The sequence below is a fragment of the Mycobacterium sp. genome (assembly GCF_965229105.1).
In the GTDB taxonomy this organism is placed as follows: Bacteria; Actinomycetota; Actinomycetes; order Mycobacteriales; family Mycobacteriaceae; genus Mycobacterium.
On the sequence record NZ_OZ245858.1, the window covers coordinates 570228 to 626972 of the forward strand.

The 56745-nt window shown below is 64.9% G+C and carries 55 protein-coding genes (2 of these 55 running past the window's edge); 28 read left to right on the plus strand and 27 right to left on the minus strand.

Features of this window, described 5'->3' with window-relative positions; all coding sequences use genetic code 11:
- A protein-coding gene (locus ADBZ9O_RS02665; protein ID WP_526528148.1) for a hypothetical protein crosses the window boundary here: on the plus strand, positions 1–136 show its 3' portion. 110 nt of this gene lie to the left of the window's left edge; only the last 136 of its 246 coding nucleotides appear in the window; its start codon lies beyond the left edge, outside the window; its stop codon occupies positions 134–136.
- Complete coding sequence (locus ADBZ9O_RS02670; RefSeq protein WP_526528150.1) at positions 133–1371, plus strand: alpha/beta hydrolase; 1239 nt, start codon at positions 133–135, stop codon at positions 1369–1371. Before ADBZ9O_RS02665 ends, ADBZ9O_RS02670 begins: the two co-directional genes overlap by 4 nt.
- Before the next feature lie 31 nt (positions 1372–1402).
- Here the strand turns inward: ADBZ9O_RS02670 and ADBZ9O_RS02675 are convergent, their stop codons facing one another.
- From ADBZ9O_RS02675 to ADBZ9O_RS02685, 3 genes are all read right to left on the minus strand, one after another.
- A complete protein-coding gene (locus tag ADBZ9O_RS02675) occupies positions 1403–2242 on the minus strand; it encodes a TetR/AcrR family transcriptional regulator (RefSeq protein WP_526528152.1) in 840 nt (279 codons plus the stop codon).
- 50 nt (positions 2243–2292) lie between these two features.
- Positions 2293–3570: a lipase family protein gene (locus tag ADBZ9O_RS02680; RefSeq protein ID WP_526533792.1), complete on the minus strand. Its 1278-nt coding sequence runs from the start codon at positions 3568–3570 to the stop codon at positions 2293–2295.
- A 1063-nt stretch (positions 3571–4633) separates the two neighbouring features.
- Positions 4634–6853, minus strand: coding sequence for a molybdopterin-dependent oxidoreductase (locus ADBZ9O_RS02685; RefSeq protein WP_526528155.1), 2220 nt, complete (start codon positions 6851–6853; stop codon positions 4634–4636).
- A 309-nt stretch (positions 6854–7162) separates the two neighbouring features.
- On the opposite strand from ADBZ9O_RS02685, the gene ADBZ9O_RS02690 reads away from it, so the two are divergent.
- Positions 7163–7972 carry a glycoside hydrolase domain-containing protein gene (locus ADBZ9O_RS02690; RefSeq protein ID WP_526528157.1) on the plus strand — a complete coding sequence of 270 codons (810 nt, stop codon included), beginning with the start codon at positions 7163–7165 and terminating at the stop codon, positions 7970–7972.
- A 7-nt stretch (positions 7973–7979) separates the two neighbouring features.
- On the opposite strand, the gene ADBZ9O_RS02695 is transcribed toward ADBZ9O_RS02690, so the two are convergent.
- Entirely contained in the window at positions 7980–9599 is a 1620-nt protein-coding gene (locus tag ADBZ9O_RS02695) for an ABC-F family ATP-binding cassette domain-containing protein (RefSeq protein WP_526528159.1), read from the minus strand.
- A gap of 222 nt (positions 9600–9821) precedes the next feature.
- On the opposite strand from ADBZ9O_RS02695, the gene ADBZ9O_RS02700 reads away from it, so the two are divergent.
- The 3 genes from ADBZ9O_RS02700 (at position 9822) to ADBZ9O_RS02710 (ending at position 12151) form a co-directional block, all read left to right on the plus strand.
- The gene (locus ADBZ9O_RS02700) at positions 9822–10700 is read left to right on the plus strand and encodes a serine/threonine protein phosphatase (protein ID WP_526528161.1); all 879 of its coding nucleotides are present in this window, start codon (positions 9822–9824) and stop codon (positions 10698–10700) included.
- A gap of 9 nt (positions 10701–10709) precedes the next feature.
- Complete coding sequence (locus ADBZ9O_RS02705; protein ID WP_526528163.1) at positions 10710–11354, plus strand: CYTH domain-containing protein; 645 nt, start codon at positions 10710–10712, stop codon at positions 11352–11354.
- Positions 11355–11599: 245 nt separating this feature from the next.
- A complete protein-coding gene (locus tag ADBZ9O_RS02710) occupies positions 11600–12151 on the plus strand; it encodes a YaeQ family protein (protein WP_526528165.1) in 552 nt (183 codons plus the stop codon).
- A gap of 149 nt (positions 12152–12300) precedes the next feature.
- Here ADBZ9O_RS02710 and ADBZ9O_RS02715 read toward each other — a convergent pair whose 3' ends face one another.
- A complete protein-coding gene (locus ADBZ9O_RS02715) occupies positions 12301–13689 on the minus strand; it encodes an oxygenase MpaB family protein (RefSeq protein WP_526528167.1) in 1389 nt (462 codons plus the stop codon).
- Positions 13690–13868: 179 nt separating this feature from the next.
- Between ADBZ9O_RS02715 and ADBZ9O_RS02720 the strand changes: the two genes are divergently transcribed.
- From ADBZ9O_RS02720 to ADBZ9O_RS02730, 3 genes are all read left to right on the plus strand, one after another.
- Positions 13869–14225 (plus strand): DUF4174 domain-containing protein, encoded by a 357-nt coding sequence (locus ADBZ9O_RS02720; RefSeq protein WP_526528169.1) that lies wholly within the window; start codon positions 13869–13871, stop codon positions 14223–14225.
- A 201-nt stretch (positions 14226–14426) separates the two neighbouring features.
- Positions 14427–14915, plus strand: a complete 489-nt coding sequence (locus tag ADBZ9O_RS02725) for a TspO/MBR family protein (RefSeq protein WP_526528171.1) — start codon at positions 14427–14429, stop codon at positions 14913–14915.
- A gap of 275 nt (positions 14916–15190) precedes the next feature.
- Complete coding sequence (locus ADBZ9O_RS02730; RefSeq protein WP_526528173.1) at positions 15191–15415, plus strand: hypothetical protein; 225 nt, start codon at positions 15191–15193, stop codon at positions 15413–15415.
- A gap of 183 nt (positions 15416–15598) precedes the next feature.
- Here ADBZ9O_RS02730 and ADBZ9O_RS02735 read toward each other — a convergent pair whose 3' ends face one another.
- From ADBZ9O_RS02735 to ADBZ9O_RS02745, 3 genes are read right to left on the minus strand one after another with little or no spacing between them, the layout of a single operon-like run.
- The gene (locus ADBZ9O_RS02735; RefSeq protein WP_526528175.1) at positions 15599–17050 is read right to left on the minus strand and encodes a dihydrolipoyl dehydrogenase family protein; all 1452 of its coding nucleotides are present in this window, start codon (positions 17048–17050) and stop codon (positions 15599–15601) included.
- Position 17051: 1 nt separating this feature from the next.
- Positions 17052–18287, minus strand: a complete 1236-nt coding sequence (locus ADBZ9O_RS02740) for a bifunctional alpha/beta hydrolase/OsmC family protein (RefSeq protein ID WP_526528177.1) — start codon at positions 18285–18287, stop codon at positions 17052–17054.
- Positions 18284–18790, minus strand: coding sequence for a YkgB family protein (locus tag ADBZ9O_RS02745; protein WP_526528179.1), 507 nt, complete (start codon positions 18788–18790; stop codon positions 18284–18286). Before ADBZ9O_RS02745 ends, ADBZ9O_RS02740 begins: the two co-directional genes overlap by 4 nt.
- Before the next feature lie 316 nt (positions 18791–19106).
- Between ADBZ9O_RS02745 and ADBZ9O_RS02750 the strand changes: the two genes are divergently transcribed.
- The gene (locus tag ADBZ9O_RS02750) at positions 19107–19733 is read left to right on the plus strand and encodes an RNA polymerase sigma factor (protein ID WP_526528181.1); all 627 of its coding nucleotides are present in this window, start codon (positions 19107–19109) and stop codon (positions 19731–19733) included.
- Positions 19730–20011, plus strand: coding sequence for an anti-sigma factor family protein (locus ADBZ9O_RS02755; protein ID WP_526528183.1), 282 nt, complete (start codon positions 19730–19732; stop codon positions 20009–20011). Before ADBZ9O_RS02750 ends, ADBZ9O_RS02755 begins: the two co-directional genes overlap by 4 nt.
- A gap of 47 nt (positions 20012–20058) precedes the next feature.
- Here ADBZ9O_RS02755 and ADBZ9O_RS02760 read toward each other — a convergent pair whose 3' ends face one another.
- Positions 20059–20694, minus strand: coding sequence for a TetR/AcrR family transcriptional regulator (locus tag ADBZ9O_RS02760; protein WP_526528185.1), 636 nt, complete (start codon positions 20692–20694; stop codon positions 20059–20061).
- A 123-nt stretch (positions 20695–20817) separates the two neighbouring features.
- Here ADBZ9O_RS02760 and ADBZ9O_RS02765 point away from each other — a divergent pair, with 123 nt between their 5' ends.
- Positions 20818–22059 (plus strand): zinc-binding alcohol dehydrogenase family protein, encoded by a 1242-nt coding sequence (locus tag ADBZ9O_RS02765; RefSeq protein ID WP_526528187.1) that lies wholly within the window; start codon positions 20818–20820, stop codon positions 22057–22059.
- A gap of 129 nt (positions 22060–22188) precedes the next feature.
- Here the strand turns inward: ADBZ9O_RS02765 and ADBZ9O_RS02770 are convergent, their stop codons facing one another.
- The 10 genes from ADBZ9O_RS02770 to ADBZ9O_RS02815 all read right to left on the minus strand — a co-directional run bounded on the left by ADBZ9O_RS02770 (position 22189) and on the right by ADBZ9O_RS02815 (position 32115).
- Positions 22189–23436, minus strand: a complete 1248-nt coding sequence (locus ADBZ9O_RS02770) for an LAGLIDADG family homing endonuclease (RefSeq protein ID WP_526528189.1) — start codon at positions 23434–23436, stop codon at positions 22189–22191.
- A gap of 114 nt (positions 23437–23550) precedes the next feature.
- A complete protein-coding gene (gene dnaB / locus ADBZ9O_RS02775) occupies positions 23551–24930 on the minus strand; it encodes a replicative DNA helicase (RefSeq protein WP_526528191.1) in 1380 nt (459 codons plus the stop codon).
- Between the two features lie 494 nt (positions 24931–25424).
- Complete coding sequence (rplI, locus tag ADBZ9O_RS02780) at positions 25425–25883, minus strand: 50S ribosomal protein L9 (RefSeq protein WP_526528193.1); 459 nt, start codon at positions 25881–25883, stop codon at positions 25425–25427.
- 40 nt (positions 25884–25923) lie between these two features.
- A complete protein-coding gene (gene rpsR / locus ADBZ9O_RS02785) occupies positions 25924–26190 on the minus strand; it encodes a 30S ribosomal protein S18 (RefSeq protein ID WP_264065493.1) in 267 nt (88 codons plus the stop codon).
- Between the two features lie 83 nt (positions 26191–26273).
- Positions 26274–26798: a single-stranded DNA-binding protein gene (locus ADBZ9O_RS02790; RefSeq protein ID WP_526528196.1), complete on the minus strand. Its 525-nt coding sequence runs from the start codon at positions 26796–26798 to the stop codon at positions 26274–26276.
- A gap of 74 nt (positions 26799–26872) precedes the next feature.
- Entirely contained in the window at positions 26873–27163 is a 291-nt protein-coding gene (gene rpsF, locus ADBZ9O_RS02795) for a 30S ribosomal protein S6 (protein ID WP_264065491.1), read from the minus strand.
- Between the two features lie 120 nt (positions 27164–27283).
- Positions 27284–27466, minus strand: coding sequence for a hypothetical protein (locus ADBZ9O_RS02800; protein ID WP_526528199.1), 183 nt, complete (start codon positions 27464–27466; stop codon positions 27284–27286).
- A 41-nt stretch (positions 27467–27507) separates the two neighbouring features.
- Complete coding sequence (locus tag ADBZ9O_RS02805) at positions 27508–29184, minus strand: glycosyltransferase family 87 protein (protein WP_526533794.1); 1677 nt, start codon at positions 29182–29184, stop codon at positions 27508–27510.
- A 26-nt stretch (positions 29185–29210) separates the two neighbouring features.
- Positions 29211–31688, minus strand: coding sequence for a transglycosylase domain-containing protein (locus ADBZ9O_RS02810; RefSeq protein ID WP_526528201.1), 2478 nt, complete (start codon positions 31686–31688; stop codon positions 29211–29213).
- Entirely contained in the window at positions 31681–32115 is a 435-nt protein-coding gene (locus ADBZ9O_RS02815; RefSeq protein WP_526528203.1) for a DUF5318 family protein, read from the minus strand. Before ADBZ9O_RS02815 ends, ADBZ9O_RS02810 begins: the two co-directional genes overlap by 8 nt.
- Before the next feature lie 150 nt (positions 32116–32265).
- Here ADBZ9O_RS02815 and ADBZ9O_RS02820 point away from each other — a divergent pair, with 150 nt between their 5' ends.
- The 3 genes from ADBZ9O_RS02820 (at position 32266) to ADBZ9O_RS02830 (ending at position 34996) form a co-directional block, all read left to right on the plus strand.
- Positions 32266–33138: a DUF1707 domain-containing protein gene (locus ADBZ9O_RS02820; RefSeq protein ID WP_526528205.1), complete on the plus strand. Its 873-nt coding sequence runs from the start codon at positions 32266–32268 to the stop codon at positions 33136–33138.
- 130 nt (positions 33139–33268) lie between these two features.
- Positions 33269–33814: a PadR family transcriptional regulator gene (locus ADBZ9O_RS02825; RefSeq protein WP_526528207.1), complete on the plus strand. Its 546-nt coding sequence runs from the start codon at positions 33269–33271 to the stop codon at positions 33812–33814.
- 72 nt (positions 33815–33886) lie between these two features.
- The gene (locus ADBZ9O_RS02830; protein ID WP_526528209.1) at positions 33887–34996 is read left to right on the plus strand and encodes an inositol-3-phosphate synthase; all 1110 of its coding nucleotides are present in this window, start codon (positions 33887–33889) and stop codon (positions 34994–34996) included.
- A gap of 43 nt (positions 34997–35039) precedes the next feature.
- On the opposite strand, the gene ADBZ9O_RS02835 is transcribed toward ADBZ9O_RS02830, so the two are convergent.
- Together ADBZ9O_RS02835 and ADBZ9O_RS02840 are read right to left on the minus strand one after the other, a co-directional pair.
- On the minus strand, positions 35040–36005 hold the full coding sequence (locus ADBZ9O_RS02835) for a DDE-type integrase/transposase/recombinase (RefSeq protein ID WP_526524875.1): 966 nt from the start codon (positions 36003–36005) through the stop codon (positions 35040–35042).
- A gap of 35 nt (positions 36006–36040) precedes the next feature.
- Complete coding sequence (locus ADBZ9O_RS02840) at positions 36041–36475, minus strand: hypothetical protein (RefSeq protein WP_526528211.1); 435 nt, start codon at positions 36473–36475, stop codon at positions 36041–36043.
- Between the two features lie 103 nt (positions 36476–36578).
- On the opposite strand from ADBZ9O_RS02840, the gene ADBZ9O_RS02845 reads away from it, so the two are divergent.
- From ADBZ9O_RS02845 to ADBZ9O_RS02870, 6 genes are all read left to right on the plus strand, one after another.
- Positions 36579–37487, plus strand: coding sequence for an Rv0045c family esterase (locus ADBZ9O_RS02845; RefSeq protein WP_526528213.1), 909 nt, complete (start codon positions 36579–36581; stop codon positions 37485–37487).
- A gap of 9 nt (positions 37488–37496) precedes the next feature.
- Positions 37497–38315 (plus strand): LLM class F420-dependent oxidoreductase, encoded by an 819-nt coding sequence (locus tag ADBZ9O_RS02850; RefSeq protein ID WP_526528215.1) that lies wholly within the window; start codon positions 37497–37499, stop codon positions 38313–38315.
- Between the two features lie 191 nt (positions 38316–38506).
- A complete protein-coding gene (locus ADBZ9O_RS02855) occupies positions 38507–39172 on the plus strand; it encodes a GntR family transcriptional regulator (RefSeq protein WP_526533796.1) in 666 nt (221 codons plus the stop codon).
- 46 nt (positions 39173–39218) lie between these two features.
- Positions 39219–40994 (plus strand): ABC transporter substrate-binding protein/permease, encoded by a 1776-nt coding sequence (locus tag ADBZ9O_RS02860; RefSeq protein ID WP_526528217.1) that lies wholly within the window; start codon positions 39219–39221, stop codon positions 40992–40994.
- The gene (locus tag ADBZ9O_RS02865) at positions 40994–41740 is read left to right on the plus strand and encodes an amino acid ABC transporter ATP-binding protein (protein WP_526528219.1); all 747 of its coding nucleotides are present in this window, start codon (positions 40994–40996) and stop codon (positions 41738–41740) included. The genes ADBZ9O_RS02860 and ADBZ9O_RS02865 overlap by 1 nt, the downstream gene beginning before the upstream one ends.
- Positions 41741–41816: 76 nt before the next feature.
- A complete protein-coding gene (locus ADBZ9O_RS02870) occupies positions 41817–42311 on the plus strand; it encodes a MarR family winged helix-turn-helix transcriptional regulator (protein WP_526528221.1) in 495 nt (164 codons plus the stop codon).
- Here ADBZ9O_RS02870 and ggh read toward each other — a convergent pair.
- Positions 42308–43648, minus strand: coding sequence for a glucosylglycerate hydrolase (ggh, locus tag ADBZ9O_RS02875; RefSeq protein WP_526528223.1), 1341 nt, complete (start codon positions 43646–43648; stop codon positions 42308–42310). The two genes, ADBZ9O_RS02870 and ggh, sit on opposite strands and share 4 nt — an antisense overlap.
- Positions 43649–43723: 75 nt before the next feature.
- On the opposite strand from ggh, the gene ADBZ9O_RS02880 reads away from it, so the two are divergent.
- Entirely contained in the window at positions 43724–44389 is a 666-nt protein-coding gene (locus ADBZ9O_RS02880) for an SDR family oxidoreductase (RefSeq protein WP_526528225.1), read from the plus strand.
- A gap of 184 nt (positions 44390–44573) precedes the next feature.
- Positions 44574–45014 (plus strand): helix-turn-helix domain-containing protein, encoded by a 441-nt coding sequence (locus ADBZ9O_RS02885; protein ID WP_526528227.1) that lies wholly within the window; start codon positions 44574–44576, stop codon positions 45012–45014.
- Between the two features lie 576 nt (positions 45015–45590).
- On the opposite strand, the gene fdhA is transcribed toward ADBZ9O_RS02885, so the two are convergent.
- Positions 45591–46808, minus strand: a complete 1218-nt coding sequence (gene fdhA / locus ADBZ9O_RS02890; RefSeq protein ID WP_526528229.1) for a formaldehyde dehydrogenase, glutathione-independent — start codon at positions 46806–46808, stop codon at positions 45591–45593.
- A gap of 254 nt (positions 46809–47062) precedes the next feature.
- Positions 47063–49957 (minus strand): leucine--tRNA ligase, encoded by a 2895-nt coding sequence (gene leuS / locus ADBZ9O_RS02895; RefSeq protein WP_526528231.1) that lies wholly within the window; start codon positions 49955–49957, stop codon positions 47063–47065.
- A gap of 224 nt (positions 49958–50181) precedes the next feature.
- Between leuS and ADBZ9O_RS02900 the strand changes: the two genes are divergently transcribed.
- Both ADBZ9O_RS02900 and ADBZ9O_RS02905 read left to right on the plus strand, forming a co-directional pair.
- Positions 50182–51159: an LpqN/LpqT family lipoprotein gene (locus ADBZ9O_RS02900; RefSeq protein WP_526528233.1), complete on the plus strand. Its 978-nt coding sequence runs from the start codon at positions 50182–50184 to the stop codon at positions 51157–51159.
- Positions 51160–51206: 47 nt separating this feature from the next.
- Positions 51207–51551, plus strand: a complete 345-nt coding sequence (locus ADBZ9O_RS02905; protein ID WP_526528235.1) for a hypothetical protein — start codon at positions 51207–51209, stop codon at positions 51549–51551.
- Here the strand turns inward: ADBZ9O_RS02905 and ADBZ9O_RS02910 are convergent, their stop codons facing one another.
- Complete coding sequence (locus ADBZ9O_RS02910; protein WP_526528237.1) at positions 51552–52157, minus strand: YqgE/AlgH family protein; 606 nt, start codon at positions 52155–52157, stop codon at positions 51552–51554.
- Positions 52158–52344: 187 nt separating this feature from the next.
- On the opposite strand from ADBZ9O_RS02910, the gene ADBZ9O_RS02915 reads away from it, so the two are divergent.
- Both ADBZ9O_RS02915 and ADBZ9O_RS02920 read left to right on the plus strand, forming a co-directional pair.
- The gene (locus tag ADBZ9O_RS02915) at positions 52345–53607 is read left to right on the plus strand and encodes an MFS transporter (RefSeq protein WP_526528239.1); all 1263 of its coding nucleotides are present in this window, start codon (positions 52345–52347) and stop codon (positions 53605–53607) included.
- A 9-nt stretch (positions 53608–53616) separates the two neighbouring features.
- Positions 53617–54390 carry a TIGR03084 family metal-binding protein gene (locus ADBZ9O_RS02920; RefSeq protein ID WP_526528241.1) on the plus strand — a complete coding sequence of 258 codons (774 nt, stop codon included), beginning with the start codon at positions 53617–53619 and terminating at the stop codon, positions 54388–54390.
- Positions 54391–54526: 136 nt separating this feature from the next.
- Here the strand turns inward: ADBZ9O_RS02920 and ADBZ9O_RS02925 are convergent, their stop codons facing one another.
- Together ADBZ9O_RS02925 and ADBZ9O_RS02930 are read right to left on the minus strand one after the other, a co-directional pair.
- On the minus strand, positions 54527–55066 hold the full coding sequence (locus tag ADBZ9O_RS02925) for a pullulanase (protein WP_526528243.1): 540 nt from the start codon (positions 55064–55066) through the stop codon (positions 54527–54529).
- Between the two features lie 6 nt (positions 55067–55072).
- Positions 55073–56533, minus strand: a complete 1461-nt coding sequence (locus ADBZ9O_RS02930; RefSeq protein ID WP_526528245.1) for a CCA tRNA nucleotidyltransferase — start codon at positions 56531–56533, stop codon at positions 55073–55075.
- 110 nt (positions 56534–56643) lie between these two features.
- On the opposite strand from ADBZ9O_RS02930, the gene ADBZ9O_RS02935 reads away from it, so the two are divergent.
- Positions 56644–56745: the beginning of an NUDIX hydrolase gene (locus tag ADBZ9O_RS02935; RefSeq protein ID WP_526528247.1), read on the plus strand. It continues 690 nt past the right edge of the window; 102 of the gene's 792 nt are visible here — the first part of the coding sequence; it begins with the start codon at positions 56644–56646; its stop codon lies off the right edge, out of view.

Here is a 56745-nt window from a genome sequence, read left to right on the forward strand (position 1 = left end):
CGCACCCGGGCCGATCGTCATCGACCGCCGCGCCACCGGATGCCGACATGCCGTCTGGTACAGCTGCGTCGCCGGGTTGATCGATGCGGTGATCACGCAGTGGGACAAGGACGCGATGCAGCTGGAGGCGCGGTGAACTCGCCCAGTCCCACGACGCGGCTCGGTGCGGGGCGCTATATCACCGGCGCCGAGTTGCCGACCGACACCGTTACCTCGGTCCACGAACTGAAGACCTCCGACGGTGCCACGGTGACCGGGGTGCTGCGGATGCTGCCGGGCTGCGACACCGTCGTGACGTTGATGCACCCGCGACAGGACCTCACCCACCACGTGCTCGTCCCCGAACTGGTGGCCCGCGGTTACGCCGTATGGACACAAGGCACCCGGTCGACCAACAACGACCTCAATCTCATTCATGAGCAGTCCCTGCTCGACGTCGCGGCGGGCCAGGTATTCCTGCGCGACAAGGGGTTTGACCATCGCATCACGCTGGGCCACTCAGGCGGCGGCACGCTGTTCGCGTTCTACCACCAGCAGGCGGGCCTCTCACCAGAGCAACGGCTGACCGCGTCGCCGTCGGGACGCCCCGTCGATCTGGGGGCCGCCGACATGCCCACGCCGGACGGTGCAGTATTCATGGCACCACACCCCGGGCAGGGACAGCTCCTTGAGCACCTCATCGACCCGTCGGTGCGCGACGAAGGTGACCCGCTCAGCGTCGATCCGACACTGGACCCCTTCTCTGAAGCCAACGGTTACCACCCAGCCCCAGATTCCTCGGCGTACCCGGCCGAGTTCGTGGATCGCTACCGGGCGGCACAGCGCGACCGCATCGCTCGCATCGACGCCGAGGCACGCACCGGGGCTGCAGACGCCGACGCGGCACGTCGGCGATTCAAGTCCTCGGCCGACCCCTCCGACCGCCGTGCCGCCCTGGCGCCGCGCGTGCTGACCGTTTACCGCACCGACGCGGACCTGCGTTTCACCGACCTGTCCCTCGACCCCAACGACCGGCCCTACGGGTCGCTGTTCGGGCGACGCCCGGATCTGACGAACTACGGCCTGATCGGTTTCGGCCGGTTCGCCACCCCGGACGCCTGGCTGTCCACGTGGTCGGCCAACACCACCAACGCCGACTTCCTGCGATGCGCGCCTGGCGTTCGGGCCCCCGCGCTGTTCGTCGAACTCACCGGTGACCAGGCCTGCTTCCCGCACGATGCCCACGCCATGGTCGGTGCACTCGGCGCCACCGACATCACCCACACCCGGGTGGCCGGCACCCATTTCGGCGGATCACTTCACCCGGGCGAGCCCACCGGTGCATCACTCGCCGCAGTCGACATCGGCGACTGGCTCGCCAAAAGATACTGAGGCCCATCCCAGCACGCATGGGCCGACGGTCCTACCCCTTCGATCCTCCGCCGAATTGGCGTTCGAGATAGTCCAGGTTGTTGCGCAACGCAGCAATGGCCCGCAGAGGGCCGCTGTCGTAATGAGTGCCGTCCCGTTCGTGCAGGACGCTTTGGACCGCCATATCGGCGAGTTGCTCAATGACCCGGTCGCTGTCGGACGCGCTCGGGTGGTGCCACCACGCGATCCAGTTCAGCATTCCGATCACACCGAGGGCTGCGATGCGCGGGTCAACGGGCCGAAACACACCGGAGGCGATGCCGTCGTCGATGACGCGCACGAACTCTTGGAGGACGTTGCGTCTGCTTTGTTGGTACACCTCGGAAAGCTGTTCGGGCAGTTCGGCTTCCGAGCGCACCAACAGCCGAAAGCGCGCGGGGGATTGTGTTTGGCCGCGGGCGATCTCGGTGGCCATGGTCCTCAACTTCTCGGTGGGGCCCAGGTCGGTGCGCTCGTTGATGAGGCGCAGCAGGATCGCGGGTTCCTCGGTCTTCTCGTGGACCAGTCGCGCCAGGAGTTCGTCCTTGTTGGCGACGTAGTGGTAGATCGCGGGGCGGGTCAGTCCGGCGGCCTCGGCGATGTCTCCGAGACTGGTCGCGGCGAACCCGCGCTCGGCGAACAGCTCGGTGGCCTCTTCCATGATCCGCTGCTCGACCAGTTCACGCCGGGTGGTGCTGGGTTTGGCCGTTGCCGCATGCGGAGCCGGTTCGGCGTCGGGCGCAGCGTCGCGTTGCTTGCGGGGTTGGCTCCGTGCCCGGCCGTCGGTCTGTCGGGAGCTGCGCGCAGGGGGCATACCCGCAGAATAGCCGCGCCGGGCCTGGTCGAAGGTCATGCCGGCGCCCCCACGCCGAAGCCCCACGAATCCAGGTCGACCCGCTGCCGTCACAATTCGCCACAGTTGGAGGCGGTGGGCACGCCGTTGAACCGGTCGGCCACCCACGCCATGCTTCGCTCGCCGTCGACGAACACCGGCAGCATCGCGTTAACGTCCAGCTTGTTTAACAGCGGAGGTTGCTCGTTGGTCCAGAACGTGACGTCGGCACCCTTGGCGCAGTAGTCGCGGGCCGTGTCCAGCGCTGACTGATAGGGGCCGAACGGGTCCCACCTGTTGTGCGTGAAGTACACCGGCCCGGTGGGCCTTTCGTTGCCGAGCCGCTGGGTGCCCAGGATGGTCTTGAACGGATCGTTCTTCGCCATCTCGAAGACGTCGCCTTTGAACCAAAATTGCAGATGCCGGAACATGTAGTCGATTCCGGTCTGCATCAGGCATTGGCGGCCGGTGTTGTCGAGCATCTCCAACCCCCGTGGCGTGAGCACGTCACGGATGGGTTGTTCAGTTTCGGGGTAGGACGCCATGATCCCGCGCAGCACGAACCCGGTCGCCCCGGCCAGGAAGTTGCCGTCGATTCCGGGCAGCACTTGGGCGAGATCGGTCGGCGTGGCCGCAGCGTAGGTGCCAACAACGTTCAGCTCTGGTCCGTAGCTGCTGGTCAGCTCGGCTGCGGACAGTGCAGCGTGTCCGCCGGCCAGCCAACCCCAGAATGCGACGGGGCCGTGCGGGTCCAGGGACGTCCCGGGTAGCTTCATCGCGGCGCGGGCGGCGTCGATAAGGGCGTGCCCGCCGGCCATCCGGTTCAGGAACTGCGGCGATTGGGGTCCGTGCACTCCTGAGCCGACGCCGTCGGTGACCACGATGGCGAACCCGCGGGCCAACAGGGTCGCGATGAAGCCCTCCTCGACGTTGAACATCAGGTCGAATCCGGTTTGCAGGGACGCGTGGATGCCCTGGTTGAACAGGCGCGACGGGGCGCACTGCTCCCCCATCCCGTAGGGGGCGGTCGCATAGGCCAACAGCGGTCGCGGCCCGTTGCCGGGCCACGGTACGTCGGGCTCAATGTAGGTGCCGGTGACCGCTACCGGCTTGCCCTGTGCGTCGGTACTGCGGTACATGATCCGGGTCCCGGTCCCCACGAAGGCACCCAGTTGGCCCGAGGGCTCCAGCACCAATCGTGAAGGCTCGCTTCGGATGAGGTCACCGGGCTGGCCCGACGGCAGCGGATCGGGCGGAGTGTAGAACTCCAGATACTGACTCTCGTCCGCCTGCGCGCGCGGCGCGTTGACGACCGTTGTCGCGACCCCGAGAACGACGGCGAGAACCATCCCGAGGGCGATCACCCAGGCCGGGCGTCGACGCCCGGCGGCCGCCGGTTCAACGGGCAGCCGCCGCACGGTGCGGGGTCCTAACGACAGGTGCCTCACGTTGTGCTCCGCTTCTTCGTGGGTGCGCTCATGGGTGGTGACGCGGGGAGGGCGACCGGTGACGTGCCCCGCTGTGAACCGTCGGAACCGCGTACATAGGGCCATGGACACTCCGTTCTGGACTTCGACACCTGCGATGTATATCTGACATAAGTGTTGAGTATTTGACGTGAGTGGCTTCACTGTCAAGTGCTGGTGTGGTTGGCGTCACGTGCCTCGCCAGGTCCTGCCTCGGCCATCCCGGCGCGACACGGCTCGTACATCAACACGCGATGGGCCGAAATGGGGATGCTGACCGGGCGTCAGGTCGCCGGTGCGATCGTTTCGAGATTGGTGCCCCAATTGGGCGCATCGGCGAAGTCGATGTCCGGACACCGCACAAGCGATGAGAAGCGGTGCTGCTCCAAAACACCCAGTAGATAAACCAGTCTGACGTGAGGCCGATGTCAATCGACCCTGCGCGGTCCCACGACCAACCCGATGATTGGTGGGTGGCACGCCGCCTTGAGCGCCGCGGACAGATGGGGGTGCCGCCCGTGGACACCCCCGGTCGGTACACCCCGGCGTTGGCGAATAGACGTCGTTCGCCGGGTCGCGCAGCCGCGCGGCGCACCGCGATCAGCTTCGGCCGGCGACCTTGCCAAGCGCCGTTGCCAATACATGTTGGATATTCGACTTAGGCGTCGAGAGGCTCGGCTCCGGTGTACTGATTCCCACGCAACGTCTCCCCTCGTGAACAATCTCGCTCACAAGCTGACACCAGGCCAGCTAACCGGGAAGTGTTCTGCCACTTGATATCCCGCCCATCATGAGCGGCCGCCGGATATCTTCCGGAACCCTTCGAGGAAGCCAGCCCCGGGGCATCATTCGCGGCGAAGCCCACGGCGGGACACAGCTGACGTGAAGCGCTGGCGCAAAAGCTGATTCGTCGAAAACGATCCGCGCTTCTCGGGACACCGCTCCTCTAGGTGGGCGCCATGCGTGACGACGCGTCCGTCTCCTCCACGCCGATCTTCTCCAGCCGTACCGCAACGCCGTTCAGCACCGACATTCCCGCCAAACGTTCGAGATCCTCGCTACGGCTCGACGTGAGGTCGTTGACGTTCGCACCACCGGCTGCGTTGGCGCGCAGCCATCCCCCGTCGTGACCCCAACCGTGCGGAACGGCGATGGTGCCCGGACCCACCTCGTCGGTGACGAGGACCTCGGTGTCGATGGTCCCCGACGGCGACACGATGCGGACCTGGCCTCCATGAACGAGTCCGGCGTCGGCCGCATCCGTGGGGTTGATCCGGGCACGGTGGCGCCGCGGCGTCGCACCCCTCATCAGGGTCTCGCTGTTGTGCATCCACGAGTTGTGCGACCGGAGTTCACGCAGGCCGATCATCAACAGAGGGAACGCCGCGTCGTCGGGATGCCGATCGCCGAGGTGACCGATTTCGCCGAGAATCTCATTGGGCGCCAGATGAACTCGCTTGTCTCGGTGCTGGACTATCTGATGCAGGAGCCCGGTCGGTGCGTGTTCCGCCAGCACGACACCATGCGGACGTGCACGCAACCGCCGTGCGTTGAGCCCGCCGCGCCGCAACCCGAAACGGTCACCGTACGGTCCGAGGCGCACCAGCATCTCGAAGATGCGGCGGGGCGTCAGGCGCGCCGGCCCCATGCGTTCGAGAAACACGAAGACCGAGTTGAAGCGGGCCAGGGGGCCCTGAGCCAGCAGCGACATCCCCATCAGCCGGGTGATGTCGTCGTAGACCCGCCATTCCTCGCGCGCCTGACCGTAGGGTGCGACGACCGCTTCGGTGGCCTGCATGTAGACCGTCGGCGACGCCGCAGCGAAACCCCACTGAAGATCGTGTCTTTCGAGGAACGTCGTGGCCGGTAAGACATAATCCGCGTACCGATTCGTCTCGTTGACGTAGAGGTCCATGGCGACGAACAGGTCCAACGTCGGCAGCGCGGCCGCCAAGGCCTTGCCGTTGGGAACCGACAGGACAGGATTGCCCGCAGTGCTGATCAGTGCCCGGAGCTGTCCCGGCCCCGCAGTGGTCATCTCCTCGGCCATGACCGCCGCGGGGAAGGTGCCCATCACGTCGGGAAGACCACCGACGCGCGAGCGGGCCTGGTCGTAGCTCAGGGCTCCCGCCCGTTCGCCGAACTCCTCGAGCGGGACCACCCCTCGCGCGAACAGTGTCCCACCGGCGCGGTCGACATTGCCGGTGACCACCGACAATGCGTCGAGCAGGAAACAGACCAGGGTGGCGTGCCGACCCAGACACGCACCGGTGCGCCCGTAGGCGGATGCCGACGGCGCGGAGGCGAAGTCCCGTGCCAGACCCCGGACCACACTGGCCGCGACACCGGTGCGTTCCACCGTGCGCTCCGGCGGGAATTTGGCTGCCGCAGCACGCAATTCGGCGGCCCCGGTCGTCTGCCGTGCGATCGCGACGTCGTCGGTCAAACCTTCCTCGAAGACGACGTTCAGCAGCGACAGCAGCAGCCAGGCATCGCCATCGGGTCGCACGGCGACGTGTTCGTAGCTACGCGCGGTCTCGGTTCGTCGCGGGTCGATCACCACCACTCGCCCGCCCCGCGCGACGATGCCCGCGAGATCGTCCTTGATGCGCGGACTTCGCAACGCACTGGCGTGCGAGACCAGTGGATTGGCCCCCAGCATCAGCAGGAAGTCGGTCCTGGGGAGGTCGGGGAAGGGCAGTTGACTGATGGCGCCGTAGAGCAGCCTGCTCGCGACGAACCGGCTGTTGATGTCTTGGGAGCCGGGCGAATACTGGTGCGGCGAGTTCAGCCGCTTCATGAACAGGCCGTGCCACAGACTGGTCGCATATCCGAAGGCCGCCGGATTGCCGAGATAATGGCCGACTGCACCGCCGCCGTGTTGGTCGACGATGCGACGTAGACGCGTAGAGATGTCGGCGAGCGCGGTGTCCCAACTGACTTCGTCGAATCCTCCGTCCGGGCGTCGGCGCAGCGGAGTAAGGACTCGATCGGGGTCGTTCTGCACGTCGATCATCGCGATGCCCTTGGGACAGACGCGGCCCCGAGACAACGGATTGTCGTCGTCGGGTCGCAACTTCACCAGCCGGCCGTCCTCCACGGTGGCGACGACACCGCATAGGGCCTCGCAGATCCGGCAATACGTCACGTGCTGCTCGGTCGTCATCGACGATCCCCCATCACAGCGTCCAATCTTCCTCGGCGTGGCGGATGCTATCTCGGATGAGATTGCCCGACTTCGCATTTCGCGGAGACGCCGTGATCTGGCCCAATCGGTGCTGCCGGTTGACCACGTCGTCGACATTGAGCTTATCCGCGAGATACATCAGCGTCGGAAGCGCGGTGCCGTGGTGCGGGTTTCCACCTCCGGGCGGGAGACCGCGTAGTGAGGTAGGCGGGCGAGTGCCATCCGTAGCGGCGAACTCCCCGGCGAGGCTTCACCGTTAACTCCCGGCTCATCGTTAACATCGGGGCCGTGCAGGACTCGCCGGAGAATCTCGGCCTTAGGCCGTTGCGCCCGGTATCCCGGCGCGACGCGCTGCGTTACGCCGCCGCTGCATCGGCGGCGGCAGCGCTGAGTATCGGGTCTGCAACTGCCGGCAGTCCCACGGCGGCGGCCGCCACTCCCCTATTGATTGACTACGCCGCGCATCAAATTCCTGCCGAACACATCAAGGCTGCGGGCTACGCGGGAGTGGTGAACTACGTTTCGCTGTCACGTCCCGGCACGAACTTCGGCGCCAAGCCGATCACTCGACCCTACGCCGAGACGTTGGCCAAAGCAGGGCTGGTGATCATCAGCAACTACCAGTACGGAAAGCCGGGCGGCGGCGCACCGTCGGACTTCACCCGCGGGTACGCCGGCGGTGTCGCCGACGCCAGGGCCGCCTGGCAGCTGCACACCGCGGCCGGTGGCGCCCGCAACGCACCGATCTTCTTCTCCATCGATGAGGACATCGACCGCAACACGTGGAACAGCGTTGCGCTGCAATGGTTTTACGGAATCAATTCCGTGCTCGGCATGCGACGCACCGGCGTTTACGGCGGCATCGATGTGTGCCATTGGGCTGCGGTCGATGGCGTGATAGGGAACTCCCGCACGCCCGGTCGCGTGTGGGCGTGGCAGACCCGGGCCTGGTCGGGCACGCGGGTCCACCCCAATGCTGTTCTCTATCAGCGCATCGTGGCCACCAAGTCGAATCCGGGCCCGTTGGTTGGGGGCTTCGAAGTCGACGTCAACGACGTCCTGGCCGAGGATTGCGGCCAGTGGAATCTGCATCCGTGAGGATGATCTAGCGGACGCGCTTGACGCGGGCCTCGTCCCAGACGGGTTCGGTGGTCTCGCGGACGGTGCCGTCGGCGCCGAAGACGAGGAAGCGATCGAAGGTGCGAGCGAACCAGCGGTCGTGGGTCACCGCCAGCACGGTGCCCTCGTAGGACTCCAGACCTTCTTGCAGGGCCTCGGCGGACTCCAAGTCGAGGTTGTCGGTGGGCTCGTCGAGCAGCAACGCGGTCGAGCCTTCCTGCTCCAGTAGCAGGATCTGGAAGCGGGCCTGCTGGCCGCCTGAGAGCTTGCCGAACGGCTGGTCGCCTTGGCGTTCCAGCTCGTATCGGCGCAGCGCGCTCATCGCCGCACCGCGGTCCCTGGCGTGTGCCGCCCACAGGATGTCGACCAAGGTCCGCCCCTCCAGCTCGGGGTGGGCGTGCGTTTGGGCGAAGAACCCGGGGACAACCCGCGCGCCGAGCTTCCAGGTGCCGGAGTGGGGGACGTCGTGGCCCGCTAGAAGCCGCAGGAAGTGCGATTTTCCTGAGCCGTTGGAGCCGAGCACCGCGACCCGCTCGCCGTAGAAGACCTCCAGGCTGAACGGGTGCATCAGCCCGGTCAGCTCCAGGTCCTGGCAGGTGATGGCCCGCAGCCCGGTACGGCCGCCGCGCAACCGCATTTTGATGTCCTGCTTGCGTGGCGGCTCCGGCGGCGGCCCGGCCTCCTCGAACATCCGCAGCCGGGTCTGGGCCGCCGCATAGCGGGACGCCATCGCATCGCTGCGCCCCGCGTACCCGCGCATGTCCAGGACGAGCTTCTTGAGCTGGGCGTGCTTCTCGTCCCAGCGGCGGCGTAGCTCGTCGAATCGCTCGAACCGCCGCTCGCGCGCCTCGTGGAAGGACGCGAACCCGCCGCCGTGCATCCACACGTCCGAGCCGCTGGGCGTGGGCTCGACACTGGCGATCATCTGGGCCGCCACCGACAGCAGCTCGCGGTCGTGCGAGACGAACAGCACGGTCTTGGTGGTGATCTTCAGCTGTTCCTCCAGCCAGCGCTTACCCGGCACGTCCAGGTAGTTGTCCGGCTCGTCGAGCAGCAACACCTCGTCGGGGCCGCGCAGCAACGCCTCGAGAATCACGCGCTTCTGCTCGCCGCCGGACAGGGTGCGCGCATCCCGCCACTGGCACTTGTCGTAGGGCACGCCAAGGGCGGCCATCGTGCACTTGTCCCAGAGGGTCTCCGCCTCGTATCCGCCCGCGTCGCCCCAGTCGCTCAGCGCCTGCGCATAGGTCATCTGCACGGCCTCGTCGTCGCGTTCCATCATCGCCAGCTCGGCCGCGTCTACCGCCTTCGCCGCCGCGGTGACGGCCGGCCGGGCGACCGCTACGAGTAGGTCGCGGACCGTCCGGTCGTCGCGGACCGACCCGATGAACTGCGGCATGACACCGAGGCCGCCGCTGGTGGTGATCGTGCCCTCGTCGGGCTGCAGGTCCCCGGCGATCAGACGCACCAGCGTGGATTTCCCGGCGCCGTTGGGCCCGACCAGGGCCACAGCAGAGCCTTGCTCGACCCGGAAGCTGGCGTCGGCCAGTAGCAGCCGTCCATCCGGTAGGTAGTAGTCGACATGTGCGACCTCGAGGTGACCCATGGTCGCCATCATCGCCTATGCACCAGGCTCCAGGATCGAGGAGCCGCTCAGGAGTGGTATCGGAGGAATATGCCACGTGTTCGTAGGGGGCCTCGAAAAGGGCCTCTGGTAACAGCTTTTCGTATCCATTGATGCTTCGAGCCAGGTAGCTGGACGAGGTCTGGTGTCGACCAAAGTGATCTGTGGTGGCGCTGCCCCTCCGGGTCGGTGAACAATCGTGCGATGACAGCCGCCAGAGCTGCGCGCCACCAAGGACTCTCGACATTCCTGGCGTCCTGCAGCGATGGTGAGCTCGCTGCGCTGGTCGGCACCGGTCGAGTCATCAGCGTGGGTGTGGGCGGTGGCGCCGAGGTTATCGACATCGACAGCGTGCCGGTGTTCACCAAGCGGATCCCGCTGACCGATCGGGAGGTCGCCAACTCAGGTTCCACGGCCAATCAGTTCGACCTGCCAATGTTCTGCCAGTACGGTATCGGCGGCCCAAGCTTCAACGCCTGGCGAGAGCTGGCCGCGAACATCATCGTCACCGAGGCCGTGCTGGTCGGCGAGACGCAATCGTTCCCGATTCTCTACCACTGGCGGGTACTACCTGGCCGGTCGCCGGTCGCCGCCGAACACGCCGACATCGGCACCGTCGTCACCGCCCAAGGCGGTTCCCCGGCCGTCCGGACCCGTCTCGAAGCGCTGGCCGACGCAACGTGCAGCCTGGTGCTGTTCTGCGAGTACATCCCACACCCGATAACGGACTGGTTGCGAGACAACCCGGCCGGTAAGGCCGTCGAAGTCGAGCGGCAGCTTTTCGAGATTGTGACGTTTCTGCGGGACCGGGAGTTGTTGCACATGGACGGGCACTTCGGCAACATCCGCACCGACATGGAGCGGATCTATCTCAGCGACTTCGGGCTGGCTACATCGCCGCACTTCGAGCTGTCGGCCGCTGAGCGCGACTTCACTGCACAACACGTCACGCATGATGGCGGCTATGCCGCCATGCGACTCGTCAACTGGCTGGTGACCGATGTGTGCGGAGTGCGCCGCGGCCTGCGGGATCACGGGCGGACACTGCGCCACCTGCGATGCATTGATGCATCCGGGGGCTAACGTCGGGTTGTGTCTGAGTCCAACTCCGGTGATTTCGAGTTCGAGCGGAAGTTCTACGTCCGCGAAATGCCTGCCGTCACCGCGCTCGATCCGCGGCCCGAGCTGATCTTGCAGGCCTACCTGTTCGCCGCAGACGGCTACGCGGTTCGCGTCCGATTGCAGGGTCCCGCTCCCACCGAACTGAACGCTTCGCTCCCCGATCTCATTGCGGCACTGGGGCGCGTGGACGCCGACGCGATCGGAACCATGACCGCCAAGGGGCCGGCCACCGGCGGCACCCGCTACGAAGCCGAACGCGAACTCGACCCGACGGTCGCCGGTCAGATCGTCTCTCGCGCCGAGCATGTCGTCATCAAGGTTCGCTACTCGGCATGGCTGGGTGAGGACGGCTGGATCGTCGATCGGTTCATGGGCCGCAACGCGCCCCTGTTGCTGGCCGAGGTCGAGCGCAATGCCCCGGTGGTCGATCTCAGGATCCCCGACTTCTGTGCCACCGAGGTCTCCGAGGACGACCGGTTCCGCAACGAGTATCTGGCCCATCAGCCGTTCGGCGAGTGGGCCGATGGCTACCGCGATGAGCTGCAGAAGGTCGGGCCTCGGTTCGTCGAGACCCTCGGCCGTAACGAAGTCGAGGGCTCTCAGCCGCAACCGTGATGCTCACCGACTGCTGTCCCGGCAGCGGTTGTTGCCGACAATCGCTACCCCGGCGGTCCCAGCGTGGCCATCGTGGAGTCCAAGCCTGCCGGCTGCGGGTGATCGCCCAGGCCTATTAGCAGTCCGTCGTCCCACAGGACGATCGGCGGCATGCGGTTTGGTGACCTCGATCGCCAGCTCGCGTCGGTGATCACTCGAAGCGGCCTGACTGTTCGGGGAACACCACCGGGGTGGACACTCTTGACGTGGCCCTTTCTGCAACAGTGTTCAAAGTCGAACTTGGCGTCTCCGATGTTGATCACGGTTACTACGCCGATCACACGCTGACCGTGGCCCGTCATCCCAGTGAGACCGATGAGCGGATGGTGGTGCGGTTGTTGGCGTTTGGGCTGCGCGCACACCGGCTCAGCGACGTCGACGGCGAGTTGGCGTTCGGGGCGGGCCTGTCCACCCCTGGCGTACCGGACTTACGGCTCACCGACTACACGGCCCGGATCCTGGAGTGGATCAACGTCGGCCAGCCCGATGAACGCGCCTTGGGCAAGGCAGCCAGCCAGGCCGATCAGGTGCTGCTGTTCCCGTTCGCCGCCGGCGTGGCCACCTGGTGGCGCACCGTAGGGCCCAAAGTGGCGGGGCTGCCGAACCTGTCGGTGGTGCAGATACCACACGCACCGGTGCAGCAACTGGCCCAGACTGTCGATCGACGGGTCTCGGCGCAGGTGATGGTGATGGAAGGTCAAGTGACGATGACCGTGGGCGGTGTCGACGTCACCTTCACGCCCGAGCCACTGCAGTGAACGTCTTTCGGCTACAACGCCGCAGCGCCGGCGGCAGCAGAGAGCTGCTGTCGAGATGCAGCCGGTTGAGGTGCTCCGTCCGTCATGAAACTCGGTGGTAGTACGGGACTGCCCGCGTCGGTTTTGGGGACAAGTACAGATCCGGCGGACTAGCCGGTGAAACCCTCCCCCGCTGTCGAGCGGTCGTGATGGCTGAAGGTCAGCGGGATGTGCTTGCCGCGGGCGATCTTGTTCAACATGGCAATCCGCTCGCGCACGGCCGCGCCGCTCTTCTTCCTGCTCTCACGGATGGGGTTGGAAAGCGGCAGCCGGTCGCCCACCATGGCGATGCCGACGTTGAGCTTGGTGAGGTTGGTGAAGATGCGCACGCGGCGTTCGAAGTTGTAGCCCAACGGCTCAAAGAGCGTGCCCGCCACCATCGCCTCGATCTGCTGGTACCCGAACACGACTCCTGCGGGTGCCAGGGCGACGCTGGCCGTGATCTGGTTGACGTACCTCGCCACCACCTTCTTGACCAAGCTTGGAAGCGCGTCCGTCAGGGTGGTCAGGTGCACAGGACCGGCGATGGCATCGACGAGTTGGGCCCGCCACGGTGATGGGTTACCGCCCCGGGCGAGAACGTAATTCAGCGATTTGATCAGCTCAAGGCCGTTGGCCGAATGGAGCGCTGCAGGAGCTCCCCACAGCCGCCCCGAGAACGACGAATACTCGGTGAGATCCTCGAGCTGTTGCGTGGTGAGCTTGCGGCCGAAGGCATGGTCGACGAGGCGCCCGAGCAACATGCCACTGCCGAACCCCAGCAACGATGTCACGGGAATGGGTTCACCGAACTTGAGGTAGACGTCGTCGCCCCACTTCTGGCGTAAGCCTTTACTCGCCAGAGCGTGCATCAATCGCACCCGCACGACGTCCTGGAACGCGTCCGATTGCCGATCGAAAATGTCGGGCAGCGTGAATTCAGCGAAAACCCGAGCAGTCTCGATGAACCGGCGCGGACCGTCGTCGGCGAATCGCCCCGTGGCTCCGGTGGCTGCGGATATATCGCCCGTCATCGCGGTCTCGTAGAACGCCCACCCGCGGATGATCGTTGTGGCGGCCCACGTGCTCGACATCGCCAGCATCCGGCCCCGTTCAGCGGCGACAAGATCGAACTGGGCGGGCAGCTGATCGAGGTGGTCGAAGAGATCGACGAGTTCCTGCGGCGGGTCCCCGAGCGTGTCGATGCCCCGGGTCAGCGCCTGCTCGAAGAGCGCCCGGCCCTGCTCATAGCCGAGGCGCTCGAACGCCTGGACCACGCCGGTCATGAGTTCGTCGCGCTGCCAGAAATAGTCGTCTCGCAGGCGCGTGAGGTCGCTGGGTTGGAGCTCTCTATCGACGTCGATCCACTCACCGAAGATGAACTCCCGCATGAAACGCCACTGGTCGGCGAAGTGGTCACGACCGGGCGGTATAGGACGCAACGGCCGGTCGGGATGGTCACGTCGATTGAAGTCGACATCATCCAGGAGCATCTCCGGACGTTCACCCGTCACCGTCATGAGGCGACGTTATCGCGGGGCGCGACTATCTGGCAACGCCCGTTGTCAATTGGTGCTGAGTCGGCTACTCCGGGAGAGACGTCGACGCACCAACCGGCCGTCGGTCGCTACTGTTGAGAAGCACCATGGTCGTGACGCGCACTATCTTCTGATGGACCGTTGTCCTCACTGTTCTGCTGATGAGCAGCGCCCTGGGATCAACTACCGCCATGGCTGCTGAACTCGACGAGTATCGCTGGGAACGTCGTCCGCTGCTGGTGTTCGCGCCCGCGCAAAGCGACCCACGGCTCGCCGACACGTTGAGCCGGATCGAGGCCACGCGCTGTGACTTCGCCACCCGCGACATGGTGCTCGGACAGGTGCTGAGGGCACAGTTCACTGTTGACGCGAACGCATTCGCGGTGGTGTTGACCGGCAAAGACAGCGGCGAGAAACTGCGTGTCACCGAGGTCCCGGACCTTCAGCGGATATACGCCGTGATCGACGGCATGCCGATGCGCGGCAACGAGATTCGTGCCGACCCGAGGCGGTGTTGATGTTTCAGCGCCAATTGGTCGGCACCATGCGGCACTCTGTCGAGCATCCGCCTGGAGTCGGTAACATTCTCGACAAACAATAGGGCCCGTTCACCATCACCATCGACGCGGCGTCGTATCGGAGCCGATCATGATGTCGATGGCGTGGCCGCTACGGTGATTGGGAATGGGTGGGCCTACGCCCCCGATGAGGAGACCCGGATGGTAGACACCGTTGAACATCGAGGATCCAAAAGTGTTGTAGTGCTGGGCTTCTCACTGCTCGCCGTCGCCGTCACTGCCGCGGTGGGCGGGCTTGCCGCCAGCAGCGCCCAGCAATACGGACAGCTGCGACAACCGTCGTGGGCGCCACCGTCGTGGCTGTTCGGCCCGGTTTGGACCACTCTCTACATACTGATGGCAGTGGCGGCGTGGTTGGTGTGGCGCAGCGGACCGATCGCCGATACCCGCGTCGCGCTCAGCGCATACGCCGCACAACTGGCCCTGAACGCGATCTGGACACCGTTCTTCGGACTCGGCTGGCGCGGCGTCGCGTTCGTCGACATCGCGATTCTTTGGGCGATTCTGGTCACCACCGTCGTGTTGTTCTTTCGCCGTCGTACCTTGGCGGGCTGGCTGCTGGTGCCCTACCTGGCCTGGACCACCTTCGCATTGTGGCTGAACTTGGTTGTGTGGCACATCAACCGGTGACGTGGTTGACCCTGTTGATGGTTCGGTACCTATGCAGCCTTCGGCACCGGAGTTCTCAGCCACGGTTAGCAATAAGCTTTGCTAACTACGGAATATTTGAACGCCCGCCCGATCTGCGAATGATGCCTGGCGGCTAGTGGTCTGCCACTCTCCGATCATTTACTGCCACCGGAATTAAGCCCCTGAAAAGCTGGTTGACGACTTCATACCGGCCTTCAGGACCACCACAAAGCCGGAACGCAGAAATCCCCCCACAGGGAAAAAGGAGACACGCAATGAAGAATCTGGGCTTTGCCACCATGATCTCCGGTGGATTCGTCGCCGCTATCTTGGGCCTGGCCGCCCCCGCCTCTGCCGCCATCACCGACGTGCCCGCTGCAGCGCCGGAGTCTTCGCTGATCATTCCGGCCGGAATCGATCACCATTCTTGGCTCGATCAGATCGCGCCCAAGGTCAATGTCCCGAAGGTGGACAACACCGTTCAGCACAGCGGTCGCTGATCACCTAAACACAAGAGGCGCACCCGGCTTCGGGTGCGCCTCTTGCGTGCCTGAAGCGACCCGCGCACATGCTGTTGACGCAGTGAGTGAATCGCCCTGATTCTGATGGAGAGGCCAATGTGCCCTGGTTGGAATGCTGTCGGCAACGCCGCCCGACTGAACGTACGTCAACGGCTCTCCCTCTCAACGGCCGCTCGTCAAACCAGCTGACGGTTCCCTTTTTCGAGCAAGGAGGGGGTTCCATATCTGGTTGATCGAGGGGTGGGGCGCCACGACGTGGCGGAGTGTCTCGATCGGCACCTTGGCGACGACCGCGAGTGTGGCCGCTTGGGCGAGTTCAGCGAACTCGGGTCCGACGAAGGTTGCGCCAAGCAGGGTGTCCGTATCGGCGTCGATGACCAGTTTTGCCCAGGCGTCGAAGCCGTCGCGGAAGATGGCGAGGTCGGGTACGGCTTCCGGGTATCGCGCGGTGGTCGTCGTGACCGCGAATCCGTCAGCGCGGGCCTGGATTTCGGTTCGGCCCACTTCGACGACTTGGGGGTCGGTGTAGATGACCTGTGGAAGGTTGTGCGGGTCGCGGGCGACGAGTTCGTCAGCGTCGAGCTGGCGGCCTCGTGCGCGGGCGGCAATGATGTCGGCGACCACGACTGCGTGATATTGCGACAGGTGCGACAAGAGCGCGCGCCCGGTGGTATCGCCCATCGCGTACAGCCAGGTGCCGTCCACTCCGCGCGCCTGCAAATGGTCATCGACGTCGACGAACTCTCCGGCCCGCAGCCCGACGGTGTCCAGGCCGAGGGAATCGGTGTTGACTGTCCTTCCCGCGGCTACGACGATTTCGTCGACCTCGATGTTCTCGTCGCCGACGGTGACGCTGACGGTTCCGCCCGCGCCGGGTCGGGTCACGACGGATGGGTGGGCGTGGAAGCGAAGGTCTACTCCCTTGCGCCGCAACGACTCCGTCACCATGTCGCTGGCGACGGTCTCGGAATTACGCAGCAGGGTGTCGCCGCGGGCGAGCAGTGTGACCTTGGAACCCAGGCCGGCCAGGATGGTGGCGAACTCGACACCGACGACACCGCCGCCGATGATCAAGGTTCGTGGTGGCACGCGCGTCATGGTCGCGAGGTCGCGGTTGGTCCAGGGGCGCGCCTCGGCCAGCCCGGGTACGTCGGGGATGGTCGGGCGGGTACCGGTGGCGAGCACGACTGCCTGCCGCGCGCGGACGGTCTCCTCGCGGCCGTCGGGGTGGGTGACGGTGACCTCGCGGGGGCCGGCGAGTCGGCCGTGGGCGTGGATCACCGTCAGGCCACTCTGCTGCATCTCGGCGGTGGCGCCGTCGTCGTTGAGGTGGTCGACGATGGCGTCGCGTTTGGCGAAGACGGCGGCGACGTCGAGCTGGCCCGACCCCACCGCTTCTCTGACGCCGGGAACGGCCTTCGCCAGAGCCAGCACCTCGATCGGGCGCAATAGCGTCTTGGTCGGATTGCACGCCCAGTAGTGGCATTCACCGCCGACGAGGCGTTCCTCTACGAGGGCCACTTCCAACCCTTCGGCGATGAGGTACTCCGCCGCTGAGGCGCCACCCGGGCCGCCGCCGATGACAACTACGTCGAATTCCGAATCTTGTTTCATGTCAGCCTTTGTCTTGGTCGGTTGGTGCTTCAGTGGTGTGGATGGACACTTCGGAACGAAGGGTGCGATGCACCGGGCACCGGTCGGCGATGTCCAGCAGTTTGGCGCGTTGGTCGGCGTCGAGCGGGCCGACGAGGGTGATGTTGCGGTCGATCCGGTCGACCATCGCGGTGGCGGTCTCGCATTCGGCGCAATCCTTGGCGTGGATGCGGGAGTGTCGCGATTCGACGACGATGTGTTCGAGCGGCCACTGCTTGCGATCGGAGTACATTCGCACCGTCATCGAGGTGCAGGCGCCGAGCGCGGCCAGGAGAAAGTCGTACGGTGTCGGGCCTGCGTCGTCTCCGACGGGGTGGGGTTCGTCCGCGGTCAGTCGATGCCGGCGCGCACTGATTTGCTGGGTGAGTCGGCCGGGCCCGCTCTCGGCGACCCGCACGGCACCCTCGGCCGGATCGTCGGTGTTCAGTTCGGCGGTCGTCATGGGGTTCGGCACGTACTTGCTCGACCAAGCGGCCAGGACGTTTGCCGCGTACTCGGCATCGACCCGATCGCTGAGCAGGTGGTCGGCGCCGTCGAGAGCGACGAAGGACTTAGGATGCCGCGCGGTGTCGAAGATGATCCGCGCGTTGTCCACCGACACCACCTGGTCGATCGGGGAATGCATGACGAGCAGCGCGGCGTCGACGGTGGCGATGCGCTCACGCTGCGGTTGCATCGCGACGTCGTCGAGGAATTGACGACGGACCCGAAACGGTCGACCGCCGATGGACACCGTGGCTTCGCTGGCTTCGACGACGGGTAGCGCGTCGCCCAGCAGTCCGGTGACGTGGGCCGGGTCAGCAGGCGCACCGATGGTCGCGACCGCGCCGACCTCGGGGATGTGCGCAGCGGCCGCCAGGACGGCCGCACCGCCCAGCGAATGCCCGATCAGCACCGTCGGGGCACTGAACTCGTCGCGGAGATAGTCTGCGGCGCAGACCAAGTCCTCGACGTTCGAGCTGAAGCCGGTCGCGGCGAAGTCACCCTTGGACTCCCCCAAGCCGGTGAAGTCGAACCGCAGTACCGCGAATCCCTGACTCGCCAACGCGCGCGAAATCCGGCCTGCTGCAACATTGTCCTTGCCGCAGGTGAAGCAGTGCGCGAACAGTGCCCAGGCCTTTGGAACGCCGATCGGCATCTCCAGCTTGCCGGCCAACTCTCCGCTGCTGCCGCGGAATCTGGTTGAACGCGCCCTCATCGGCTCAGCGGTTCAGAGCGCAGTGTCCGCACGGCGTCACCCAGCGTCCAGAACGCCACTGCGAACAGGACGACGTCCTTCACCAAGAACGAGCCCACGAGAGACAACACCGGGAACCCGCCGGCCTCGGGCGCCATCACACCGGGGGTGGTGAGCATGAAGCTGAGCGTCGCGACGAACAGTCCGATTGCCATCACACTGCCGACGATGGATGCTGCAGGCGCCCAAGGCTTGACGGCGATCAGCGCGGCAGTCGCCAGCTCGATGACACCCAGCACGGCCGAGAAGGTGGTCACCGAGAACACGTCGTACACCCAACTCATCAGGGGGCTGCTCGCCACCAGTGGCTGGATGGCATTGGCCTCATAAGCGGTGAACTTCAGTGCGCCGATCCACGCGATGACGAACACGAGTGCGTAGCGCACCGCGAAATCCCCCACCGAGGTCGCCCGAGAGGCGATGGGTGAGCCGTATAAGCGAGATGTGGCATTTTCCAATGACATTGGTGTTCCTTTTATCGATGGGTGAATCGTTTCCGGAACATGAGTGCTGCCTTTGGTGCGTGGCGTTACACGAAGGCATCGACCGGTCGACCTTTGGACCGATGAGGCAGGTGCGCCTTGCCCGTGTGTAACGGATGCCGCCCAACCCGACACTCACCTTTATCAATCCCATCAGCAAGGCTCGCCATCGTTCATCACCATCAGGCATCGGTCCCCGTGATGGGCCAACTACTGTGCTGTTCACTGGCAACTTCAGCGCTAAGGGCGCGGCGGCGGGCAGCGGCCATTCGCGTACCACCGAGGAGGAGATGCCGACATGCAGGAAGCGGTGGACACAGCACTGCTGGCCGACCAACTGCGCAACGGCGATCCGGAGGCCTTCGGCAGGCTCCTCGACCTCTACGGGTCCTCGATGCTTCGGGTAGCGCGCGGATACGTGTCCAGCCACGAACTGGCCGAAGACGTCGTGCAGGAGACGTGGATCGCGGTTTTCAAGGGCATCGACCGGTTCGAGGGACGAGCATCGCTGCGGACGTGGATCTTCACCATCCTGATCAACGTCGCCAAGAAGCACGGCCTGGCTGAACGCCGCCACACCGACACCGCCGTACGCGTCATGACCGGCGGCACCGTTGATCCGGACCGGTTCCGCGACGCGGGCGATCCCTTCCCCGGTCACTGGAAGGAGCCACCCGCCCCGTTCCCGGACACTCCCGAGGGGTCGCTGCTCAGCGGTGAATTCACACGAGTCGCCACTGCGGGACTCCGCCGGTTGCCGCCGCGCCAGCGTGAGGTCGTCACTTTGCGCGACGTACAGGGTTTCAGTTCCGAGGAGGTATGCCAAATGTTGGACATCAGTGCGGCCAACCAACGGGTGTTACTGCATCGCGGCAGAGCCGTAGTTCGCCAGGAGCTGGAAACCTACCTCGGGACGACCGAATGAACGCCGACGACATCATCTGCGTACAACTCGTCGAATTAGTGACCGACTACCTCGACGGTGTGCTCGATCCTGACGTCAGAGCCAAGTTCGACGCACACCTGCTGGAATGTGATGGCTGCGTCAACTACATCGAACAGTTCCAGTCGACGATCAGCTCCCTGGGGCGGGTTCCGTCCGATCAACTCGACGAGAGCTTCCGAGGACGCTTAATCGACACGTTCCGCGGATGGACGGCCACCCCTGAGCAGGACCACGACCGTCCGCAACCCGACACATGACGGTGACGATTACACGCCCCGTCTGGTGACCCGACGCAACTGCTGCTTCATCCGGAGGTGATTCGCCGCCGCCGACCATCAGCGATGATCGGCGATGACGGTTCGGTGGCTGTGGTGGTGGGGTTTGCCGTCAACTCTGTTAGGGCGGTGAATATTTCGTGGACAACGTGCGGCAGAGATCGTTGCTTGTCGTCATCGAGCCAGCGGGTGATGGCCACGCCGAAGACGCTCACTGCGATGTGAGCGGTCAGCGTTGCGGTGAGCTCGTCGACGCCACGTTGGAGAAGTCCCCGCCTGATGGCGTCGGCTAGGACGGACTGTTTGCGTAGTTCGCGCTCGCGGAGGCCGTCGTCAGTCTCGATGATGGCGCGTCGAGTAAGTAGATATTCGCGCTGATTTTCGAGTTCGGTGGCGACGGTCTGGAGTCCGTGGGTAATCACCTCGAGAGGGCTCTGGGTCACTGGGGTGTCGGCCAAGACCTGAGCGACCACTGTTGGCAGTTCGGCTTGGTAGGCGAAGAGGACCTCACGCTTGTCAGCGAAATGCCGGAAGAACGTGCGCGTGGTCAATCCGGCGCGCGCGGTGATCTGGGGAACGGTCGTCTCGGCGAAACCCTGCTCGACGAACAGATCGAGGGCAGCGCGCTCCAACCTGCTTTTACCGTCGGACGGCCATCGACTCATGCCGGCCATCGTAACTGTCCGATGACATTCGGTGTCATCATTGACGACACGGAGTGTCATGACTTACTGTGATGACACGTAATGCCATCACTGGCGCGGCGGGACAAGCACAGGAGTGACGTGATGAAAACCAATGAAGGCGCATTCGAGGCGCACAGTCTCAGCGTCCCCACGCCGCCCAACAACAGCGCCACATCCACGAACACCGACCGGGGCATGCGCTCCGCCACGAACGGACGAGTTCAGATGTCCACCAACACCGCCGCCTGGATCGGGTCACAGGGCGCTGCCCTCGACATCCAGCCCGCGCCCTACTCGCACCCCGGCGAGCACCAGATTGTCGTGCGCAACCACGCCGTGGCGATCAACCCCTACGACTGGATCCTGCAGGCCGTCGGCAGCCTCTTCGCCCGCTCGATGACCTACCCCTTCATCCTCGGCTCCGATCTCGCGGGCGAGGTCGTCGAGGTCGGACCCGGGGTCACGCGGTTCTCGGTAGGCGACCGTGTCCTCGCGCACGCTGTGGGCACGGAAAAGACACGCAACAGCGCCGCTGAGGGCGCCTTCCAGCAATACACGGTCGTCCTCGACCACATGGCAGCACCTATCCCGGCCAGCCTGGCTTACGAGAACGCCACGGTGCTGCCGCTGGCCCTGTCCACCGCGGCGTGCGGACTCTTTCAAAAGGGCCAGTTGGCGCTCGAATACCCCTCTGCGACTGCGATATCCACTGGCAAGACTCTGCTGGTGTGGGGAGGCTCCACCAGTGTCGGCAGCAACGCCATCCAGCTCGCCGTCGCGGCCGGCTATGACGTCATCACCACTGCATCGCCCCGCAACTTCGACTACGTATCAGCGTTGGGAGCCAGTCAGGTCTTCGACTACAACAGCCCCACTGTCGTCGCCGACATCATCGCGGCCATGCGCGACAAGACGATCGCCGGAGCCCTCGCTGTCACGACCGACTCAGCTGGCGTCTGTGCCGACGTCCTCCACGGCTGCGTCGGCACCAAATTTGTCTCCATCGCCAGCCCGCCGGTCTCGTTCGCCAGCGTGACCCCGGGTCGCGGCATCAGCCTGCAGCTCCCCCGACTCATGCTGCGGCTGGTGGCCTCCACAGTGTGCACGCAGATCACGTCCCGGGTCAGAGGCATCCGCAGCAGAATGATCTGGGGCTGCTCCCTCAAGGATGACGAAGTCAGCAACCTGGTCTACGAAGACTTCCTGCCCCAGGCCCTCGCCGACGGCCGCTACCGCACCGCCCCCGAACCCCTCATCATCGGCACGGGCCTCGAGCACCTCCAAGCCGGCCTTGATGCCCAAAAGAAGGGCGTCTCCGCCAAGAAGATCGTCATCACCCTCTAACCGCCGCTCGGGGTGATCCGGACATGTCGGAACCGGTGGCAATACGCGAAACGTCGACGACGCCGCACGGCGCTATGAGCACTAATGTGCAGCTGATGTTTCACGATGATCGTCTTTAAGCTGCGACCACTAAGCGGCGCGCGCACTTGCATCGCCTTCGCCCACGACGGTGCCGACTGAAATACCCTGCGCCACAATATTATTAGCTCTAGGAACCATGACCGCGTAGGTGTCACAAGCCCCGACGCTGGTGATCTCGACAATCTTGTCCCAGAAGACGTCGTTTGTGGTCAAGTCGTGCAGCACTTGGTCCTCGAGGACTGCCGCCGCCCGGTGGAGCCGCCCTCGACTGGGCGAGTGCTTCCACATCGTGGAGCCGCAGAACTTCGTATTCATCGCTTGGGCGAACGCACGGTGGCTCATCTGTTTGTCTGTCAGACCCTGCCTTACCTGATTCCATACTTCCCGCGGGACGGTGTCGACATTGTCGTTGCTTTGGACGCCAGTCAGGTTCGTGAGGACTTCCCTTGCTGCGAAGAACTTCTCGCCGTGCACATCGACGTCTCGTAGGAATCTGGACTGGTTGATGGCGCCAGATATGTAGAGATGAAAGATGTCGCGGTAGGCACCCTGTTCAACCCGGTACAACCGCGACAAGATGCCCAGCCGAAGCAGCAATTGAGCGACGTCATCGGCAAGGCGCCGACTGGTCGATGCGTAGTAGATCCGACCTTGGCTTCCTTTGGCGTCCCACTTGATGCAGCCGTCAGTGGCCCATAAATGTCGCAGGAATAGTGCCACTTGATGGTTGGGTACAGCGAAAATGGCTGTTGGTACGAACTTCTCGTAACTGCGCTTTCCGAAAAGGCCCATACCATCGAGCCAGGCTGCGATCGGGTTCCGTTTTCCGTGGGTCAGGTGATACGGAGCCGGTAGCCGCAGCGTCGTAACCCGCGCCTCGGTATAGTCGTCCCGCTTCGCTGTGACGCCAAAGTGCTTGGCGGCGTTAGCTACTGCGCCGAGATTCATTTCATCGATACTTGCATAGCGAATCGGTTGATTCCTGACGCATGAACCGTCACCGATCATGTGCGCAAGTAGCACGATCTCGTCGCCAGCCAGCGACTGCCGTTGTATAGGTTCGGGTATACGACGCGGCACCGCAAGACGATCGTCGATCTTCAAGGTGCTCAACGGCATCCAGCCATTGAGCGCCAAAAGGTCCGCGCTACCCGTGGCTTCCATCGTCCGTCCCGACGAGAATCGGACCGTAAAGACCTCGTGTTGACCCGCTGCTATTACGTCTGTTACCCGCCGCGCCAGCATTCGCCCACGTTCGTCGAGTGACCACACCATGGGACGCTCACCGGTACGCATCAACTCACCTATCGATACCTCAGCTCCGTTGTCCGCGCATAGGATCCGCGCGCCAGCCGTCAGAACACCGAAACCTCCGCGGTCCGATTGCATGGCAGCGACGGCGGCGACCGCCTAGTGCGCCATATCGACGAACTTCGACAGGTGCAGCTGGTGCGCCACCGTGATCGTCTTCGTAGGTCCAGCACGGTGTTTGGCGACAATGAGATCGGCCTCACCACCGCGCGGGTCGTCCCGGTCGAACGCATCCGGCCGATGCAAGAGCACAACCATATCCGCATCTTGCTCAATCGATCCCGATTCGCGCAGGTCAGAGAGCATTGGCTTCTTATCTGTACGTTGCTCAGGACCGCGGTTCAGCTGGCTCATCGCGACCACCGGAACCTCCAGCTCCTTGGCCAAAAGCTTGATCTGCCTTGAGAACTCGGAGACTTCCTGCTGACGGGACTCGACCTTCTTACCGGAGGTCATCAGCTGCAGGTAGTCGAGCACGATGAGCCGCAACCCCACCTTCTGGTGCAGCCGACGGGCTTTCGCGCGGATCTCCATCATCGTGAGGTTCGGCGAATCGTCGATGAACAGCGGCGCCTCGCTGATCTCACTCATCCGGCGTGCCAACCGCGTCCAGTCGTCGTCACTCATCCGGCCCGACCGCATATCAGCGAGCTTGATCTTCGCTTCGGCCGACAACAGTCGCATGACGATCTCGGACTTGCTCATTTCCAACGAGAACACGATGCTGGGCATGCGGTTCTTGATGGAGCACGACCGCAAAAAATCCAAACCCAGCGTGCTTTTGCCCATACCAGGCCTAGCCGCCACCACGATCATCTGACCGGGGTGCAGACCGTTGGTGAGGTCGTCGAGTTCGGTGAAGCCGGTCGGCACGCCGCTGGCCACTCCGCCGTTGGAGGCGATGGCGTCGATCTCGTCCATGGTGGGCTGCAGCAGCTGCTCGAGGATGACGAAGTCCTCGGACGTGCGGCGCTCGACGACGTCGTACATCTCGGCCTGCGCGCGATCGACGACCTCGGCGACATCGGCACCCTCGGCGCCGGCATAGCCGTACTGCACGACCCGGGTTCCGGCCTCGACCAGCCGCCGCAGCAGCGACTTCTCGGCGACGATGCCCGCGTAGTACCCGGCGTTGGCCGCGGTGGGCACCGTGGAGATCAGGGTGTGCAGATAAGGCGCTCCGCCCACCCGGCGGAGCAGACCGCGCCGGTCGAGTTCGGCGGCCACAGTGACCGCGTCCGCGGGCTCACCGCGGCCGTAGAGGTCCAGGATCGCGTCGTAGACGTTCTGATGGGCGGGGCGGTAGAAATCGCCGGGGCGCAGCCGCTCAAGGACGTCGGCGATGGCGTCCTTGCTCAGCAGCATGCCGCCGAGCACGGACTGCTCTGCGGCCATGTCCTGCGGGGGCTGGCGTCCGAAATCCTCGCTGGGCGGCGGCGTATTCGTACCGTGCTGCCCAAGATCGTCCACAACGGCCATACAGCGCCAGCACTCCCCTCACTCCGTCGAACGTATATTCGACGTTCGTGCTTCGACTTCTACGGCAAGCCACCGACAAAAAGACCCGTAAGTCCCCCCGGCCCGACCCCGCGCCGCAAGGCGCCCGCATGACGGTAGACGTTGCTGGCGGCGGCGCAACCGGTCCTTGTGCATAGCGTTGTGGATGGCGTGTGCATAGGTCCGTTCAGCCATGTTGAGGGGGTGGGGAGAACCTGTGGACAACTAACCGATTTTGTGGCATCTACGCAGATAAACGCACCGTAGACCCCAAATGGGTCTGTGGATGGGAAAGTCGTCGGCGTGTCGAGCCGGGTTGCCACCTCGGGCGTGTTGTATTGCGCGCGGTTATGCGACAGGTTAACGGCAAGTTAGGTTCGCTGGGATGTCAACGGTCGGTGCAGTTCGCCAGCAAATACGGCAAAACCCCGGTGGCTGCCTGAAAAGGCTTCCACCGGGGTAATTGACGCGAGGGTTTATTTCTCGGCGACTACATTCAGCGAGACGGTGGCATCGACACCGGGGTGCAAATTCACCTCGACGGAGTGCGAGCCGACCGCTTTGATATGCGCTTTGGGCAGGTGCACGGTGCGCTTGTCGAGATTCGGTCCGCCGGCCTTCTTGATGGCGGCGACGATATCGCCTGCGGTGACCGAGCCGAACAGCTTGCCGCTGTCGCCTGCGGTCCGGACGGTCAGTTCGACCGGTCCCAGACCGTCGATGGCGGTCTTGAGCTCCTGTGCGTGCTCAACACCTTGCACCGTCTTGAGTTCCCGCGCACGGGCGATCTCGTCGGCCTGGCGCTGCGCGCCACGGCTGGCCACGATGGCCAATCCGCGCGGCAGCAGGTAGTTACGTCCGTAACCGTCCTTGACTTCTACGGTCTCGCCGGGTGCACCCAAGTGCTCCACGTCGGCGGTCAGAATGAGTTTCATCGGTAGATCTTTCTAAGTTTGTTGATCGAGGACCGGGTGACTAGCGGGTCGCCGACCCGAAGGGCAACAGTGCGACCTCGCGGGCGTTCTTGACCGCGATCGCGATGTCGCGCTGATGCTGCACGCAGTTGCCGGTCACGCGGCGGGCGCGAATCTTGCCGCGCTCGCTGATGTATGTGCGCAGCAGACCGGTGTCTTTGTAATCGATGTTCTGGTTCTTGCCCTTTTTCGAGCAGAACACGCACTTGCGTGTCTTGATCGGCTTCTCGGGCGCCGGACGCCTCTTCGTGGAGGAGGACTTGGCCATGTGTCTATCTCTTTCTCAGTGCATCCGTGGCGCTGGCGCCACCGGAAATTCGAGCAGGTAAGTAGGCGCGGCTGCGCGCCAAATCAGAACGGAGGTTCGTCGTCGTTACCGGCGAAAGAACCCGATGCCGGGGCACTGCCCCACGGATCCTCTGCAGGAGCGTTTCCGCCGCCACCCTGGGCCGGACGGGAACCGCCGCCGCCACCACCGCCACCACCGAAGCCACCGCCGCCCCCGCCACTGCGGTTGGCTTTGTTGACCTTGGCAGTCGCGTACTTCAGCGACGGGCCGATCTCCTCGACCTCAACCTCGAACACCGTGCGCTTCTCACCCTCGCGGGTTTCGAACGAACGCTGCTTGAGCCGACCGGTCACGATGACCCGCGATCCGCGAGTCAGGCTTTCCGCGACGTTCTCCGCAGCCTCACGCCAGATGTTGCAGCGGAGGAACAGCGCTTCGCCGTCCTTCCATTCGCTGCTCTGGCGATCAAAGATGCGGGGCGTCGAGGCAACCGTGAAGTTGGCCACGGCGGCACCGGACGGCGTGAAACGCAGTTCGGGGTCGGCGGTCAGGTTTCCGACAACGGTGATGGTGGTGTCACCAGCCACGAGATCCTCCTGGATAAGTCTGTGTTGCGGGCGAGCCTACGCAGGCCGCACGACACTCGACAGTCGTTCGCGACTTAGTGCTTGTCGGTCCGCATCACCTTGGTGCGCAGCACCGACTCGTTCAGGCTGAGCTGACGGTCGAGCTCGGACACCGTGGCGGGCTCTGCCTTCACATCGACGACGGCATAGATGCCTTCGGCGTGCTTGGCGATCTCGTAGGCCAGGCGGCGCCGGCCCCAGATGTCGACCTTTTCGACTGTGCCGCCGTCTTTACGGATGACGTTCAGGAACGTCTCCAGGGACGGAGCTACTGTGCGCTCGTCAAGGGTCGGGTCAAGGATGACCATGATTTCGTATGGACGCATGGGAACACCTCACCTCCTATGGTCGTCTGCGGCCACGGAATGTCCGTGGCAGGAGGGTCGCCTGCGTCGGCAACCGGGCTAGGTTACCGGAAAGTGCCTGGTAAAACGAAATCCGCGCAGCTAAGACAGGTCCCGGAAGGTCATCACGAACCCCACTCCCGACGCCAGCACGGCCAACACCCCGATGGCGATCGACAGCCACAGGATCGACACCGACGACGCCACCCACAGCGACAGAAACGCAGCTGCCAGCAGACATACGCCATAGAGCGCGGTCCGCTCGGGATCATCGCCACCAGACATGCCGTTCGCGTTCCCGGGTTGCACCGCCGTGAAACACCGCGCTACGACTGCCCGGCTCCCGGCTCGCCGGCGGTGGCCAGCTCGGGGTCTTCCGCGGCCGGGGCCGCTACTGGCGGGGGCCGTAGGGCGGCGGGCCGTAGCCGCTGCGGTAGCCAACTCGGCGGGTCATCGGCAGCGCGGTCGTAGTCACCACCGGCCGGGTCGTCTTGGCGCCCGCGCCAGCGGACCAGGTCCAGTTCCGGGCGGTAGATCTGGCGTACCACCAGTGCGCACAACGCTGCGACCGCGATATCACGCAGCAAAACCGTTGTGGTGAACCACTGTTCGGACAATCCGCGATTCTGTTCGCCATAGAGGAACAACATTCGTGGCACCCAGACCAGGGCGTCGATCGTCATCCAGGCCAACAGAATTCGGCGGTGCGGCAACGCCAGTACCGCCAACGGCACCAGCCACAATGAGAATTGCGGGCTCCACACCTTGTTGGTCAGCAGGAAGGCTGCCACCACCAGGAAGGCCAGCTGCGCCAGGCGCGGTCGTCGCGGCGCCGTCAGCGCGACGTAACCGATTGCCGCACAACACAAGACAAACAACAGTGCGGTGACGGCGTTGAGAATGGTCGGCGGTTCCCACAACCCGAGGTTCTGATCGAAACCACCCCAGCCCGTGAAGCTCTTGACCACGTTGTAGATCGAGTCCATATCGTCGCCGCGTCGGGTGTTGAGCCGGAAGAACTCCGACCACCCGCGTGGGAACAGAACCATGATGGGCAGATTCACCACCAGCCAGGCCACCACAGCCCACAGCGCGACCCGCGCGGCACCGGCCAGGCGCCCGGTCCGAATCCCGAGCAGGAAGATCGGCAACAGCAGCAGCACCGGGAAGAGTTTGGCGGCCACCCCCAGCCCGATCAGGACACCAGCCAGCGCGGGTTTTCGCCGGGCCCACGCCAACATTCCGCCCACCGCGAAGGCCACCGCCAGCGCGTCGAAGTTGGTGAAGATCTGGAAGATCAGAATCGGGGACGCAGCCACCAGCGCGGCATCCCAGATACGCCTGCCGGCCAACGCGGACGTCGCCCATACCGTCGCCAACCACGCCAACGCCAGCCCGAGGGCCGCGATATCGAAGAACACCACCACCTCGGCCACCACCGGCAGGGGTATCGCTTTACTCAGCGCCGTATAGGTTTTCGCCAAGGCCATCGAGACGTACTGGTAGAGCCCGGTCAGCACCGGATACTCCATATAGCGCACCGCCGGAGCACCGTCGTACTGCAGTGCGGGCTTACCGTCCTTCATCTCCAGCCAGCTGGATTTATAGGGAAACTTGCCCTGGCTCAACAACTCCGCGCCATACAGCGGCACCGTATCGGAGTAGCACAGCTCGTAGTAGGCGCGCTGGTTCGACCAGTTCGCCACCTTCTGGTCACCGGTTCCGGTGCCGACGGTCTGCAGACACGCCGACTTGGTGGTCCAGCCCAGGGCCATCACCACCAAAGCGAACATGAACATCACCCGCAGCGGTGTGAAGAATCGTTGCCTGCCGATCAGGGCGTGGCGACCGACCGGACCGCCGACCACGTCGGCCAGTGCCGACCCGAGGGAATCGGTGCGGCTGGGCAGATCCCGGTCATCGTCGGTGCGCAGGTCAGCAGCAAGCGGTAGCGGTGAGACGGTGACGGGCTGAACCTGCCCATTCGGGGGAGTCTGTGAAATCTCCCCATCCTCAGCGTCACCGGCGCTCACGGTGGCGGAGGCGGTACGAGGGCACCTGGGTCACCGGGCGGTGGCGGTGGCGGTTCTGCCGTCACCGTCGTCGGCGGCCCGAGCGGAATCGTGATGCCCGGCGCGATTTCGACACTCGGTTGGATCACGGTGCCAGGAGGTGGCACCAATGGATCCACTGGCGGCGGCGGCGGCGGTGGCGGTGCGGCGGGAACGCCTGCGTAACCGCCGATCTCGGTCGGCTTGGGGAACTTCTCGTTATCGGTGCCGTCGAGGGCGCCGTCCATCGTCGCTTTCCAGATGTCCGACGGCAGGCCGGAGCCGTATACCGACGATCCGGAACTGGTCACCAGTGGCTTTGTGCCCTCAGTGGTGCCCACCCAAACCGCCGTGGACAGCGACGGGGTGTAGCCCACCATCCAGGCGTCACGATTGGAATCGGTGTCACCGAGCTGATTGGTTCCGGTCTTGGCCGCAGATGCCCGTCCCCCGGCCAGGTTGTGGCCCCTGGAGTAACCGGCGATCGGCTGCATCGCGGCGGTGACGTTATCGGCGACAGCCTTGTCGATGCGCTGTTCGCCGCTGTTGTCCTGGGTGGCGGCGTCGAAGAGCACCTGCCCCTGCGCGTTAACCACCTTCTCGATGAAATGCGGTGCGTGATAGACGCCCGACGCCGCCAATGTCGCATACGCCGAGGCCATATCGAGCACCCGGGTCTGGTACTGACCCAACACAATCCCGTTGTTCGGCGGACCGCCCTTACCGTCCTCGGACAACGTGTGGTCGACCCCGGGGAAGCTGTCAGCGACACCGGCTGCGTGCGCCGCGTCGGCCACATCCTGCGGGCCGTTCTTCAGCTTCAGCATCAACCGGTAGAAGCTGGTGTTCAGCGACTGCTTCAACGCCTCGGCGATATTGCAGGTGCCGCAACCCTCGCCCTCGACGTTGGTGATCTTGATGCCGTTGACCGTCAACGGGGAACTGTCGACCTGGTAGCCCAACCCCATCCCCTGCTGCAGTGCGGCGACGAGTGCGAACACCTTGAACGACGAGCCGGTCGGCAGCCCAGCCTGGGCGAAATCGAAACCGTTGGCATCCGAGCCGCCGTAGTAGGCCTTGACCCCGCCGGTTCTGGGATCGATGGACACCACCGCCGAGCGCATATCCGGGTCCTGGCCCTCGAGGGTGTCGGTGACCGCTTCCTCAGCGGCCGCCTGAGCCTTCGGGTCGATGGTCGTGGTGACCTGCAGCCCCTCGGTGTTCAGCTGCTGCTCACTGATATTGAACAGCTCCAGCAGTTCCTTGGTGACCTGGCGTTCGATCAGCCCGTTCGGGCCTGTTGTCTGGTTGGCGTTCGCTGCCGCATCCGGCGAAACCGTCGGCGGGAACACCTGCGCGGCGCGATCTGTCTTCGACAGAGCACCCATATCGACCATCCCGTCGAGCACCCAGTTCCAGCGCTCGGCAGCCCCTTCGGGATCGACCGCGGGGTCCAGCGTGGAGGGTCGTTGAATCAGTGCGGCGAGCAGCGCGCCGTCGGCGACCGTCAACTGTTCGACCGGTTTGTCGAAGTACGCCTTGGCCGCCGCGGCAATTCCGTAGGCACCTCGGCCGAAATAGATGATGTTGAGATAGGACTGCAGCACTTGGTCTTTGGACCATTCACGCGACATCTTCGTCGAGATGACAAGCTCTTTGGCCTTACGCACCACGCCGCCGAGACCGGTCCGCTGATCACCGACGAGTGCGTTCTTGACGTACTGCTGGGTGATCGTCGAGCCGCCTTGGAGATCACCGCCGAAGATGTTGTTCTTGAACGCCCGCAAGAACGCGGTGAACGAGAACCCCGGATTGGTATAGAAATCCCGATCCTCGGCGGCCATCACCGCGTCGCGCACATGCACCGGAATCTGATCGATGGTGACGTCGACCCGGTTGCCTTCCGGCGGAACGATCTTCGCTATCTCCGACCCGTCGCTGGCCAGAATCGTCGACACCTGGTTGGTCCGGATATCGCCGGGTTTGGGCACATCGACGATGGAATATGCCATCCCGAACGTGATGAGCGGCAATACCACCAGCACGACGGCACAGACGGCCAGCGCACGTCGCACCCATTTCCAGTTGATGTTCTGCAGCGGGTTCGGCCGGTGCCCGTCACCTCCGCCGCCGCCGCCACGCGGCAGGTCGCGGTTGGGCGGGATCGGCGGCGGCGTGCCATCCATGGCCGCCTTGACCGCATCGATGGGATCGCGCAACCGCGGATCCACCTCATCGCGCACCAACGGGATGACGGCGGTCGGTCTGGCATCCGGGGGCACCGCCGCGCGCGGCGACGGCCGAGCCGGGCCCGGCCGGTCGGTGCCGGAATCCCCGGCGCGGGGCATGCGGCTGGTGGCACCGTCGGGGATGGCGTGTCTGGGCGATCCGGTCTCCCCCGCTGATCCCCGCGGGATATCAGAGGCAGGCCGGTCGTGACGCCCGTCGCTATTCACTGGCCGTGCGCGCGCCACCGCGCGCCGACTGGGTGCCCTTGGTGCGCGGCGCCCCCTTCTTGGGGCGCGGCGTTCCGAGCACGTACGACTTGACCAGATGGTTCCAACTGCAGGTCCGGCATACCTCCACCACATGTACAGCGAATTCGTCGAAACGGGTTGTCAGCAACACCAGCTCCTCGGCGGAGCGGGCGGAGCCGGAGACCGCACCGAGGTGCTCGCCAAAGACCCATGACACCAAGGTGAGCTGTTCCTTGCGGCAGATCGGGCACATCACCGAACTGGTCTTCCCGTGAAACTTTGCGGCGCGCAACAGGTAGGGATTGGCGTCGCAAACCTCGGTGACACCGGTGCGTCCGGAGTACACCTCGGCCAGCAGGGACCGGCGCTTAAGCGCGTAGTCCACCACCTGTCGCTGCAATCGCACGAAGACAAGAGTACGTCGGCCCCCTGAGCGCCGAGGCGTGACGGGCCAGTGACACGGCGCGGTTTGTGCGTCTGGCCTGCGTCGCTCGCCCCCGGAAATCGATCCCCACCTTGACCACCAATCTGCGGCAGGAGCTTCTAACATCATCGCGTGGCGACTCGGCAGACGGCGGCGACCAGGGCTAAAGACAGCGACCGTAATGACACCTGCACGGTGCTCGACAGTGCATTGTCCGACGGGCAGCTGTCGATGGAGGAGCATCGTCAACGGGTGGCGACGGCGACGACCGCGGCCACACTCGGCGACCTGCAGTCGCTCGTCAGCGATCTGCAGAACGACAACGCGCCGGTGCAGCTGCCCGACCTGAAGGCACCGTCGAGGATCTCGGTGGCCGCAGGGCCGCGGGGCGGCCTGGGGATCAGGTTGGCCGTCGCGGGCGTTCTGGTGCTCCTTGGCATGGGGATCGGCTGGGGGCTGTACGGCAACACGTCCTCACCGCTGAGCTTCACCTCCGATCCGGGCGCCAAATCGGACGGTATTCCGGCGAAGGTGCTAACACCGCCGAAGCAGCTGCAGTCGCTGGGCGGGCTGAACGGTCTGCTCGAGCAGATGCGCCAACGGTTCGGCGACACCATGGGTTACGGGATGGTGGTCTACCCCGAGTACGCCGTGCTCTACCGGGCCGACCCTTCTGACGACCGACGCAAGCTGAGCTATACCTACCGCGGCGGGTTCGACGATCCCTCGTCCTCTGCCAAGGACGACGAGGACGTGCTCGTCGACCTGAGCGCCTTCAACGTCGAGACCACCGTCGGCATTCTGCGCGGTGCCCCTGAGACGGTTGGTCTGCAACTCAAAGACATCAAGCCGGACAGCACCTACTTCTCCATCGACCCCTCGGGTGACCCCACCACACCGGGCGCGCTGACCTTACGAGCCAGCGTATCGAGCGACTTCGGAAGTGGATCCATCACGTTCGCCGGCGACGGCACCATCAAGCGCATCGACTCTGCCGTCAACTGACCTGCGCCGATAACCCCGTGCCGGGCGTTCGACGGCACAGATGTAGCGCCGTATATATCGGCGCGATACACTTTTGCGAGGTGTCGGACTGCCGTAACGGCGGAATGTGTCGTGAAGGAGGTGATTGCGCGTGTTGGAGCTCGCCGTATTGGGTCTACTGCTCGAATCACCGATGCACGGCTACGAACTGCGTAAACGCCTCACCGGTCTGCTGGGCGCGTTCCGGGCCTTCTCCTACGGGTCCCTTTATCCCGCCCTGCGGCGCATGCAGGCGGACGGGCTGATCGTCGAGGATGCCGCCCCGGAGGGCACCACCAAGCTGCGGCGCGCGCGTCGCGTGTACCAACTGACCGCCGCCGGCCAGCAGCGGTTCACCGAGTTGGTCGCGGACACCGGCCCACAGAATTACACCGACGACGGATTCGGTGTGCACCTGGCCTTCTTCAACCGCACACCTGCAGAAGCAAGGATGCGAATCCTGGAGGGACGTCGCAGGCAGGTCGAAGAACGCCGCGAGGGGCTGCGCGAAGCCATCGCGCGGGCCAGCAGTTCATTCGACCGGTACACCCGTCAGCTGCATCAGCTCGGCTTGGAGTCCAGCGAGCGCGAAGTGAAGTGGCTCAACGACCTGATCGCCGCCGAGCACGTGGCGCAACGAAGCCCCGACCAGACCTGATCAGGGCCAGAAGCACCGCCAGAACGTCATCAACAAAGCCGGACAGAAATTACGGATCAAAGGAGAACGTCCATGAGTGAGAAGAACGCGACTGCGGCGGATGGGGCGTCCGGGGACATCCGCGTCGCCATTGTCGGTGTCGGCAACTGCGCGTCCTCGCTGGTTCAGGGCGTGCAGTATTACAAGGACGCGGACGAGAACAACACCGTCCCCGGCCTGATGCACGTGAAGCTCGGGCAGTACCACGTCCGCGACGTCAAGTTCGTCGCCGCGTTCGACGTGGACGCCAAGAAGGTCGGCTTCGATCTGTCGGAGGCCATCTTCGCTTCGGAGAACAACACCATCAAGATCGCCGACGTGCCGCCGGCCAACGTCACCGTGCAGCGCGGACCGACGCTCGACGGCATCGGTAAGTACTACTCCGAGACCATCGAGATCTCCGACGCCGAATCTGTCGACGTCGTCAAGGCACTCAAGGACGCCAAGGTCGACGTCATGGTGTCCTACCTGCCGGTGGGCTCCGAAGAGGCCGACAAGTTCTACGCCCAGTGCGCCATCGACGCCGGTGTGGCCTTCGTCAACGCGCTGCCGGTGTTCATTGCGTCTGACCCGGTCTGGGCCAAGAAGTTCGAAGACGCCGGGGTGCCGATCGTCGGCGACGACATCAAGAGCCAGGTCGGTGCCACCATCACCCACCGCGTGATGGCGAAGCTGTTCGAGGATCGCGGCGTGCAGCTCGACCGCACCATGCAGCTCAACGTCGGCGGCAACATGGACTTCCTCAACATGCTGGAGCGTTCGCGCCTGGAGTCGAAGAAGATCTCCAAGACCCAGGCCGTGACGTCTAACCTGCAACGCGAGTTCAACACCAAGGATGTGCACATCGGCCCGTCCGATCACGTCGGCTGGCTCGATGACCGCAAGTGGGCCTACGTCCGCCTGGAAGGCCGCGCCTTCGGTGATGTGCCCCTGAACCTGGAATACAAGCTCGAGGTGTGGGACTCCCCCAACTCGGCCGGCGTCATCATCGACGCGGTGCGGGCGGCGAAGATCGCGCTCGATCGCGGCATCGGCGGTCCCGTCGTCGCTGCTTCGGCCTACTTGATGAAGAGCCCGCCCAAGCAGCTGCCGGACGATATCGCCCGCACACAGCTGGAGTCCTTCATTCACGACGAGGGCTAAACCTCTGCGATTCGGGCGCGCTCAACCGCGGTGACGGGCGTTGTCAAGCTGCGTGGAGTCGGTCGGGATTGTTTTCGGCGGGGAGGTTGATGCCGACGATGGGGCTGGGCTGTGTTGTGGATGGGCGGTTGCGGAATCGTTCTGGGTGGGCGTCGTAGTAGGCCTGTAGGGCGTGGTCGCGGCAATTCCAGTGCCGCGTCCAGGTGCCGTTGTGGACCTCGTCGGGAGTGAACAGTGCGATGCCAGTGTGGCGGTGATGCTGGTTGTACCAGGACACATAGGCGTCCACCCACTGCCGGGCGGTTTCGAGGTCGTCGAAGACGCCCGGGTAGTTGGGCCGGTATTTCATCGTGCGGAATTCCGATTCGGAGAACGGATTGTCATTGCTGACCCGCGGCCGGTTGTGCGTCTGGCCGACGCCCTGATCGGCCAGCAGGTCCTTGAGGAGTGTCGAGCGCATCGCGGGTCCGGAATCGGCGTGCACCACCGTGGGCAGTCCGTGGTCGGTGAACGCGGTCTCGAACATGTCCACGGCGAGGTCGTCGCACTCGCGTTCCTCGACCCGCCAGCCCACGATCTTGCGGGAGTAGATGTCGATGACCGAGTACGCCTTGAACGCCACCCCGCGCCACGGGGTGCGTAGATCGGTGATGTCCCAACTCCAGATCTGTTGCGGTCCCGTTGCTTTGAGCACCGGCGCGACCCGCGGCGTCTGGTTCGTCGCCCGGGTCGGTGCGATCGGCCGCACACTTTGATCGGTGATGGCTGCGGCGATGCGCCACCACGACCGCCGCGAGGCCAGCATCGTGCCGGCATCCCAGGTCGAGGCGAACGCCTGGTCCACCGAGGTGCCCGCGAGCCAGCCGGCGATGATCTCGTCGCGGATCGCGGTGCGGTCGGCCTCACCGATACGCGACGGGTAGGCCCGGTCCCGGTGCGGCAACGGGTCGGGCACCGGGGTGCGCGGATGCGATCGGTAATGCCACGTCGAACGTGACAGATCGATCATCGCCAGCGCCCGGCGCTGCGATCCGATCGCCGCGGTCAGCTCGGCGACGAGTCCGTTCTCGGCGTCGAGGAAGCACCGAGATCGTGGATCGTCGGGGTCACGTCGGGCTCGTGCACGTTCATCTCGTGCAAGAGCCCGATAGCTTTTCCCAACGCCTCGTTGGTCACCTCGAGCTCGCGCACCCGTGCCTGCAGCCGGACCAGTTCGATCTCGTCGCGATCGTGCTTGTCCGCCTCCGCCTTGGCCAACGCCCTGCGTTTCGCTGGGGGAACTGTCATGGCTCCACCTTCTCGCGGAATCAGTCCCCGGTCGAGGTCACCGTCGAACAACGCCGACTGCCACCGCCGGAACTGGCGGTTCGACACCCCCACAGCAGCAAGGAACGGCCCCTTCTGCCCACGACCCAACAGCTGGTAGTCCACGACAAGCTCACGAATCTCGGTGGGGGTGAACCCCGGACTGATCGACATAACCCAACCTCTTCACACTGGCTGCAACTGACTCACAACCAGCCTGGCAAAGAGGGTGAGCGCGGTTGAGCGCGCCCAAATCACGTTCTGTAGGGTCCGATTCGTGATCTCCGACGACGAACTGCTGGGCCTCGACGAGTTCGCCTTGCTGCCCGAGAACGCCCAACAGATCGGTGCGACGGGCCCGCTTCCGCCAGTCGCCCGGATCGAGTCCGGTCCGATCAGCGCATTGAAGTGGGGCACCCCCGACAACGGGCAAGAGCCGCCCCGCATCGTCTTGCTGCACGGCGGCGGCCAGAACGCCCACACCTGGGACACCGTCCTGCTCGGTCTCGGTGAACCCGCTCTGGCGATCGACCTGCCCGGCCACGGTCGTTCGGCATGGCGCGAAGACGGCGACTACGGACCCAAACTCAACGCTGAGACCTTGCGGCCACTGCTTAGGCAATGGGCGCCCGCACCGCGCCTGGTGGTCGGGATGTCGCTGGGCGGGTTGACCGCATTGCGGATCGCCGCGACCGAACCCACGCTCGTGCCTGAGCTCGTGCTCGTCGACGTCACACCGTCGGCGCCGGAGCGGCACGAACAGATGACCAAGGCCCAGCTCGGCGCGGTCGCGCTGGTGCAGGGTGACCGGACGTTCCCGTCGTTTGCGGCCATGCTCGACGTGACGGTCGCCGCATCACCGCATCGCAGCCGAGAATCATTGCGCCGCGGTGTTTTTCACAATTCGAAACAACTCGACGACGGCACCTGGACGTGGCGCTACGACTCGTTCCGCAAGGGTGACGGGTTCGAGGGACTGTGGGATGACGTCCCTTCCATCACGATGCCCACCACGTTGGTCCGCGGAGCGAACTCGTATTTCGTCAACGACGACGACGCCGCATCGTTCGCGAAGGGGGCGCCGGGATTCCAGCGCACCCACGTCGTCGCCGATTCCGGGCACTCCGTGCAGGGCGATCAGCCCAAGGCCTTGGTCGATATTCTGCGCGGGCTGCTCAACGCCTAACGTGGGGGCATGACTTCTCCCGATGCGCGCCCGCTCCGTATTGGCGTCCAACTTCAGCCCCAGCACGCACCCGACTACAACGACATCCGCGACGCGCTGCGGCGCTGTGAAGACATCGGCGTCGACGTGGCCTTCAACTGGGACCACTTCTTCCCGCTCTACGGCGATCCCGACGGCGCGCACTTCGAGTGTTGGACGATGCTCGGCGCCTGGGCCGAGCAGACCTCACGCATCGAGATCGGCGCGCTGGTCACCTGCAACTCGTATCGCAATCCAGAGCTGCTGGCCGATATGGCCCGCACCGTGGACCACATTTCCGGTGGCCGCCTGATCCTGGGTATCGGCTCGGGTTGGAAGGACAAGGATTACGACGAATACGGGTACGACTTCGGCACCGCCGGCAGCCGACTCGACGATCTGGCGGCCGCGCTACCGCGGATCAAATCCCGGCTGGCGAAGCTGAACCCGGCGCCGACCCGCGAAATCCCGATCCTGATCGGCGGGCAGGGGGAGAAGAAGACGCTGCGACAGGTCGCCGAGTACGGGGATATCTGGCACGGATTCACCACTGCCGAAAGCTATCCCGGCAAGGCCGAGGTGCTGGCCGCACACTGCGCAGCCGTCGGCCGCGATCCCGCGACCATCGAACGCTCCGCAGGAGTCGAGGTCAACAGCGGCGTGAGTCGGGGTGAGGGCCTGGATACCCTGATCCGAAATGCCGAGGAGTTGAGTGCACTTGGTGTCAGCCTGCTGACGGTGGGCTGCAACGGTCCGGATTACGATTTGACGGCCGCGCAGGAATTGTGTCGCTGGCGCGACAAACGCTAGTACAAATGCTTTTTCACATGCGCGCCGATACGCTCGAATGTTATTGACGGGCACGATAATTGGTTTCTTTGGGTGACGAAACACAAAATCTCCTGAGGAACGCGCGGAATTGCGCCGAACATCGCGGCGGCGGGCGCATTATCGACCTGCAGCCCCAGGAATTGATCCGGGGATGTAGGGGGTTTGCGTCGATGCCTAAAAAATATGGTCTCAAAGAGAAAGATCTTGTTGTCGCGCACATTGTGAATCTCGTGCTGACCGGGAAAATGCGCACAGGGGACCGCATTGACCGCAATGAGATCGCCAAGAAACTGGGCCTGAGTCGCGTGCCCATCCAGGAGGCAATGGTTCAGCTCGAGCACGACGGTATCGTCTCGACCCGCTACCACCGGGGTGCCTTCATCGAACGGTTCGATGAGGCGACCGTCCTGGAGCACCACGAGATTTTCGCTCAACTCAGCGCGATGGCCTCGGAGCGGGCAGCCGCAGATCCGCATTGCCTCATCACCGACAAACTTGACGCGCTGCTGATGGCGATAAAAGCGAGCGCGGACGGGCCGTCTTTCCAGGAGTCAGCCTGGGAATACCGCCAAACCATTTACGCCGCCTACGCCGGTCCACGGCTTTTGGCGCTGATCCGCGGCTCGCAGAGTTTCATGCCGCGGGGATTCTGGCTCGCCTGCACCGACCGTCTTGACGAGATGGTCATGCTCTACGAAGAAGAGACCAACGCCATCCGCGACCACGATCCGGCAGCCGCCCGGTCGGCAAATATCCGTCGGGGTGAGCTGGTCGGCCGACTGATGCTCGCCGAGCTGTCTCGGCGCGGGATACTGACCGACTTGCACTCTGGATGAGCCGAACGGACCTGACCGCACCATCAGGACCGATAGATTTCTGACAATGAAATTTCATCCCGGCCGGATTCTCGTCGTGGCCGCCACCGCGCTGATGGTGTCCGGTCTGGTTTTGGCGCCGACGGCGGCCGCGGATCAGTGCGCGCCACCCGGTGTCGAGAGCGCCAGCGCCCTGCCGACCAACCTGGCATCTGCCGCCAAGGGGCCTGCGGAGGACAAGTACACGACGCCCACGGTCGAACCGTTGACGTCGGTCAACCCGGCCGCACTCGGGCTCGGCACCCCCGGCACGCTGACGGTGGGGACGTTGTCAGATGCGCCGCCGAGCATCTGCATCGACTCCAAGGGCCAGTTCACCGGTTTTGACAACGAGCTGCTGCGGGCCGTCGCCGCCAAGCTGGGCCTGAAGGTGAATTTCGTCGGCACCGATTTCTCGGGCCTGCTCGCCCAGGTAGCGTCGCGCCGCTTCGACGTCGGTTCGTCATCGATCACCACCACCGACGCACGCAGGCAGACCGTCGGCTTCACCAATGGCTATGACTTCGGCTACTTCTCGTTGGTCGTGCCGCCCGGCTCCCCCATCACCGGCTTCGACAAACTCGCCGCCGGGCAGCGCATCGGCGTGGTGCAGGGCACGGTTCAGGAGGCCTACGTCGTCGACAGCCTGCGCCTGGACCCGGTGAAATTCCCGGACTACAACACCCTTTACGCCAGCCTCAAGACCCGCCAGATCGACGCCTGGGTGGCCCCATCGCAGCAGGCGGTCGGCACAGTGCAGGCCGGCGACCCGGCCGTGATCGTCGAAAACACCTTCAGTTTGGACAATTTCGTCGCGTGGGCGGTTGCCAAGGAGAACAAGCCGCTCATCGACGCGCTGAACTCCGGGCTCGACGCCGTCATCGCCGACGGGACGTGGTCGAAGCTGTACTCCGACTGGGTACCGCGGGCGCTGCCGCCAGGCTGGAAGCCCGGGTCGAAAGCCGCACCGGTACCAAAACTTCCAGATTTCGCCGTGATCGCCGCGGAGAAGACGCCCGCGGCCGATAACTCCGGGGTGGCGCAGAAATCCGTTCTGCGCCAACTCAAGGATTCGTTCCTCGACTGGGGGCTCTACAAGCAGGCGATCCCCGACCTATTCACAACCGGTCTGCCCAACACGCTGATCCTCACCGTCAGCGCCAGCATCATCGGCCTGGTGCTGGGTCTGCTGCTGGCGGTCGCCGGCATCTCCGGGGCCCGCTGGCTGCGCTGGCCCGCCCGGATCTACACCGATATCTTCCGAGGGTTACCTGAAGTCGTCATCATCTTGCTGATCGGCCTCGGCATCGGGCCGATCGTCGGGGGGCTGACGGGGAACAACCCGTTTCCGCTCGGTATCGCGGCGCTGGGGCTGATGGCCGCGGCCTATATCGGGGAGATCCTGCGCTCCGGCATCCAGAGCGTCGAGGCCGGGCAGCTTGAGGCCTCGCGCGCACTGGGTTTCAGCTATTCGTCGTCGATGCGTCTGGTCGTGATCCCGCAAGGTATCCGGCGCGTGCTGCCCGCCCTGATGAACCAGTTCATCTCACTGCTCAAGGCCTCGTCGCTGGTGTACTTCCTGGGGCTCATCGCCAGCCAGCGCGAACTGTTCCAAGTGGGTCGAGACCTGAACGCGCAGACCGGCAATCTGTCACCGCTGGTGGCCGCCGGTCTGTTCTACCTTGCGCTGACGATTCCGCTGACGCATCTGGTCAACTACATCGATACCCGACTGCGCCGCGGCCGAACGTCCACCGAGTCCGAGGATCCGCTGGCACCGACCGCCAACCAGGAGATGATCTGATGGCTGCCTCATCGCGGGTCGAGCCAGTCTCGTTGACCGGCAAGGACCTTCACCTATCGTTTGGACCGAACAAGGTGCTGCGCGGGGTCGATATCGATGTGCCCGCCGGCAGCAGTGCCGCCGTCATCGGCCCGTCGGGATCCGGTAAATCGACGCTGTTGCGGACCCTGAACCGACTCTACGAACCCGACGGCGGCGATATTCTGCTCGACGGCAAATCTGTTCTGCGTGATGACCCCGACCAGCTGCGGCAGCGAATCGGCATGGTGTTCCAGCAGTTCAACCTCTTCCCGCACCGCACTGTGCTCGACAACGTGACGCTCGGGCCGCGCAAGCTCAAAGGGTTATCTGCCGATGCCGCACGCGAACTCGCACTGGACCACCTCGAACGAGTCGGCCTGCGGCACAAGGCGGATGTCCGGCCGGGCACGCTATCGGGGGGACAGCAGCAGCGGGTTGCGATCGCCAGGGCGCTGGCGATGTCACCGCAGGTGATGTTCTTCGACGAGGCGACCTCAGCGCTGGATCCCGAACTGGTCAAAGGCATCCTCGCCCTGATCGCCGATCTCGGGGCCGACGGAATGACATTGGTGGTCGTCACCCACGAGATGGGGTTTGCGCGGTCGGCAGCCGATGCCGTGGTCTTCATGGATCACGGCAAAGTCGTCGAAGTCGGTCCTCCTGAACAGATTTTCGAAGCGGCAGAGACCGACCGACTGCAGAAGTTTCTGTCCCAGGTGTTGTAACAGGCCTCTGACCTGGCATCGGAAAAAAGTCCGAGCCTGAGTAATGTCAGCCGGAGACAGGTTAGACTGACGAACTATGGCAGAGGGCGAAGTCGCCGTCACCGAGGTGACGGAACTTGCGGAGGGGCTGCACAGAACGCTGTCCAAATTGTTTTCCGTCCTACGGCGGGGTGATACCAGCACCGCCGGCAGGGTTCCCACGGGTGACCTGACGTTGGCGCAGCTGTCGATTCTCATCACGTTGCTGGATCGGGGACCCATCCGGATGACGGAACTGGCAGCGCACGAACGTGTCCGGACACCGACAACCACCGTAGCGATCCGTCGTCTGGAGAAGCTCGGTCTGGTCAAACGCTCGCGCGACCCATCGGATCTACGGGCCGTCCTCGTCGACATCACCCCCAAGGGTCATGCCGTGCACGCCGAGTCACTGGCGAACCGGCGGGCGTCACTGGCGGGGATGCTGCGTGAACTCAGCCCGGCCGATCTCGAGCTACTGCAGGCGGCGCTGGCTCCGCTGGAAAAGCTCGCCGCAGGCCAAGAACCCACGGTGAAAGATCGCGGCTGCTAGCCCAACCAATCCAGCACCGCAGCCGCCGTCCACGACTGCTGCATGCTGCCCAGTGGCTCACCGGTGAACGGTTCGTAGTATTCGGCGAAGGTGCCGTCGCTGGCCTGACGTAAACCCTCGCGCCGCAAGTTCAGTGAGCGCTCGGCCCACCCCCGCCGCGCGAACGCCCAGGAGAACAACCACGTCATCACCGGCCAAATCGGGCCGCGCCAGTATTCGCGCGGTCTGAAGTCGCGTGATACCGGCGACGTCGACGGGATGAGGGCGTATTTCAAATCCGGGTGACCGCAGAACCGAGGGCCTTCCAGAAGGCGCAGCAGCGTTCGCTCCTTCTCGTGCGAGAGGCCCCCACATAGCAACGGTGAGAACTGCGCGGCCGTCTCGGTGGCAATCCACTTATCCGCCCGAACATCGAAATCTCTTGCAGCGCCTGTTCTTTCGTCAACGGTTTCCAACACTCCGGTGCGGAAGCGGTCGGCCCACCCGTAGAGCTCGCGGACGTCAGCCAGCGGACGCTTGTAGTCCTCGCCGATCTCGGCGAGCACAGTACATGCCACCGAGAAGATCGCCGAGACAAACACATCTTCCACGGCGAAACTCATTGCCTTGGGCAGAAGTTGGTCGTCGTAGCGGACGGCCTTCATCTCTTCCAGCAGCCACAGATAGCGGTCGTACTCGGTATCGGATGGCCGCTGGGTGGCGTCGGTATTGATCTTGTTGTCTTCGCGCTGATACTCCGGGACCACGCCCGGCACCACCGCGGCGTAGGCGGCGTCCCAGCGTGGTGAGTTGTCCATTCCCGATTCCCACCCGTGATAGAGCGTGATCCGGCCGTGTTCGTTTTGATCCCGGCACTCGGCCAACCAGCGATGCCAGCGGACCAGGTCATCCCAGCGGCGGTCCAGGAAGGCTTCGGCGACGGCGCGCGTCGAACGTCCGCGCCCCTTCGCCTGGTCGAGGATGCGCTGGACGGCGATCGCGTGCACCGGCGGTTGAGTGATGCCGGAGGTGTGCCGGTTGCGCGGGGCGTGCGCCGCCAGGGCCGACGTCGCCCAGCGCGCGGGTCCGGGGAAGTATCCGTCGACACCGCTGGCGAAGACGATGTGCGGAATCATGCCGTTGGTCCACTGAGCCGATAGCAGCGTGTCGAGTTCGACGACCGCCCGTTCCACCGACAGCGGCGCCAGCCCGATCGAGACGAACGCGGCGTCCCAACTCCACATATGCGGATACAGCAGGGGAGCCGCCGTGGTCATCACGCCGAGGTCGTTACCTCGCAGCAGATAGGCGGCGCGCGCAGCGAGTTGCGACGGGGCGAAACTCGGATCGGGAGCCACGGTTACATTCTGGGCCCACTGACCACGACCCGCGCGACAAGGTTCACAGTCAGGGGGCGGACTAGGGTGGCCGGCATGCCGACCGCTCTGATTACCGGTGCCGGAGGCGGACTGGGCGCCGCCATCGCCAGCGCGCTGGCACCCACCCATACGCTGCTGCTCGCCGGGCGTCCATCCGAACGTCTCGACGCCGTCGCAGCGAATCTCGGGGCAACCACCTGGCCGTTGGATCTGGCCGACGCCACCAGCATCGAGACCAGCTCCGAGGTGCTGGCCGAGTTGGATGTGCTCGTGCACAACGCCGGGGTCGCGTATCCGGGCCGGGTTGCCGAATCGACCGCCGAGCAGTGGCGGCACACGATGGAGGTGAACGTCGTCGGCGCGGTCGCCCTCACGCTGGAACTGCTGCCTGCACTCCGCGCGGCAGCCGGGCAGGTCGTCTTCATCAACTCCGGCGCTGGGCGGACCGCTTCACCCGGCCTGGCGTCGTACTCGGCCAGCAAGTTCGCGCTGCGGGCGTTCGCCGATTCGTTGCGTGCCGATGAGCCCTCGCTTCGGGTCACCTCGATCCACCCCGGCCGGATCGATACCGACATGCAGAGGGACCTGGTCGCCTACGAGGGCGGCGAATACCTGGCGGAGCGGTTCCTGACCCCGGAGACCGTCGCCCAGGTGGTCGCGAATGCGGTAGCCACCCCAGCCGACGCTCACGTGCACGAAATCGTAATCCGGCCAAGGTAATTGGTTATCCTGCCGCGCGTGTCCGGCGGACAAGACTGTGACCCCGCACACATGCGGGCGTGCATTTAGTGGGGGTCGGCTAGCCTTTGCAGGTTCAAGAGCTAAAAGGGCCATGATTACCTACTGTCAGACCCTCCCAAGCGGGAATCGGGATGAGATGTCAGGACCAGCGGACCGTTCTGCGGTGACGCCGCCAGAACACGGCATCGCTCAACAGGTGTCCTGGTGGCAGTACGTCGTCTCCGTGACGGGCGATGCAACACAGAAAGACATCGCAGCGGCGACCGGTATCGATCAGTCCAGCATCTCCCGCTGGCAACGCGGAACCAACAAGCCGCGGGCTGAAGCGGTGGTCGCCCTCGCACGTGCGTATGGCCGCTCACCGGTTGAGGGTCTGGTAGCAGCGGGCTATCTGTGCAGCGACGAACTGGGCGTGGTGGAACTCACGACGCTGACCGGTGACTTGCGCAATGTGTCGATTGACTCGCTACTAGCCGAAGTTCGCCGACGCGTCATTTCTGCCCACGTCGAGGTCACTCCAAGCTGGCCGCCCGGGTGGACCACCAATGACGCGGGAATGGACCGGTACCAGGATGGCGAGCAGACCCGACAGCTCGACCGCTGAAAGATCCTCTGGTCGAACCCGCGACATCACCAGCTGCAGTGTTTGCCGCAGGTCAGGGCCCGGGTTCACGTGACTACGCGCTCCCGGAGGTCTCAATTGGTCTGGGAAATCTGAGTCCAGCATGAAAGTTGTGCCCTTCATCGTTGCGAAGAGGCGCCTGCGCTAGATAGATAACACCGACTACCCAAATCCAGCGTGATCTGGGCCAGATACGAACATACTGCCACTAGTCGCTGCTATTGGTGGGCAAACGTGATTTACCGGGTCTAATCGTGACCAACGAATCTGTCTGGGCGGCATCAGCGCACTTCGCAGGGGGAGTCAAACCTTCAGACCTGTCGGTAGCCGAGCTCCCCGAGCTAACACCTGTCAAGATGGTCGCAGCACGTTTCCACCCACCCTGCAACCCGGAGTGAAACGGCGATGGCGGTCGACCGACAATTCCGGGAGTACCCGCAAACTCCCGAAATAATGCATGCCGGCGCCCACTAAAATTCGAGGGCTATCCATGGGCGGCCGTTGGCCGCCATCGCCGTACCCCCAGCTGCCTAGCCAACGCTTGACCGGTCGCGCCTCCTAGGCGGACGGCACCATCCCGTGCGGATCGAGCACGAACTTCTGCGCGACACCGGAATCGAACGCCGCGTAGCCATTTGGGGCCTCCTCGAGCGGAATCACCGTCGCGTTCACCGCGTCGGCGATGTGGGCCTTATCGTGCAAGATGCTCATCATCAGTCCGCGGTTGTACTTCAGCACCGGGCACTGGCCGGTGGCGAAGCTGTGGCTCTTGGCCCAGCCCAGCCCTAGGCGGACCTTCAGCGTGCCCTGCTTGGCGTCGTCATCCGACGCCCCCGGATCACCGGTGACATAGAGACCGGGGATGCCCAGCGCGCCGCCGGCGCGGGTGATGGCCATGATCGAGTTGAGGACCGCGGCGGGCTGCTCCCCCGCACCGTGCCCATGCCCGCTGGCCTCGAACCCGACCGCATCGACCGCACAATCGACTTCGTTGGTGTTGAGGATGTCGCCGATCTGATCTTCCAGCGAGGCATCGGCACCGATGTCGACGGTCTCGCAGCCGAAGGACTCGGCCTGCTTGAGCCGCTCGGCGTTGAGGTCACCGACGATCACCACCGCGGCACCCAGTAACTGCGCCGAGTATGCCGCGGCCAGACCGACCGGGCCGGCGCCGGCGACGTACACCGTCGAACCCGTGGTGACCCCGGCAGTTTTGGCGCCGTGGTATCCGGTGGGGAAGATGTCCGACAGCATCGTCAGGTCGCGAATCTTGGCCAGCGCCGCGTCGCGGTCGGGGAATTTGAGCAGATTGAAATCGGCGAACGGCACCATCACGTAATCGGCCTGACCACCGAGCCAGCCGCCCATATCGACATATCCGTAGGCCGAGCCGGCGCGAGCCGGGTTGACGTTCAGGCAGATGCCCGTCTGCCCTTCGCGGCAATTGCGACAGCGTCCGCAGGCGATATTGAACGGCACCGTGCAGATGTCGCCAACCTCGAGGAACTGTACGTCCGAACCCTTTTCGACGATTTCACCGGTAATCTCGTGACCCAGCGTCTGCCCGACGGGCGCGGTGGTGCGGCCGCGCACCATGTGCTGGTCCGAACCGCAGATATTGGTGGACACGCACTTGAGGATGACGCCGTGGTCCGCCTTACGACTCATCCCCATCGCCTCGGCGACCTCTTTGGGGACCTCGAGCTTGGGATAGGGCAGCGTTTCGACGGCGACCTGTCCAGGCCCCTTGTAGACGACGATCCGATTGTCACTCATGACGACTCCAAACCGGGCCCGCGGCATCCGCTTGTCGTTCACTCAGACGGGATTTCCGCAGCGGTGCGGGTCCTCCCTCCGAGTATCACGCGCGCGCATATGCAAACACACGAATGTCTGCATACTTGCCCGGGAAACTAGCTCAACGGCGAGGTTGCCTTGACATACTGCGCCGAAACGCCAACGCGCGACTCAACTTCGGCGACGTGTTGGCTGAGCAGTACCCGTCGTCGCGAAGGTCGAGGTGGGTGCCGTTAGACCACCAGGTTGACGAGTTTGCCCGGGACCACGATCACCTTTTTGGGCGACTTCCCGGCCAGGGAGGCCTGCACCTTGTCATCGGCCAGGGCCGCGGCCTCGACTACCTCCGCGGTGGCGTCAGCTGCCACCGTGATCCGGCCGCGGACCTTGCCGTTGACCTGAACCGGGTATTCGACGCTGTCCTCCACCAGGTAGGCCGGGTCGGCGATGGGGAATGGACCGTGGGCCAAGGAGGCGTCGTGGCCGAGCCGCTGCCACAACTCTTCGGCCAGGTGTGGGGCCAGCGGCGCCAGCATCAGCACCAGCGGCTCGATCGCCGCCCTGGCGCTCACCCCGGTCTTCGTGAGGTGGTTGGTGTATTCGATCAGTTTTGCCGCGGCGGTGTTATCCCGCAGATTGGCGTAGTCCTCGGATACCCCCGCGATCGTGCGGTTGAGCACCTTGAGCGTGGCGTCGTCGAGCGCCTCGTGCTCGACCACCCGGTCACCGCCGGTCTGCTCGTCGACGACCAGACGCCAGACCCGCTGCAGGAACCGGTGCGCGCCGACGACGTCCTTGGTGGCCCACGGCCGGGACGCCTCGATGGGGCCCATCGACATCTCGTACACCCGCAGGGTGTCTGCGCCGTAGCTATCGCAGATTTCATCGGGTGAGACCGAGTTCTTCAGGCTCTTGCCGATCTTGCCGAACTCCTGCGCGACCTCTATTTCACCCTGAGGGCCGGTCCAGTAGAACTTCTTATCGCGTTCGACCACCTCAGCGGCGGGCACATAGGACCCACGCGGGTCGGTGTAGGCGAACGCCTGGATGTAGCCCTGATTGACCAACCGCCGATACGGCTCGCGGGAGCTGACATGGCCAAGGTCATAGAGCACCTTGTGCCAGAACCGTGAGTAGAGCAGGTGCAGCACCGCATGCTCGACACCGCCGACATACAGGTCGACACCGCCGGGATCGTCCGGTCCGTGCTCGGCGGGCCGCGGCCCCATCCAATACGCTTCATTCTCCTTGGCGCAGAACTCTTCTGAGTTGTGCGGATCGGCGTAGCGCAGCTCATACCACGAGCTGCCCGCCCACTGCGGCATCACATTGGTATCGCGGGCATAGTGCTGCAGACCGTCACCCAGATCGAGCTCGACGTTGACCCAGTCGTGCGCCTTGCCCAGCGGCGGCGACGGCTCGCTATCGGCATCGTCGGGATCGAACAGCACCGGCGAATAGTCGGGCACGTCAGGCAGTTCCACCGGCAGCTGGGCATCGGGCAGCCCGTGCGCGCGGTTATCGTCGTCGTAGACGATCGGGAACGGCTCGCCCCAGTACCGCTGGCGGGCGAACAGCCAGTCCCGCAACTTGTATTCGATGCGCGCCCGGCCGTGTCCGTCGGCGACCAGGCGTGCGGTGATGGCTTCCTTGGCGTCGGCGACGGTGAAGCCGTTGAGATAGTCGGAGTTCACCAGGATGCCGTCACCGTGGTACGCAGCCAGGGAGATGTCGCCCCCGCTGACCACTTCGATGATCGGCAGACCGAATTCGGTAGCGAAGTCCCAGTCGCGCTGGTCGCCGCTGGGCACCGCCATGATGGCGCCGGTGCCGTAACCGATCAGCACGTAGTCGGCGATGAACACCGGAATACGTTCCCCGTTAACGGGATTCGTGGCATACGAGCCGGTGAACACGCCCGTCTTGGACTTGTTCTCCTGGCGCTCCAGATCGGATTTCGTGGCGATCGACTTCTGGTAGGTGGCAATGGCCTCACCCGGTGTCGCCGCGCCGAACGTCCAGCGCGGGTCGACGTCATAGGGCCACTGCGCCGCGGTGAGCTGCTCGACCAACGGATGCTCGGGCGCCAACACCAGATAGGTCGCCCCGAACAGGGTGTCGGGCCGGGTGGTGAACACCTCGATATCGCCTGCGTCGGTGCCGAACTTCACTTCAGCGCCGGTGGATCTGCCGATCCAGTTGCGCTGCATAGCCTTGACCTTGTCCGGCCAATCCAGCACTTCGAGGTCGTCGAGCAACCGGTCGGAATACGCGGTGATCCGCATCATCCACTGCCGCAACCGTTTCCGGAAGACCGGGAAGTTACCGCGGTCACTGCGACCATCGGAGGTGACTTCCTCGTTGGCCAGCACGGTACCCAGTCCGGGGCACCAGTTGACCATCGAATCCGACTGGTACACCAGGCGGTAACCGTCGATGACATCGGCTCGCTCGCCGGCGCTGAGCGCCGTCCAGTCCCGGCCATCATCGAGAGCTCTTGCACCGGAATCGAATTCCGCGATCAGCTCGTCGATCCGGCGGGCCCGATTGAGCTTCGGATCGAACCAGGCGTTGAAGATCTGCAGGAAGATCCACTGCGTCCACTTGTAGAAGTCGACATCGGTGGTAGAGAAGCTGCGTCTGGCGTCGTGCCCGAGTCCCAGCCTGCCGAGCTGACGACGGAAGTTGACGATATTGGCCTCGGTCCGCGTGCGCGGATGGGTGCCCGTCTGCACCGCGTACTGCTCGGCGGGCAACCCGAACGCGTCGAAGCCCAGCGCATGCAGCACATTGCGGCCGGTCATCCGGAAGTAGCGGGCATAGACATCGGTGGCGATGTAACCCAGGGGGTGCCCGACGTGCAGACCCTCACCCGACGGATACGGGAACATGTCCTGGACGAACATCTTGTCCTTGGGCACCGCCGATCCATCGGCCGGGGCGAGCGACCCCACCGGGTTGGGCACGTTGAACGTCCCCAATCGTGTCCAGTTGGCCTGCCAGGTCTCCTCGATCCGGCCGGCGAGATCCGCGGTATAGCGGAACTGCGGGGCGTCTGTCTCACCGACGCCGTCGGGCCTGGCTGGGTCCTGGCTGGCACCGGCTGATCTGGTCGGGGATTCGGTCACGCACACAGGGTATAAGGGCAAGTCCGAGCACCAAAAAACGCGGCACTCGCCACCGGGTAGGTCTCAGTTGCGTTGCAGACCCATCATCGGTTGGTCCCAGCTCGGTTCCGAGTTGCTCTCGGCCCTAGAGGTCGGCGGGTGACCGCCGATACGGTCAGCGCCTGACATGGGGTCGAGTGCGCCCCGATCCGTGTTGGGGCGACCCGGAAGGAACGACAGTTTTCATGTTGATCAAGACCCGTAGCTGGCAGCTGATGGCAGGTGGACTGGCCGCAGGCATCGCAGGTGTTGTGGGTTTCGCAGGCACCACCGCCCACGCCGAGCCGGCCGTGCCAGCACCGGTGCCCGCACCCGTGACCGTCACCGTCACCGCAGCCCCCTCGGCCACCGCAGACGCTTTGCAGGTCGCCGCACCCGCCGCCACCGCTCAGACCGGGCAGTTGGCGGGCACCGCGCCCCAGGCCGTCGCACCGGGACTGTCCGCCGCCACCTCGATCCCGGCGCCTGCCGCCGCACAGGTTCCTGCACTGGTCCCGGCCACGTCAGGAACGATCATCGATTTCCTCAAGGACAAGGGCGTCACCCTGGAACCGCAGACGCCACGCGATTTCCGGGCGCTGAACATCACCCTGCCCGTCCCCCCGGGTTGGACGCAGGTGCCGGACCCGAATGTGCCGGATGCGTTCGTCGTGATCGCCGACCGCCAAGGTGGCGACGGACTGTTCACGTCCAACGCTCAGATTGTGGTCTACAAGCTGGTCGGTGACTTCGATCCGAACGAAGCCATCACGCACGGCCTCATCGACAGCCAGCAGCTCGCGAACTGGCAATCCACCGATGGGTCGCTGGCCCCTCTGGGCGCCTTCCCGTCTTCGGTCATCGAGGGCACCTACCGCCAGAACGACATGATGCTCAACACCTCGCGACGCCATGTCATCGCCACCGCGGGTCCGGAGAAATACCTGGTGTCGCTGTCGGTCACCACTGCGGCCAACCAGGCCGTCGCGGCTGCCGACGCCACCGACGCCATTGTCAACGGTTTCCGGGTGGCCGATCCGGCAGCGGTGCAACCGGTCGCACCCGCGGCGGCGCCCGTCGCTGCGCCAGGAGCGCCGGGTGCGCCCGCACCGGCGGCATCCGGACCGGCACCGGCGGCACCTGCCCCCGCGCTGGCCGCACAGGTTCCCGTCCCGGTCAGCTGAGACCGCCCAACTGGGCAACGGCCAGGGTCGCCTCGTAAGGTGGCCACATGCTGATTGCAGGTGTGTTGTGCCTGTGCGCGGCCGTGGTCTGCGCGGCCTTCGGCGTGCGGACGCTGACCCGACCGCGTGCCACCGACATCAACCAGTTGGTGCTGCGTGCGGTCGCCCCGACGCAGTTGGCCGCAGCGGTGATGCTGGCCGCGGGTGGCGTCGTGGCCGTGGCGGGTCCGCCGCGGACCGCGCTATTGGTCGTGATCGTCTGCGTGCTCGGGGCGGCGGGCACGGTGGCGGCAGGCTCCTGGCAGGGTGCCCGATTCGCCCTGCGCAACGAGGCGCCCGCCGAACCCGAATGCGCGGGCAGCTGCGCGGCGTGCACGCTTTCGTGCCACTAACTAGTTGCGGCTGATATCGATCGGGTGCGTGGCCAGCAGCGATAACGGCAGCGGCTGACGCCGCAGCACCCGGGACCACAGATCCACCTTGGGTTCCACTAGCACGTCAGAAGGCAAGGCGGACAACACAATCCAGTCATCGCGTTCGATTTCGCCTTCGAGCTGACCAATGGTCCAGCCCGAATAACCTGCGAAGATCCGCACCCCTTCGAGCATCGGTGCCACCGTGTCGGGGTCGGCGTCGAGATCGACCATCACCATCCGGCCCGCCACGTGTCGCAGACCAGGCACACCTTGCGGTTCCATTCCGACCCGCAGCGTCGCCAAGCACAGCGCGGCATCCCGTTTCACCGGGCCGCCGACGAACATCGTCTTGGGCTTGGTGGCCAGCTTCGACCATTGCGGCAGCACGTTGTAGACCGCGGTCTCGCTGGGTCGGTTCAGCACCACACCGAGCGTCCCGCCATCGTTGTGTTCCACCACATAGATGACGCTGCGGCGGAAGGTGGGTTCGAGTAGATCGGTGTTGGCCAACAGCAGGGTGCCTGCACGTACCCGATGGGTTGCAGGCGCGATGAAGTCCTCGGGGTCCTCTGGCTGGGCCACGTGACCATCATCGCACCAGGAGGCCGTCCGCGGTGCCAACAGGCGCAGCCTGCCGTCGATATTTGTAGTGTGGGGTTCAGTTGCGGACGGACTCGCGTCCTTCGGCACCATGCCCACTCAAGACGCTAGGAAGTGACACGTGGTCGACGCGCGGGCGTCCGTAGCCATGTGGCGGTCGGCGCGTAGCATGCCGGAGTTCTGGCGCCTGCTGCTGGTAAGGCTGACAAGCCAGTTCGGCGACGGCCTGTTTCAAGCCGGTCTCGCCGGTGGGCTGTTGTTCAACCCCGACCGCGCGGCCACCCCGTGGCAGATCGCCGGATCATTCGCCGTGCTGTTCCTGCCGTATTCGCTGCTCGGCCCGTTTGCTGGTGCCCTGCTCGACCGCTGGGATCGCCGTCTGGTGCTCGTCGGCGCCAACCTAGGCCGGTTGCTGCTGACCCTCGGCGTCGCGACGCTGCTCGCCATCGGCGCCAGCGATCTGACCGTGTTGTGCGGAGCGCTGATCGTCAACGGTTTCACCAGGTTCGTCGCATCTGGTCTGTCGGCGGCACTACCCCATGTGGTGCCCCGCGAGCAGGTGGTCAGCATGAACTCGGTGTCGATCGCCGTCGGCGCGACGGCGACGTTCCTGGGTGCCAATTTCATGTTGGTCCCGCGCTGGCTGCTGGGATCGGGCGATGCCGGCGCCGCCGCCATCATCTTCATCGTGGCGGCCCCGGTGACCGTGGCGCTGTTACTGGCCATCCGGTTCCCGGCCCGGGTCCTCGGTCCGGACGACACCTCGCGGGCCATCCACGGCTCGGCGCTGTATGCGGTGGCCACCGGGTGGCTGCACGGCGCCCGGACCGTGCTCACCGTGCCCTCGGTCGCAGCGACGCTGGCCGGGCTGGCCGCCCATCGCATGGTGTTCGGCGTCAACACCCTGCTGGTGTTGGTCACCGTGCGCCACACCGATGTCCCGACGGTGGCGGTGGCCGGATTCGGCAGCGCGTTGATTTTCGTCGGGGCCACCGGCATCGGATCATTCCTGGCCACCCTTCTCACGCCGGCGGTCTTGCGGCGGTGGGGGCGGTATGGCACCGCCAACGGCGCACTGCTGGCCGCCGCGGTGATTCAGCTCGCCGGGGCCGGGCTGCAGCTCCCCGTCATGGTGGTGTGCGGGTTCCTCCTCGGCGCGGCGGGCCAGATCGTCAAGCTGTGCGTCGATTCGTCCATGCAGATCGACGTTGACGACGCTTTGCGCGGGCACGTATTCGCCGTGCAGGACTCGGTGTTCTGGTTGTCCTTCGTCGGGGCCCTGACCGTGTCGGCCGCGGTCATTCCCGATGACGGTCACGCACCAGGGCTAATCATCGCCGGCTCAGTGATCTACCTCCTCGGTTTGGCGGTCCACACCGCTGTCGGCCGCCGCAGCCGACCACCGGACCCGGCGGAAACCAGCGCGGACTAGGGTGGCCGAATGGCCGACGCGGGTCCCCTGGTCGATGATCTAGCAGCCGAGAGCGATGCGCTCGATGCGCTGGTAGGACCGTTATCCGTTGCGGCATGGGCGCAACTGACGCCCGCTCCGGGCTGGACCATCGCCCATCAGATCGCGCACTTGTTGTGGACGGATCGCGTCGCCCTGCTTTCGGTCACCGATGAGCCCGCCTTCGGCGAGACACTCACCCAGGCCGCGGCCAACCCGTCGGGTTTCGTCGATGCCGGTGCCGACGAACTGGCCACAGAAGATCCCGCCACGCTGCTGAGCCAGTGGCGCTCGACTCGGCGGAGTCTGCACGAGCAGCTGCGGATGGTCCCCGAGGGCCGCAAGTTGTTGTGGTTCGGTCCGCCGATGAGCGCCGCGTCGATGGCGACCGCGCGACTGATGGAAACCTGGGCGCACGGCCTGGATGTGGCCGACGCCCTTGGCGTCACCCGGCCCGCGACGGACCGGCTGCGGTCGATCGCCCATCTCGGAGTGCGGACCCGCGATTTCGCGTTCGGCGTGCACGGCCTGACACTGCCGGCGGAACCGTTCCACGTGAAACTTCGCGCTCCCGATGGCGGCGACTGGGCGTGGGGACCAGCTGATGCGGCCCAACGCGTCACGGGCAGCGCCGAGGATTTCTGCCTTCTGGTCACGCAGCGGCGGCCGTTGTCGCAGCTTGACCTGGTGGCTGAGGGGCCTGACGCCCAGCGGTGGTTGGAGATCGCGCAGGCGTTTGCGGGCCCGCCCGGCGCGGGTCGATGAGCGCTTGCGCGAAGAGAGCCCGCGCCAATTCAGCACGGCGCGGGTCGATGAGCGCTTGCGCGAAGAGAGCCCGCGCCAATTCAACACAGCGCGGGTCGATGAGCGCTTGCGCGAAGAGAGCCCACGCCGCCGACCTTTAGAGCTGACGGGCGTCGTCGGCGGTGCCGTCCCCATCGGTGTCGACGAGTTTGACGTTCCAGTGCCCGTCGCCGTCGGTATCGACATAGGCGGCTTCATACCCGGCGGCCCCATCGCCGATCAGGATGCGGTCGGCGAGCCCGTCGGCGTCACTGTCGAGCAGGCGGTCATCGGGTGCGCCGTCGGCGTCGAAATCGATCAGCGGTCCGCCGGTGTGCTCGGTCCCGTCGAGGGCGAACCAGCGCAGCTGCCCACCTTCCGGAGAGACACTGCGCGACACCCGGTCCACCGGCACCGACCATGTCCCAGAACCGTCGTCGGTGAACCAGCTTTCGCCGGTGCCGTCGTCGTCGACATCGATCAGTGCGTGGTCGGCGATGCCGTCACCATCGAGATCGGCCAGCGCGTCGTCCCGAAGACCATCGCCGTCGAAGTCGAGGCCGATCGCGTCGGGGGCGCCGTCACCGTCGGTATCGATATCCGGCGGTCCCGTCCACATCGACGCGGTGCCGTCACCGGTGCCGAAGCAGTACTCCATAACTGATCAGACGCTGGAGTCGCCGCCGGCGTTCCCTTTCGCTGTCCACCACGCCAAAAGTTCGGCCTCGGCGTCATCGCGATCCAGCGGCCCGCGGTCGAGCCGCAGCTCCTTGAGGAAGCGCCACGCCTCCCCCACCTGGGGCCCCGCCGGAATGTCGAGCAGCTCCATGATCGCGTTACCGTCCAGGTCTGGGCGCACTCGCTGCAGATCTTCCTTGGCGGCCAGCGCCGAGATCCGCTCTTCGAGTTCGCCGTAGTTGGCCTGCAGCCGGGCGGCCCGTTTCTTGTTCCTGGTGGTGCAATCGGCCCGGACCAGCTTGTGCAGCTGCGCGAGCTGCGGTCCGGCATCGGTGACGTAGCGGCGGACCGCCGAATCGGTCCACTTCCCGTCGCCGTAACCGTGAAACCGAAGATGCAGGTACACCAACTGGGAGACGTCGTCGACCATCTGCTTGGAGTACTTCAGCGCCCGCATCCGCTTGCGCACCATTTTGGCGCCGACCACCTCATGGTGGTGGAAGCTGACCCCGCCGTCGGACTCGTGCTTACGCGTCGGCGGTTTGCCGATGTCGTGCAGCAGCGCCGCCCACCGCAGCACCAGATCGGGCCCGTCCTCTTCGAGATCAATGGCCTGACTCAACACCGTCAGCGAATGCTGGTAGACGTCCTTATGTTGGTGGTGCTCGTCGATGGCCATCCGCATGGCACCCACCTCGGGTAGCACCTCATCACCGAGTCCGGTCTGCACCATCAGCTCGATACCGGCGACCGGATCGGCACCCAGAATCAGCTTGTCCAACTCAGCGGCGATCCGCTCCGCGGTGATCCGCGCCATCTCCGGGGCCATCTCCGTCATCGCGGTGCGGACCCGCGGGGTGACACCGAAACCGAGCTGCGAGACGAACCGGGCCGCCCGCAGCATCCGCAGTGGATCGTCGCCGAAGGACACCTCCGGTGCCGACGGGGTATCGAGGACCTTGGCCCGCAGCGCCACCAAACCGCCTAGGGGATCCAAGAATTCGTCGGGACCGTGCGCGGCGATCCGAACCGCCATCGCATTGACGGTGAAATCACGTCGCACCAGATCCTCGGTGAGACTCGACCCGAAGCGCACCTGCGGATTGCGCGTCACCTGGTCATAGCTGTCGGCCCGGAAGGTGGTGATCTCCACCCGATCGGAGCCGCGGGTGGCGCCAATGGTGCCGAATTCGATACCGGTATCCCAGAGGCCATCGGCCCACGGCCGCAACATCTTCTGCACCTCGGCGGGCCGGGCATCAGTGGTGAAATCCAGATCCGGACTCGAGCGTCCCAACAGAGCGTCGCGGACACTGCCGCCAACGAGGTAGAGCTCATGACCGGCCGCAGCGAACACCGCGCCCAGGCTGGAAAGGGGCTCGGACCGTTCGTTCAGCGCCACCCATGCGCGCGCCAGCAGCGCAGCATCGTTCTCTCCCTCAGGCACGTTCACTGAGCCTAATGTGCACGCGCGCACCGGACCTAATACCCGTCCCACCGCTGGACTACCGGCGAGTGCGCCCAGGAGGCGTGTCGGTGCCAGCTACCATCGCTTAGGTGTCGGACGGCGAACAGGCGAAACCACGACGGCGCCGAGGTCGGCGCCGTGGTCGGCGCGCTGCCGGACCGCCCCAACCAGGCACCGGTCACCGCGCTGGT

Excerpts from the sequence above, each read along its gene's own strand:
- ADBZ9O_RS02675 (WP_526528152.1), bottom strand. The coding sequence starts at position 2,242 with ATGACCTTCGACCAGGCCCGGCGCGGCTATTCTGCGGGTATGCCCCCT.
- ADBZ9O_RS02680 (WP_526533792.1), bottom strand. The coding sequence starts at position 3,570 with ATGGTTCTCGCCGTCGTTCTCGGGGTCGCGACAACGGTCGTCAACGCG.
- ADBZ9O_RS02685 (WP_526528155.1), bottom strand. The coding sequence starts at position 6,853 with ATGACGACCGAGCAGCACGTGACGTATTGCCGGATCTGCGAGGCCCTA.
- ADBZ9O_RS02695 (WP_526528159.1), bottom strand. The coding sequence starts at position 9,599 with ATGGGTCACCTCGAGGTCGCACATGTCGACTACTACCTACCGGATGGA.
- ADBZ9O_RS02700 (WP_526528161.1), top strand. The coding sequence starts at position 9,822 with ATGACAGCCGCCAGAGCTGCGCGCCACCAAGGACTCTCGACATTCCTG.
- ADBZ9O_RS02715 (WP_526528167.1), bottom strand. The coding sequence starts at position 13,689 with ATGACGGTGACGGGTGAACGTCCGGAGATGCTCCTGGATGATGTCGAC.
- ADBZ9O_RS02720 (WP_526528169.1), top strand. The coding sequence starts at position 13,869 with ATGAGCAGCGCCCTGGGATCAACTACCGCCATGGCTGCTGAACTCGAC.
- ADBZ9O_RS02725 (WP_526528171.1), top strand. The coding sequence starts at position 14,427 with ATGGTAGACACCGTTGAACATCGAGGATCCAAAAGTGTTGTAGTGCTG.
- ADBZ9O_RS02730 (WP_526528173.1), top strand. The coding sequence starts at position 15,191 with ATGAAGAATCTGGGCTTTGCCACCATGATCTCCGGTGGATTCGTCGCC.
- ADBZ9O_RS02735 (WP_526528175.1), bottom strand. The coding sequence starts at position 17,050 with ATGAAACAAGATTCGGAATTCGACGTAGTTGTCATCGGCGGCGGCCCG.
- ADBZ9O_RS02740 (WP_526528177.1), bottom strand. The coding sequence starts at position 18,287 with ATGAGGGCGCGTTCAACCAGATTCCGCGGCAGCAGCGGAGAGTTGGCC.
- ADBZ9O_RS02745 (WP_526528179.1), bottom strand. The coding sequence starts at position 18,790 with ATGTCATTGGAAAATGCCACATCTCGCTTATACGGCTCACCCATCGCC.
- ADBZ9O_RS02750 (WP_526528181.1), top strand. The coding sequence starts at position 19,107 with ATGCAGGAAGCGGTGGACACAGCACTGCTGGCCGACCAACTGCGCAAC.
- ADBZ9O_RS02755 (WP_526528183.1), top strand. The coding sequence starts at position 19,730 with ATGAACGCCGACGACATCATCTGCGTACAACTCGTCGAATTAGTGACC.
- ADBZ9O_RS02760 (WP_526528185.1), bottom strand. The coding sequence starts at position 20,694 with ATGAGTCGATGGCCGTCCGACGGTAAAAGCAGGTTGGAGCGCGCTGCC.
- ADBZ9O_RS02765 (WP_526528187.1), top strand. The coding sequence starts at position 20,818 with ATGAAAACCAATGAAGGCGCATTCGAGGCGCACAGTCTCAGCGTCCCC.
- ADBZ9O_RS02770 (WP_526528189.1), bottom strand. The coding sequence starts at position 23,436 with ATGCGTACCGGTGAGCGTCCCATGGTGTGGTCACTCGACGAACGTGGG.
- dnaB (WP_526528191.1), bottom strand. The coding sequence starts at position 24,930 with ATGGCCGTTGTGGACGATCTTGGGCAGCACGGTACGAATACGCCGCCG.
- rplI (WP_526528193.1), bottom strand. The coding sequence starts at position 25,883 with ATGAAACTCATTCTGACCGCCGACGTGGAGCACTTGGGTGCACCCGGC.
- rpsR (WP_264065493.1), bottom strand. The coding sequence starts at position 26,190 with ATGGCCAAGTCCTCCTCCACGAAGAGGCGTCCGGCGCCCGAGAAGCCG.
- rpsF (WP_264065491.1), bottom strand. The coding sequence starts at position 27,163 with ATGCGTCCATACGAAATCATGGTCATCCTTGACCCGACCCTTGACGAG.
- ADBZ9O_RS02800 (WP_526528199.1), bottom strand. The coding sequence starts at position 27,466 with ATGTCTGGTGGCGATGATCCCGAGCGGACCGCGCTCTATGGCGTATGT.
- ADBZ9O_RS02830 (WP_526528209.1), top strand. The coding sequence starts at position 33,887 with ATGAGTGAGAAGAACGCGACTGCGGCGGATGGGGCGTCCGGGGACATC.
- ADBZ9O_RS02835 (WP_526524875.1), bottom strand. The coding sequence starts at position 36,005 with ATGATCGATCTGTCACGTTCGACGTGGCATTACCGATCGCATCCGCGC.
- ADBZ9O_RS02840 (WP_526528211.1), bottom strand. The coding sequence starts at position 36,475 with ATGTCGATCAGTCCGGGGTTCACCCCCACCGAGATTCGTGAGCTTGTC.
- ADBZ9O_RS02850 (WP_526528215.1), top strand. The coding sequence starts at position 37,497 with ATGACTTCTCCCGATGCGCGCCCGCTCCGTATTGGCGTCCAACTTCAG.
- ADBZ9O_RS02855 (WP_526533796.1), top strand. The coding sequence starts at position 38,507 with ATGCCTAAAAAATATGGTCTCAAAGAGAAAGATCTTGTTGTCGCGCAC.
- ADBZ9O_RS02860 (WP_526528217.1), top strand. The coding sequence starts at position 39,219 with ATGAAATTTCATCCCGGCCGGATTCTCGTCGTGGCCGCCACCGCGCTG.
- ADBZ9O_RS02865 (WP_526528219.1), top strand. The coding sequence starts at position 40,994 with ATGGCTGCCTCATCGCGGGTCGAGCCAGTCTCGTTGACCGGCAAGGAC.
- ADBZ9O_RS02870 (WP_526528221.1), top strand. The coding sequence starts at position 41,817 with ATGGCAGAGGGCGAAGTCGCCGTCACCGAGGTGACGGAACTTGCGGAG.
- ADBZ9O_RS02880 (WP_526528225.1), top strand. The coding sequence starts at position 43,724 with ATGCCGACCGCTCTGATTACCGGTGCCGGAGGCGGACTGGGCGCCGCC.
- fdhA (WP_526528229.1), bottom strand. The coding sequence starts at position 46,808 with ATGAGTGACAATCGGATCGTCGTCTACAAGGGGCCTGGACAGGTCGCC.
- ADBZ9O_RS02900 (WP_526528233.1), top strand. The coding sequence starts at position 50,182 with ATGTTGATCAAGACCCGTAGCTGGCAGCTGATGGCAGGTGGACTGGCC.
- ADBZ9O_RS02905 (WP_526528235.1), top strand. The coding sequence starts at position 51,207 with ATGCTGATTGCAGGTGTGTTGTGCCTGTGCGCGGCCGTGGTCTGCGCG.
- ADBZ9O_RS02915 (WP_526528239.1), top strand. The coding sequence starts at position 52,345 with ATGCCGGAGTTCTGGCGCCTGCTGCTGGTAAGGCTGACAAGCCAGTTC.
- ADBZ9O_RS02920 (WP_526528241.1), top strand. The coding sequence starts at position 53,617 with ATGGCCGACGCGGGTCCCCTGGTCGATGATCTAGCAGCCGAGAGCGAT.
- ADBZ9O_RS02925 (WP_526528243.1), bottom strand. The coding sequence starts at position 55,066 with ATGGAGTACTGCTTCGGCACCGGTGACGGCACCGCGTCGATGTGGACG.